The following is a 54,685-nucleotide window of genomic DNA, read 5'->3' as shown; positions in this document are numbered from 1 at the left end:
TCCTCATGCCCTCGGAGGCGGCCACGGCAAGCGAGGTGCCGCTGAAGACCCTCGTGTCGTGGATGGCTCGCCGGAACGTGGCCAGCGCGTTCGAGATGCCCACCGGGCGCCGCCTGGTCTGGTGGCCGGACGTCAGAGAGCGTGCAACCCAACGGGCCATGCGACTCAAGCGGCAAGCAGCACGACGCGCGGAGCAGCAGCGAAAGGCTCAGGAGCAGGCCAACGGCAACGCCGACCCGGCACAGCCCGAGGCGACCGGCAACGACACGCGGAGGGCATCGTGACAACCCGACCGAACGTGTGGCAGACTTCAACTGCAGACCAATTCCGTTACTTGGCGTTCCCGAAACCCAGTGCGGCAGGTCCTCACCTACTGGAATCCCAGTCATGACCAAGCGAGTCTGCATCCAGTCCGGTTGCCCCACACTCGTCGAAGCCGGCACCAGCAGGTGCGTCGAGTGCGAGCGGAAGCGCGAACGAAACCGAGGATCCGCCCACGCCCGAGGCTACGGTCGACCGCATCGTGCCGAACGTGAAGCGTGGCGCCCGAAGGTCGAGTCTGGTGTCGTCCACTGCCGACGCTGCATTCGGCTGCTGGGTCCGTTGGAGCCGTGGGATCTGGGCCACCCTGACGCGGACTGTGATGCGCCCACTGGACCCGAGTGCCTGGGATGCAACCGCGCTACCTCCGGGAGGTGACCGGGTGAGACTCCAGGTCCACCTCCTTGGTCTCGTACTGGACGTGCGACTCGGTGTCTCAGCCTCCGCGGACGACCGCCCTGAGCACATCGAGGACCACACTGGCTACCAAGTCGGGTTCGTCGAGTCGCAGGGCTTCTCGACCGACGTGGACATGCCTGAGAGGGGTCTCTGAGAGGGGTGGGGGGCACCCCCTTCGAGGGCACCCCGAGGGGACCGCGGGGGAGGGCTTTCGCTGGTCCGTCAGGTTCAAAGGATTTCCGGGCACGCCTGACGGTGGTGCCTGATGCTGCCGGCGCGATGCCGGTGGCCACCCGATCGGCGCGACGCCGAGATGTGGAGAACGGTCATGCCGAAGGGAGGAGCACGCGTCAACTCCGGTCCGCCACCGGACCCGAACGCGTTGCGGCGTGACCGACCGAAGGACAAGGACGGTTGGATGACGCTCCCGGCGAAAGGTCGCCGCGGGCGTGTCCCGAGATTCCCGCTGCTGCCGCACAAGGCTCGAGCGGAGCAGGACGTCGGCGACGATCCAGACGGGTCGAAGCTGACCGTCGTCCGGGCCGAGGACCTCGACGACCGTGAGCTGCAGCTGTGGCGCGAAGCGTGGAAGACGCCGCAGGCTGAGGCGTGGGAGAAGTTCGGCTGGCATCACGACGTGGCCCTGTACATCCGGCACCTCGCGGCAGCTGAACTGGGCGACATGAAGGCAGCGAGCGAGATGCGGCAGTGGTCGGACCGGATCGGTCTGAACCCCGTCGCGATGCTCCGTCTTCGCTGGCGGATCTCCGTCGACGAGCTCGGCGCCCGCCGTGCGGCGGCGCCCACTGGGGAACAGCCGCCGGCAAGGGGAAGTGACCTGCGGAAGCGGCTCAGCGCAGTCACCGACGATGAACAGGCCTAGGCGCCCGAACCAGACGCTCGCCGTCGGGCTCGGCTGGATCGAGGAACACTGCGTCGTCCCCGACCGGTTCGCCGCCGGCGCGCCGCTGCGGTTGTACGACTTCCAATTCGAGTACCTGGCGAAGTTCTACACCGTCCGTGGTGACGCAGTGTGGAACCCGGCGAACCCGATGCTCGGCGAGGCTTTCGTCTACCAGGAGGGACTGCAGGTCGGTCCCCAGAAGCTGGGGAAGAGCCCCGGTACTGCTGCGCACGTCACGCTCGAGGGCGTCGGACCGGCGCTGTTCGCCGGATGGGCCGGTGAGGACGACGGGTACGCGTGCTCGGACTGGGGTTGCGGTTGCGGGTGGGAGTTCCCCTACGCGCCCGGGGAACCCATGGGGATGCCGTGGGCGACGCCGCTGATCCAGATCACCGCGCTGTCCGAAGAGCAGACCGACAACATCTACGACGCGCTGCGTCCCATGATCGAGCTCGGTCCGCTCGCGGACCTGATCCCGAAGACCGGTGAGGAGTTCATCCGGCTGCCCGGCGGGGGCCGGATCGACACCGTGACGTCCAGTGCTACGTCTCGGCTCGGCGCCCGGGTCACGTTCCGACCGGCCGACGAGACTGGCCTGTGGTTGAAGTCGAACAAGATGGTCGCGGTCAACGACACCCAGCTGCGTGGTCTTGCCGGCATGGGCGGCCGGTCCTCGCAGACGACCAACGCGTGGAACCCGGCGGAGAACAGCGTCGCCCAGATGACGTATGAGTCGCCGTCCGAGGACATCTACAAGCAGTTCCGTCAACCGCCGCCGCAGTGGTCGTACAAGAACAAGGTGGAGCGGCGCAAGATCCACCAGCACGTGTACGGGGAAGTGCTGAAGGAGAACGGCGGGCACGTGCCGTTGGAGTCGATCGAAGCTCTGGCGGTCAAGCTGCTGGCTCGTGACGCGGCGCAGGCTGAACGGTTCTTCGGCAACCGGCTCGTCGCTGGATCCGGGGCGTGGTTGAAGGAGCTGCTGTGGGAGCGGGCGTATGCCGGCGCCTAGCAGCAAGCTGTGGCTGCCGAACCCGCCCGACGGGACGCAAGTCGCTGGCGGGTTCGACGGGTCCGAGAACGACGACCACACGGCGATCAAGCTGGAGACCCGGGCTGGGCTGCTGTTCACGCCCAGGTACGGGCCAGATCGCAGGCCCACGATCTGGAAGCCGGAGGAGTGGGGCGGGCAGATCCCCCGCGACGAGGTCAACGAGGCGTGGGCCGAGATCAACCGCCGCTACGGGCTCTCGCGGGTGTACTGCGATCCCGGTTTCCACGACGAGGTGTCGTGGGAGACGGAGATCGAGGAGTGGGCCAACGAGTACGGCGAGGACGTGTTCATCCCGTGGCCGACGAACCAGATCGGTCGGATGTACCCGGCGTTGACCCGGTTCGTCGCGGACCTGAAGAACGGGCGCCTGAAGCACGACGGGTGCCCGATCACGACCACCCATGTGGGCAACGCGCGCAAGCTCGCGAAGTCCGCCGACCGGTACATCCTCGGCAAGCCCGCACCGACTCAGAAGATCGACAGCGCGGTCACCTCGGTGATCGCACACGAGGCGGCGTCCGATGCGCGCGCCGAGGGGTGGCCGGACTCGACCAAGGCCGGCGTCTCGACCCAGATGTACGGATTCTCCTAGACCACGGAAGCGGGGCGGCATGGACCTCAGCACCGCCCTCGACCGGCTCAACCTCGGTGTCGCCGAGATCGTGAAGAAGCGGAAGGGCTGGGACCGTCGGGAGCAGTACTTCCGCGGCGACCAGGACCGTCCCTACGCCCCGGTGGGCGTCAACGAGGAGTACGAGGCGCTCCTGGACATGTCGATGGCGAACTTCCTGGAGATCGCGATGCGGGCGCCGATCCAGCGGATCGCGGTCGACGGGTTCACCAACGGCAAGGACATGAAGCCGGACAAGAACTTCTGGCGTGACGTGTGGCAGTCGAACCGGATGGACCGTCAGCAGCGGAAGCTGTACGAGCCGATGATGGTGCACGACTTCGGGGTCGTGGGCGTGTGGATGAACACCCGTGACAAGAGCCGGCCCATCGTGCGGGTGGAGAACGGTCGCCGGGTGCACCTGGAACGGGACCCGCAGGACCCGACCCGGTTCATCTGGGCGGTCAAGACGTACACCGAGCGGCTGCGTGAGCCGTCGCAGCTGCTGCTGCCGAACGGTGCTGCGGTCGTGACCGAGCGTGAAGTCGCGTGGGTGTACGACGAACTGTCCTGGGCTCGGTTCTACCGTGAGAACGGTTCGGGGATGTGGAAGTTCGAAGCCGACGGAGAGCACCCGCTGGCCGATGTCCCGTTCGTGCCGTACTGCCTGAACGATGACGCTGACGGGAACCTGCACCCGTCGATCGAGCCGCTGATGCCGCAGCAGGACGCGATCAACACGATCCGTTTCAACACGCTGCTGGCCATGCAGTTCTCAGCGTTCCGGCAGCGGGTCTTCACCGGCTACGACCCCGTCATCAAGGACGCGAACGGTCAGATCCAGTGGCGCAAGAACAGCGACGGTTCCTTGGCGCTGGACGCGCAAGGCCAGCCGCAGCCGCTGTTGAACACTCCCGGCCGGATCGGGGTGGACCGGGCGTTGGTGTTCCCCGGGACTGAGACGAAGGTCTTCGACCTCGCCGAGTCGAACCTGAAGAACTACATCGAGGTGTTCGACGCGTTCCTGACCACGTTCTTCGCGACCGGTCACATCCCACCGCAGTACCAGTTGAACAAGATGGCGAACCTGTCCGGCGACGCGATGTCCGGGGCGGAGTCGACCCTGCAGGCACTGATCGCGGACATCCAGCAGGCCACCGGCGAGTCGCACGAGCAGATGGCGATCCTCGCTTCACGTGCCGCCGGCGCCGACAGTGAGGACGTCGCGTCGGAGGTCATCTGGGGTGACGGTGAGGTCCGGTCGTTCGCTCAGACTGTCGACGCGGTGGTGAAGCTGATCAGCATCGGGTTCCCGAGGCGTGCGGCGTTCGAGATGATCCCCGGTGCCACGCAGGTCAAGGTCGACGCGTGGATGGACCAGGCTGAGGCGGAGGCAGTCGATCCGACGTTCGAGCGGATGGCGCGCGACCTCAGGATGTCCGATGGCGTCGATTCCTGATGCTGCGCAGCGCCACTACCGGCTGATCCAACGCCTCCAGCTTCTGGCGGTCGGGTCCGGTCGCCGTGCGTGGGACCGGTTGGACGGTCGGGCGGTGGGGCGGTCGTGGGATGAGCAGATCGCGTTGCTGTACCCGGTGGTGACCGCGATCCAGCAGCGCAGTGCGGTGTCTGGGGCGACGTACTCGGCCATGACGATCGCCGAGCAGGGCACCTACCTTCCTCCGTCGGAGTTCGTCGATCCGAACGCGTTCGTCGGGTACGCGTCGGACGGTCGGACCATGGTGTCGCTGCTGACCGCCCCCGCCGCCGCGGCGGGGTCCCGGATGAGTCAAGGGATGGCCGTCCGTGACGCGCTCCTGGTCGGCCGCAGCGTGCTGGACCGGATCCTGGAGACGCAGGTCGCAGACGCCGCTCGTCAGGCAGCTGGCGCGGACATCGCGAGCCGTCCCGGGGCCGGCTACGTGAGGGTGGTCAGCGTCGGTGCATGTTCGCGGTGCACCGTCCTCGCGGGAAGGTTCTACCGGTGGAACAAGGGGTTCCTCCGGCACCCGAACTGCAACTGCTCCCACGTCGGCACATCGATCACCAGCCAGGCTGAGGCGATCACCAAGGGCCTCATCGACGACCCCTACCAGGCGTTCTCGGAACTGTCGGAGACACAGCAGGACCGGATCTACACCAAAGCCGGGGCCAAGGCGATCCGCGAAGGGGCGGACATCTCCCAGGTGGTGAACTCGCGGCGCGGGATGACCCCGAACGGGCTGTTCACGACTGAAGGCACCACACGGTTCGGCAACGCCCGGACTGGTCTGCGGGCAGGGCAACGTCGGCTGACACCTGAGGGCATCTACGAGCAGGCGGAGCGGTTCGGCCGAGATCGGCAGTGGGCCGTGGAACGTCTGCGCGAACACGGGTACATCCTTCCGGCCGGGCAGATCCCCACCGGGGCGCTACGCGGACAACGTGAAGGGTTCGGGCAGCTCGGGTCCGGTGGGCGCCGGCGGGCGGCCCGCGAAGCGATCGAGGAAGCCCGTCGGACCGGTGTTCGGGACCCGCGGAGCCGGTACACGATGACGGCAGCCGAGCGGCGCTTGAACGATGCGCGCCGCCGGTACGAGGTGGCGTTGTCCGGTCGGAGCCCGTACTCGTCCCCCGGGTTCGGCAACACACCAGACCCGATGGGTCTCGGACTGAACCGTGGTGGCACCCGGTTCGTTCCCGTCACCCCCACAGAACTGGCGATGGCTGAGCGCGAGTACCGCGCCTACCTCGCGACCGGCGGTCAGATCTTCGACCGCTGAACCCCACACGTCCGGCAGCGCGAGGCCGCCGGCTGATCCCCCGCGATGGAGGACCCATGAAGAAGCACCTGTCCCACCCGTTCACCGGCACCCCGTTCCGACCCGTCGGGTACCGCAACCCCCGCCCCGGGGAGGTTGGCTTGCAGCCGATCTACCCGATCGGTGGTGCGTCCGAGGACGGAGCCGGTGCTGGCGGTGATGGTGGCGACGGCGGCGACGCCGGGAAGAAGACCACCGACGACGGTGACCTCGGCGACGCCGGGAAGAAGGCCATCCAGGAGGAGCGGGAAGCGCGCAAGGCTGAGAAGCGGCGCGCTGACGCGGCCGAGCGTGAGCTGGAGAACCTCCGCAACAAGGACAAGACCGAGGCCGAGAAGGCGATCGACGACGCCAAGAAGGCGGGGCGAGCCGAGGCCGACCAGGTCAACAACGCACGTCTGGTCAACGCCGAACTGCGAGCTCTCGCAGCCGCGGCGAAGATGCGCGATCCGCGCGATGCGATCGCTCAACTGTCGGCTGACCTCACCGAGGTGAAGGTCGAAGACGGTGAGGTCGACTCCGGGCAGCTGCAGAAGCTGCTCGACGACCTCAAGACGAACAAGCCCTACCTGTTCGACGACGGCACCAGCTCCACCTCCCACCGCGACGCCGGCATCGGCGGAACCGGCGGAGGCAACGACAAGCCCGTCGTCGCGCCCGGTCGGGCACGCATCAAGTCGGCGATCGACGCATCCACCAAGAAGTAGTCCCGCACGTGCAGAACCGTTCTGCTGTGCGCACCTGACAAGGAGAACCAGAAATGGCAGTAACTCTCGCCCAGGCAGCCGTGCTCTCGCAGGACGATCTGCAGCGCGGCGTGCTCGAGACCTTCGTGCAGGAGTCCCCGGTCCTGGACCGGATCCCCCTGCTGGACATCGAGGGCAACGCCTACGCGTACAACGAGGAGGCGACGCTCCCGGGTGTCGCGTTCCGGTCCGTCAACGAGGCGTACACCGAGTCGACCGGCGTCGTGGTCCAGAAGACCGAGACCCTGTCGATCCTCGGCGGCGACGCCGACGTGGACCGGTTCATCGTCCGGACCCGCGGCAACCTCAACGACCAGCGTGCCGTGCAGCTCGGCATGAAGATCAAGGCCGCGTCGTACAAGTTCCAGGATCACTTCGTCAACGGTGACGTCGCCGTGGACCCGAAGGGATTCGACGGGCTGAAGAAGCGCCTCACCGGTGGTCAGGTCATCGACGCCGACACCAACGGCATGGGTGTGATCACCGCCGGTCACGACTTCTTCGACGTCCTCGACGCTGGCGTCGCTGCCGTCCCGGGGATCAACGGGGCGAACGGTGCGATCTACGCCAACAGCTCCATCCTCGGTCGGATCCGGTCGTCGGGACGTCGTCTCGGTGGCACCGACATCTTCAAGGAGGACCTGACCGGCAAGCGGGTCCTGGTCTACAACGGCATCCCGGTCCTGGACATCGGGAACACCGCCGCGGGTGCGGCGATCCTGCCGCAGACCGAGACCCAGGGGACCTCCGATCTCGCGTCGAGCATCTACATCGTGAAGTTCGGTGAGGACGAGGGCGACCAGGGTGTCACCGGCCTGACGAACGGTGGCGTCGACGTCGAGGACCTCGGGCAGCTGCAGGAGAAGCCGGCGTTCCGGCACCGCCTGGAGTTCTACTGCGGTCTCGCGACGTTCTCGGGCAAGGCCGCCGCGCGGATCCGCGGAGTCCTGAACTCCTGATCGACACAGGTTCGGGGGCAGCCCACGTGGGCTGCCCCCGAACCGCCGACCCCCACCGAACCACCTGACGAAGGAGACATCATGAGCGAGAAGCTCACCGGCAAGGACCTCGAGCAGGCGCTGAAGGACCGCGGCCTGCCCGACACTGGCACGGCCGACGAGAAGCGTGCAGCGGTCGCCGCGCACGACGAGGGCAGCACCGGGGCCCCCAGTACCGGCGACAACCCGGACACGACGACCCTGGACTCCCACCTGAACGGCCCGTCGACCACCGCACCCGGTGACGGTCCCGCCGACACCACCGACCCGGCCGAGGTCGCGTCCAGTGCCACCCCGGACAAGGCTGCAGCGGCCAAGGCCGGCCACGGGACGGTGAACGCGGTCGTGAAGACCGGAGAGGTTCCCAAGGCGCCCAAGGCGACCGGTCACCGGGTCGAGACGTACCAGGTGGAGCGCCCCGACGGGACCAAGGCGACCGTCGAGCACAACATCGACACCGGCTCCACGTCGGTCCTCTGACCGGAAGGCGGTGAGGGATCGTGAGCATCGCAACCACCGCTGACGTCGTAGCGATGTTCCGGTCCCTCACCGTCGAGGAGACCACCGTCGCTTCCCGGCTGCTGCGTGTTGCTGAGGCCGACCTCGCGTCGAAGGTCGTCGCGTTGCGGGAGCGGTTCACCGCGGCGCAGGCGGCCCTGGTCGAAGACCCGGCCGACGAGACGGCAGCAGACTTCGTCGAGCTCGCGACGGCCACGGTGTGTGCGCCGGTGATCCGCGTGCTGCGGAACCCTGACGGGATCCGGCAGCTTTCCATCGACGACGGCTCCTACACGCGCGACCAGGCCCTGTCGTCGGGGATCTTGCGGTTCGAACCGGACGAGGTCAACCGGTTGCAGCCGAGCGTGGCCCTCGGAGGCGCCTACGTGATCGGCCTGGGCGGGTGAACATCTTCCGTTCGGGTCTGCCGGTGCTGCGGCAGTCCGCCGGCGCTCGCATGGAGGACCAGTGCGTCGTGGAGTACAGCACCGGCCGGGCTGAGCAGGACCCCGACACTGGGCGTGAGGTGGAGGCGTGGGCTGTGCTGTTCGCGTCCCGGTGCCGCATCAAGGACCGGGGGTTCGCGGACTCTGACCGGACCATCGGGAACCAGCGGCAGACCGACGGGACCACCGAGATCCACCTGCCATGGGACTGCCCTGACGTGTCGGCCGATCAGCGGATCCGGATCACCGGAATCGGGCCGGGAACCGCGGACAGGCATCTCGGGAAGGTCTTCATCATCGGCACCGACCATGACCTGTCCGACGCGACCGCGACGCGACTGGTCGTGAAGGAGGCACCGTGACCGTCAGTGTGACGTCCAACGCCGCCCAGGTGTCGGTCGACCTCGGGAAGATCGGCATGCAGGCGACCCGCCGGTTGTCGTCCGTGATCGACCAGTCCGGCATCGACGTGCGCGACACGTGGCAGGAGAACGCCCGGGAGACGTCCGGCGCCCACGGCAGCTGGTACCCGTCGTCGATCCGTTCGCGGATGGTCGGCCCGTTGACGTCGCAGATCGGACCCCGTGAGGGCATGAAGCAGGCGGGCATGTCGTTCGAGCACGGGTCCAGGAACCAGACCGCTCACCTGAGCGGTCAGATGGCGTTGGACGAGTGGGCGCGGCGCATCGAACGGCGCATCGAGACTGCGGTCGTGGACTGGTGAGCATCGTCGCAGTCACCGCGGCCGTGTCGACGCTGCTCGACGCCCACCCTGACCTGCACGTCATCCAACGCGGTGCCGCACAGCCCACGTCCGGGGCGCCGGTGTTCCTGGGGCTCGCGACAGCAGGCGCCAACGAACCCGACATCTACGGCACGTTCACGCTCAGCACCCCCAGGGTCGACAACGACCGTGTGTCCGGTGACTCCGGTGCCGGCGTCTACACCCTCGCCACGATGGCCGTCGGTCGGACCCCGAACGAAGCCGCGTGGGTCGCTGACCGCATCGACGCCGCGCTGACCCGCCGGCGTCCTGTCGTTCCTGGTCGGCGGTGCAGTCCGATCCGCAAGAGCTCCGGGTCCGGCACCCGGTACGACGACCCCAAGTACATCGCCACGGACGTGTGGCGGTTCGCGATCACCTGAGGAGTCCCATGACCATCGAATACGTCCGAGTCCGTGACACGAACGGCGAGTTCACCACGTCGCGTGCGAACGCCGACGCCAGCGGGTTGAAGGTGCTGGACAAGCCCGCGGTGGACCAGATCGGCCGGCCGCTGCCCGCGAAACCCCACGTTCGCCCGAAGGCCCCTGCGAAGAAGACCGCGGCCTCCAAGCCGCGTACCCGACGTCGGTCCGAGTCCTCGGCCGCCGGCAAGAACAGCGCAGCCGCCCCGGCTACGCCTGACGGCCCCACGGCCACTCCTTAGGAGGAGAAGCAATGGCAGAACCCATCTTCCCGGCGGGCATCACGTCCCGAGGGAACGTCAAGCTCCAGTTCGTCACGACCATCGCGGACCTGGACGCGCCGAGCCTCGCGGAGATCACCGCGGTGTCGTCGCTCGACATCTCCTGCATGCTCGCGGACGCCGGCTGGAAGCCGTCGATCACGCAGAACAAGGGCGACGCGAAGCGCCGCATCTGCTCCAAGGCTGGCCGGAAGATCCTCGGCGAGACCATGTACGAGCTGTCGGACCTGCTGTACTCCAACAACCCGCAGGGTGCTGCCGCGTCGGACGGGGTGAAGGCCGCGGAGAAGCTCGTCCCGAACACGTCCGGGATCATCGTGGAGCGTCTCGCGCTCGACTCGATCGACACGGACTGGGCGGTCGGTCAGTTCGTGAACCTGTGGCCGGTGAACCTCGGTGAGCAGATGGACGAGTACGACCTGACCGACGAGTTCGGCGAGTTCTGGATCCGGCAGGCGCTCGTCGCCGCCGGCACCGGTGCGCCGACCCGCAAGGTCGCGCTCGTCGCCTGACAGACACCGGTTCCGTCGTCGTGGGCAGCGGCGACGGAACCGGTGACCTGACCCCTCCTGCCCAAAAAACTGCCCGCACTGCCCACCGTGGAGGAATCATGAGCAAGTCATTCGCTGACGTCATGGCGTCGGAGAAGAACGGACGCCGACGTACTACCGAGCAGGTGTGCTTCTCGCCTGATCTGGCTGAGGAGTACCAGGCGCTCGGGCTCGAGTACATGGAGGCGCGGCGCAGCGAGGAGGCCCGGGCCGCGAACCGCAACCCGGAGAAGCCGAAGCCGACGGGACGGATTGCTGGTGATCCGGCCTCGGTGAACCTGCTGAAGCAGATGGCCGCGCTGGTCGACGAGAACCCTGATTCCTTCCACGAGTTCGTGCTCCAGCAGTCGAAGCGGTCTGACTGGAACCTCCTGCTCAGCAAGCACGCTCCGCGCGACAGCAAGCCCCAGGACGCTGGCCGCTACAACATGGACACCTTCCCGCCGGCTGCTCTCCGTCTGGCTCTCGTCGACCCGGAGCCGGACGACGAGATGCTCGCCTTCTGCGACGAGATTCTCTCCAGTGGCGAGTGGAAGCGGCTGGCGTCGACAATCTGGCACCTGAACGAGGGTGTGCGCGCTGTCCCAAAAGCGGAACACCTCTCGCTGATTCTCGCGGGCAGCGCGAGCGCGTAGCTGTCGCCCTTGCCGCCGGGGTATCGCCGCGTCGGTTTGAGGGCTGGGAACCCGAAGAGGTCCACGAGCACTTCGACCAGGACGGCACGTTCACGGGCCGGACGATCGTCACCCGCGAGCCCGAGTGGGACGACGAGGCGCGCAGGAAGGTCTTGGCCTACGCAGCCTATGAGCACATGAAGTGTCAGCGTGGCCACCATCCGTCCACCGGGATGGACGCCACGAAGGTCCGCATGGTCGAGAACGCCCGCGTGGCGTGTCTTGACTGCGAGGCCGAAGACGCTCGCCGCGCGCAGTGGATGAAGTCGCACCGGCACAAGGACGACGGCACGTGCGACTGCCGTCACCAAGTCTTCTGGGTCGACCGACACGAGCCCATTCCTGACGATCTCCTGCCGGGACCGTTCACGACCCGCGGAGATCCACCAGCGGCACCTCCGCGGTGAGCAGCACGTAGACAACAGCCACTCGCATCGCAAAACCACACGTCCGGAGGACTCATGCGCGAACTGTGGATCAAGATCGGGGCTCGTACCGAAGGCCTTCAGTCGGGCCTCGCGAAGGCGCAGGTCTCGGTCTCGCAGTTCGACAAGGCGCTGCAGCAGTCTGCCGAACGCCGGCAAGCGATCAACGAACTGGGCACTGCGTTCGGGGTGATGGGTCTCGCTGCAGCCGGCGCCGTAGGGCTGTCCGTCAAGGCCGCGGTCGACTGGGAGTCTGCGTGGGCTGGGGTGCAGAAGACCGTCAACGGCACCACCGAGGAACTGGCGGCGCTCGAGGACGAACTGCGGGAGATGGCTAGAACGATGCCGTCGACCCACGCGGAGATCGCCGCGGTTGCTGAGGCCGCTGGACAGTTGGGTGTGGCCACAGCTGATGTTGCTGATTTCAGCCGAATCATGCTTCAGCTCGGCGAGACGACCAACCTCAGCGCCGACGAAGCAGCGACGTCGATCGCTCAGCTGATGAACGTCATGCAGACCGCCCCTGAGGACGTGGACAACCTCGGTGCTGCACTCGTGTCGCTCGGCAACAACGGCGCCTCTACTGAGCGGGACATCATCCAGATGGCCCAGAACCTCGCCGGTGCCGGCCAGACCGTCGGCCTGGCCGAGTCCGAAGTCCTGGCACTGGCGAACGCGCTCGCGTCCGTGGGCATCGAGGCTGAGGCCGGCGGCTCATCGGTCTCACGGATCCTCATGGACATGGCGAAGGCCGTGAAGACCGGCTCCGACGACCTGCAGATCTGGGCCGACGTCGCCGGTCAATCCATTGGCGACTTCTCGCGCGCCTTCGAGGAGTCCCCTGCGCGTGCGTTCGATGCGTTCACCCAGGGCCTCGGACGAATCAATGACGCAGGCGGCGACGTCTTCACGCTGCTGGACAACTTGGGACAGTCCGACATCCGCGTCACGCGCGCGCTGCTCGGCATGGCGTCCTCGGGCGATCTGCTGACCAAGTCTCTGGATCTCGGCGCCGAAGCGTGGGCCGAGAACACCGCACTGTCGGAGGAGTACGAGAAGCGCACCGGCACAGCGGCTGCTCAGGTGCAGATCGCGTGGAACGGGATCAAGGACAACCTGATCGACGTTGGTGCGGCGGCGTTGCCGATGGTCAAGGATCTCAGCGAGGCGGTCGCGGACCTCACGGGCTGGTTCTCGGACCTCCCTGACGGAGTCCAGCAGTCGACGCTGAAGTTCCTCGCGCTGACTGCCGCTCTCGGCGGCAGCGGGTTCGCCGTGTCACGAGCCATCACTGGATTCACGAGCCTGGCAAACACCCTGAGCGCGCTCACCACCAACGGCGACGCGCTGACCAGAGGTGCGCTGTTCGCTCGCGGTGGTGCCATGTTCGCTGGGCTCGGTCTCGCCGCCACCGCGTCCGAACTCGGCGAGGTGAACGAGGGACTCGGAGTGCTCGGAACAGTTGCATCCGGTGCGCTCCTGGGGTTCGCTGTCGGCGGTCCGATCGGAGGAGCGCTGGGAGCCGGCGCCGGCACGATCGCTGCGATGGCTGCCTCGACCCGTGACGCGTCGGAGGCATTCGACACCGGCCGCCCATCGGTCGACGAGTACGCGGCATCTCTGGACGGGATCACCGCGTCGGCGACGGAGGCGACTCGGGCGCTGGTGTTCGACGGGCTCGCGCAGACCAATGCACTGCAGGCGGCCGAGAAGCTCGGCATCGCGTCGCGTGACTTGGTCGGGTACGTCCTCGGAGAGGCCGACGCCCGAGATCGGGTGAACGCGGCCTTGCAGCGTGAACAGGAGCTGTTCGCCAGCGGTGCCGGCGCCACCAGGATCGAACTGGCCAACGGATCCCGTGTCACCGCCCTCAACGAACTGTCGACTGCCCTCGGCATCGTCGGCGACGAGTTCACCGAGGCGGAGAAGAAGGCGCTCGTCGCGTCGGCCGCGATCGCAACGTGGGATGAGGCACTCTCTGGCCTCCCAGAAGAGGTCAAGGTCGAACTGGCCAACCTGAACTATGACCCGACTCAGGCGCAGATCGACCAGCTGATCGCGACGTACAACCTGACACCCGAGCAGGTCGACACCCTCCTGCGCGCATTCGATCAAGTGTCACCGGCCGCCGCGACTGCCCGCGACGCGCTCAACTCGATCGACGGGCGCGTCGTAACCACACGAATCGTCTCGGTGTACGAGTCGCGGTACGCCCAGACCGGAAACCGTTCTTCACGATCGGTCGCTGAAATGCTCGCCATCCCGGAGCGCAACGGTGCCGTCTTGGACTTCTACCGCGACGGTGGGATGCGGGAGAACCATGTGGCGCAGATGGCTCCTGCTGGCGCGTGGCGGGTCTGGGCCGAGCCGGAGACCGAGGGCGAGTCGTACATCCCGCATGCCCGGTCGAAGCGTCAGCGGTCGTTGGAGATCTGGGCCGAGACCGGCAAGCGCCTCGGTGTGAACTCCTACGCGCAGGGCGCGGTGTCGCCCAGCGGCGGGACGGCTGATCCGTTCCCTCGTGACCTTGCTCGTGCGATCGGTTCTGAGGTTGCGCGGGCTCTTTCGAACGCGTCGTGGCGTGCTGACCAGCGCGGTGACATGCGCGTGATCCTCCAGGGAGGCTGAACGGTGTCTGACTGCATTCTGCGGTTCGTCGACAGGATCGACCCGAGCCCGACCGTCCTGTTCGACTTCGCCGGTGAGTGGGGTCCGCGGGTAGGGACGTCGTTCTCTCCTCCGAGGTTGCGGCGTCAGTCTCAGGTGTCGTCGTTCGCTGACGGGTCGTGGGAGGCGTCGTCGACGTATGAGGACCGGCAGATCGTGATCGAGCTGGGGAAGTACGACGGGTCCCCGATGGAGCACGCGACGGACCTGCAGACCCTGTTGCGGATCCTGGACCGGGATGAGTCGTGGCTGATGTGGCAGCCGACGGCGACGGACGATCCGGTGTTCTTCCGCACGAAGCGGGCGGACACGTCGGTGGTCGACATGATGCTGACGGCGGCCCCACAGCGTGAGGTGTCGCTGGCGATCCCGGCGCACCCGTTCGCGTTCGGTCTGAACGTGTCCGGGGTCGTGGAGATCCTGAACAACGCCTTGGGTGACTCGGTCGACAACCCGATGGGCGCGGAGGTGCCGTGGGCGAAGGGCGACGTGGAGTCGCCGCTGTGGTTGGCGTTCCAGACCCCGGCGAAGTACCCGCCGGCGGTGGCGTTCAACGAGGCGAAGTACCGGTCAGTGGTGTCGTCGTGGCACATCCCGAACGGCATCGGGGTGCCGGACCCGATCACCGCGGCCCCCACCGGGACTGGTGTCGGCGGCGGCACCACCGCGACGTTCACGGCGGATGCGACCATGACGACCGGCAACCGGTACCGGGTCACGACGTCGTCCATCAACGCCAGCCGCATCCTTCCGATCACTGTGACCCCGGTGGCCGGCGCACGCGACTACCGGGTGTTCCTGCGCGCGAAGCTCAGCGGTGGCCGGGTCTCAGCGAAGGTCGGCAACGCGTTCGCGCGGCTCCTCCGGGGGACGGCTGTGGGTCCGGAGTGGTTCGACCTGGGCGTCACCCGCCTGCCGACCGCATCGGTGGAGGACAGCGACCCGTTCAACCTGAGCCCCCCGGTCGACACCCAGGACATGTCACTGCTGATCCAGTTCCTGGACACCACCGGCGCCACGATCGACATCGACCTGCTGATGTTCATCCCCGTCGGCCCCGACTGCCGGTACGCCACCCAGTCGACCTACCCGACCGACCCGGGCAACTACTCCGACCCGACCATGGCGATCCTCGACGGCATCAACGACCGCCGCTACGCTTCCTGGTCCGCAGCCGTTGGTGACCAGAACCGGTACATGGGCGGCCTCGAGGGCGACCTACCGACCGTTCGCCCCGGTGGGCCGACGAAGCTGTCGTTCCTGCCGGTCGTGGCGTTCGAGAACAACGGCACCGGCAATGAGTCCGGGCAGAACGCGGAGATCCCCGACCCGCTCAACACCACCACGGTGGTGTCCTGGTCCTACTTCCCCCGGTACCTGTACCTGCGCGGTGTCGAGTGAGAGTCCCGCTGACGGTGCGGCTGTCGCAGTCGACCGGGGAGCGGATGATCACCCGACAGGTGTCCGACCTGCGGTTCAGCGCCAAGGCCGTCGGCGGGTACGCCACCTGCACCGTCCGCCTCGCCCGTCCGATCCGTGAGAGCGAGGTCGAACCGTTCTCGCAGCTGACGGTGTTCGACGGCTCCACCGGCAACGTGGTGTGGGACGGACGGCTGCTGGAGCCGGGACGCACCGCGGACCGTGCCGGCCAGGTCGCCGAGCTCGCGGCGATCGGTGAGGGCATCGCGTCGATGACCGACACGAACCGCCCCTACATGCTGGTCGACTCCAGCCTCTCCTCGTGGGACGAGCAGCAGTCGTCCCGCAAGGAGCAGTCCGTCGCCATCGGGTCCAGCCCGAACAACTCCGAGCCCGGGTACACGTTCACCGCCCGCGGGACCGTCGCCATCGGTGACGTCACGTTCGCCTGGTACCGGAACCTGTTCAACTGCGGGCAGCTGCTCGGCGCGATCGGCTTCACCCACATCTCCGGCGAGACCGGTTCCAGGTTCATCGACCTCCGGTCCGGCGTCACCCCCCTGGCCGCATCGACACTCCACGCCTCCTACCCGTGGCTGGGGTCGCTGTCGACGGTGTTCGTGGCGTTCGCGCAGGCCGACTGGCCCAACACCACCGTCCCGAAGCTCGCATGGCGGTACAACGCCGCCGGGCCCGTCGGAGACACCTCCTGGTCAACCTTGCGCGCGGCGATCGTGTACGCCCGCCTGCTCGGCCAGGACCGGGAACCGCTCAACACGAGCGTGTACTCGGCATCGTTCCTCACCGCCGACCGGGCCTTCGTCGACGTCGTCGCCCGGTTCTGCCCGCGCCTGGACATCGAGAACGCCGACATCGACCCGGCCTCGTTCGAGTTCACCCAGCTCGCCTGGCTGTCCGGCATCACCCCCCGAGGGGTCATGGACGACGTGCTCGAGGCGGAGTCAGGGTTCACGTGGGCGGTGTGGGAGCGGCAGCCGAACGGCCGCTGGCGCACCGAGTTCAAGGCCCTGCCCACCGAGGTCCGGTACGAGGCGTCGGTGGTCGACGGGTTCGACTCCCCCTCCCCGGGCTCGGAGATCTACACCACCGTGGTCGTCAGGTGGCGTGACGCCGCCGGCGACGAACAGACCACCACGGTGACGCAGGAGTCCGACGTGCTCGCCGCGGCCGGCATCGAGCGGACCGCCACGATCGACGCCGGCACTGAAGTCGGCACGAGCGCCCAGGCCACACAGTTCGGGGAGGCGTTCCTCGCCGACCACCTGGTCCCGCCGAACGCCGGCCGCCTGACCGTCGCCCGCCCGATCTGGGACCACGTCGAGGGCCGGCCGGCGATGCCGTGGGAGATCCGCCCCCGCGAGCTCGTGCGGATCCGCGGCGTGCAGTCCACCCCCGATTCCCTGAACGCGACCAGCCCTGACGGGGTCACGGTCGCGCGGATCGTGGACACGTCGTTCGACAGCGGCAGCGCGGCGGCCGTCCTGGAGCTCGACGCACCGTTCCTCAACCAGGACCGGTTGCTCGTCCAGCTCACCAACGCAAGGACACGGAGGTAGTCGTGCGCCTGGTCCTGTTCGTCCACGCGATCGTCGCTGTGCTGCTCTGGGCGCCGTTCGCCGCCACGCTCTGGCAGATGCGCCCCTGGTACATCCGCGGCGTGTTCGTCGGCCTCGGCGGCGTCCTGCTGTACGTCCTCGCCGGGCAGGCCAAGGCCTACGACTACGCGGTGCCGTTCGATCTCGTGTCGTGGGGCGGTCTGACCGCCATGGCGGTCCTGAACGGGTTCATGGCCATCACGATCGTCCGGGAGTCCGAGCACAGGGGGAAGTAGCCGTGGAACCGTCCGTGCAGGTCGCGCTCATCGCGTCACTCGGCTCCGTACTCGTCGCACTGATCACCACCTGGCGTCCCGCCGTCCGGCAGCTCGCTGAACGGGACGCCACCATCCGCGACCGTGACCACACGATCGCCAGACTCCGCAAGCAGGTTGAGACCCTCGGGGGGACCCCAGATGCGTAGACCCAGGATGCGTGGCGGTTGGGCGGGCATCGCCATCGCCGTGCTCGTGATCGTCGCGACAGCCGGCTGGTGGAACGCCTACACCGGCCAACGCCAGGAGGCGCAGCAGAACGCTGCAGCCGCCGTCACGAACGCCGACGCCGCCCAGCGCGGGACCGAGCTGGCCGAGCAGGTCATCCGTGCGTGCGCGGTCGAGGACGAGTTCGGGGAGACCGTCCGCGAGGCCGGCCTGTGCAACGACGCCGAGGACACTCGCGATGCGATCGAGGATGAGGTCACCGAGCCGCCGCGGGAGGGCCGACCGGGGCGCGACGGCGTGGACGGTCGGAGCGCCACGCAGGCGCAGGTCACGGTGTCGGTGGCGCGACTGCTGCCCGCGGTGCTCGCCCCGGCCCTGCAGGACCTCCTGCCTGCCGAGGTGGCCGCGTTCTGCGCGAACGACGCGTGCCGAGGGCAGCGCGGTCTCGACGGCACTACGCCGTCGAACGAGCGACTGCTGGCACTGATCCGCCCCCTGATCCCCGAGCCGATCCCCGGCGCCCCTGGCGCTACCGGAGATCCGGGACCGGCCGGTCGGGGGATCGCTTCGCTGCAGTGCCAGGACGACGGCCGGTGGCTCGTGACCTACACCGACGGTGCCGCCCAGGACGCGGGCCCGTGCCGGGTCGCGCTCCTCGAGCCGCCGGCCGAGACCCCCGAGCCCTGATCGCTTCATCTCGACCGAATCAAGCCCACAACTTCATCGGAGACCGCCATGCTGACTGACCTCGCCGACGCCTGCAGGAAGTCCGGCCTCCGAGTCGTGGAGGTCCCGGGCTGGAAGCACGAGGGCCGCCCTGGCACGTTCTCGCCCCGCGGCGTCGCAGCGCACCACACTGCCGACACCTTGTCGGATCACTACTCGGGGGCGGAGCTGACCCGCCGCGAGGAGGACTACGCCCGCATCGGACTGTCCACCGGTCACCGCGAACTCCCCGGTCCGCTGTGCCAGATCGGGCTCGGTCGCGACGGCACCGTCTACGTCATCGCCGCGGGGCGCGCCAACCACGCCGGCAAGGTCCGCTCCTGGGGTGGGTGGGTGTCGGCCGGCGACGGCAACACGCAGGCGATCGGCATCGAGGCCATGAACTCCGCCTACGAGGGCTGGTCCGACACCCAATCCCGCGCGTATCACCGGCTCTGCGCCGCGCTGTGCGACCACTACGGGTGGCCCCGCTCCCGGGTGGCCGCGCACGGGGAGATCAGCACCTCCGGGAAGTGGGACCCCGGCGTGAACGGCCGCCTGATCGACATGAACGCCTTCCGCGCCGCCGTGGCCGGAGTGACCCAAGGAGACGACGACATGCAGAACACCGAAGAGCAGTACGAGATCTTCAGGCACTTCCTGGCCCGGGCGCTGCGGTACGACATCAGGCCGCTGGGCGCCGGCGCGGACTGGAAGCTCGGCCCGACTCTGTGGGAGCGCCTGGCGCAGATCGAGGGGAACCTGGGCGACCAGATCACCGCCATCGAAGGCGCCGACGTCGACGAGATCGCCCAGCAGGTCGTGGAGTCGCTCGACGACGACCTCGCGGAGAAGGTCCTGGCGCTCTTGGCGGACCGGATCGGAGGCAAGTCGTGAGCACGATCTTCTCCCGGGCCTTCGCCCGCGACGCCGCGGAGCGGGCCCTCGCCACGTTCGCCGAGGTCCTCCCCGCGTCGTGGGTCGCCGGGCAGACCGGCTGGCTGGACGTCGACTGGACGGGGTCCCTGTCGATCGCCGGCCTCGCGGCCCTCGCGTCCATCTGCAAGTCGGTCGTGGCCACGAGGGTCGGCGACGACACTGCACGTCTCGGCAGCGCCTGATGTTCACCACGACCCCGAACCTCGTCCTCCTGACGCTGTTCTGCGGGGGCGTCGTCGGCGCTGCCCTGGCGGGCGCGGTCCTAGCGGCCGGCTGCGAGCTGATCGACCGCAAGAAGGAGAAGCGCCGTGCCTGAGGTCCAGTTCGGTGCCGACCCGCTGCCGTTGAAGGTGATCCTCACCTCCGGGGCGGACTTCCGTCAGGTCGTCCAGGCTGACGACGGCGAGCCGTGGCCTGAGAGCCTGTCGGCCGAGCTGCGGTTCTCCTCGGGTCAGACGTGGGCGGCGACGGTCGACGGCACCGACCTGGTCTGGGCGGTCGACAAGGCGCAGGTCGCGGTCGTCATCGCTGCCGAGCCCTCCCGTGTGGACCTGTTCGCCGTGGACGGCACCAGCGACGAGTGCTGGGCCCGCGGGGTCGTGGTGATCTGTGCCTGACGTCGTCCTGGGCGGACCGCGCACCGTCACCGTGCCGCGCCCGGGCGGCATCGTCGTCATCCCGTCGCCCGCGGCCGGCCGGGTCGTCGCGCTGCCCGTCCGTGGCCCCGTCGGGCCGGCCGGGACCTCGGGGGACTCCGCGGTCATCCACGACCAGCCGGTCGCAGCCGGCACCTGGACCATCGGCCACGACCTCGGCCGCCTGCCGGTCGTCGCGGTCTACATCGACGACGTGCAGGTCGAGGCCGACGTCGAAGTCACCACCACGACTGTGTCCATCCGGTTCACCAACCCCACCAGCGGCACCGCCGTCCTGTCCTAGGAGACCCCATGTCCCGCAAGTTCCTCACCGGCATCGACCTCGACGGCCAGAAGGCCACGAACGTCGCCGACGGCACGAGTCCATCGGACGCCGTCAACCGTGGCCAGCTCGACGCTCTCTCCAAGGGCCTCGTGTGGAAGACGCCGGTCAAGGCCGCGACGACCACGAACATCACCCTCACCGGTGCGCAGACCATCGACGGGGTGTCCGTCGTCGCAACCGACCGCGTCCTCGTCAAGGACCAGACCGACGCCGAGAACAACGGCATCTACGTCGCCGCCGCCGGCGCCTGGTCCCGCGCGACCGACCTCGACGAGGCCGACGAGTTCGCCAATGGGGTGGCTGTGTCCGTCGGGCAGGGCAGCACCAACGGGGACAAGTCGTTCGTGCTGACCACCGACGGACCCGTCACCGTCGGCACCACCGAGCTGGACTTCGGGGTCCTCGGCGGCTCCGGCTCCTCGTACACCGCCGGCAACGGCCTGGACCTGTCCGGCACCACGTTCTACGTGTCACCGAAGTCTGGTGGCGGCATCGACGTCGACGGCACCGGCGTCAGCATCGACCCGAACTTTTCCGGCCTGATCAAGCGGTACTCCGCGAACGTCCCCGACGGGTCCACCTCCGCGACCATCACCCACAACCTCGGCACCACCGACGTGCTCGTGCAGGTCCACGAGGTCTCGTCCGGCGAGGTCGTCGAGTGCGACGTCACGATCAGCTCGAGCAACGTCGTCACCCTGGGATTCGCGTCCCCCCCGGCATCGGCGGAGTTCCGGGTCGTGGTGATCGGCTGATGGCCCGCAAGCAGTTGGGCTCGGCGCCGACGGACGGCGAGGACGCCGCGACGAAGGAGTACGTCGACGGCCGGGGACCGAAGACCTGGGGTCCGATCGACGCCGGCGACGCGACACCCGGCGGCGCGGTCGCCGGTGACGTGATCCTCCGCCGGCTCCCGTGAGCACCATCGGACTCGTCGACGGCGCCTACCACGCAGGCCAGTCGAACACCTTCCCCGGAATCCCCGCCGGCGTGGTCGAAGACTCCCGGGTCGTCGTCATCGCCGCCAACGTCTCCGGCAGCAGCCTGACCACCCCGACCGGGTTCACCTCCGAGCTGTACGAGACGTCCACCGTGACGCTGCTCGTCGCGACGAAGACCGCCACGGGGCCGGAGTCCGGCACCTACACGGTCCCGGGCACGTTCCTGAACAACCTCGCGTCGATCGCGTTCCGGCCCACCGGCGAACACCCTGGAGGCTGGCTGGTCGACCTCGTCGGTGGGACCCTGATCGGCGGCACGACCGCGACGGAGTCGCTGTCGATGGCCGACCCCGGAGTCGGGGCCCTGCTCGTCTGGGCTGTCGCCTCGTCGCCGTCACGGTCTGTGACCGTGCCCTCCGGGTACACCCGCGTCACGCCAGACACCGCGACCCAGCGCATCCACCTCGCCTACCGGGTCCACCCCGGTGGTGCGATCTCCGGCATCTCAGGCACCTTCTCCGCCACCGCCGGCTCACGGTCCGTACTGATGGCCATCGCCGCCACGGGACTGCGCGACCACGCCGGCAACCTTATGGCTGCGACCGAGTGGGACGGCGCGACCGAGCAGCCCCTCGCGGTGTTTGAGTACGACGGCACCTCCGAGCAGCGCATCGCCTGACCCAGCACCACACATAACGCCCCCGCCTCCACTGTGGAGGCGGGGGCGTTCTTGCGTTCAACTGAAGCTGGCTTTCATGTTGGGTCGCCGCGGGGACCAGCAGCTGGCAGCTATGGGCTCAGCTCGGGAACCTAGCCGACCGACCCGGCCGCCGGCACTGGCCCAGCGCCAAGCAGCCGTTGCACGAGCAGCGGAGCAGTCAGTCCGGCTTGGAACGCAATCCACTTGGTCGGATCGGCAGCCTCCAAGCTCAAGACTGCGACGAGAACTCCGAGACCGACGTAGATCGGCGCCCACACCCAGTAGCTGACCGAATAGATCCAAGCCGGTTTGTTCTCCTTCTGGATTCTCCGATAGGGAGCAATAGCCAAGACCTCAGCAGCGATACCTCCCGCAACTGCCCAAGCCGCGACCTCCCACGTCTCCATGCTGGGAACTAGGACGTCCGGCTAGCGAACGCCAGGAGGATCCTGAGACGCTCCTGCCAAGTCAGTCCGCGCGAAGACAGTCGGTACCAGTCTTCCTCGCTCTTCTTCGTTCGCGCGGGACGACGAACCTTGCTCCCCATTCTCCTGATCGCCTCGCGGGTCGCGGCGGCTGAAACACCAAGTTCACCTGCGAGCGAATCGACCGTCCTCCAGTCGGTGTCACTTGCTGCCAATGCGCGTTCGAGGCGGTCTTCGAGGAGGTAGGCCGTCGGCGGGATGGTCATGATGACGGGGGTCGAGTTCGATTGCTCCGGCAGTTCCACGACGATTCCGGAACCGAGCGCCCGACGTCGGAGAGCACCGGGCGGCGTGTGTCGGATCATCGGGGGCTGTTCAACTGACCATGCCATTGCTACTCGTCCTCCTTCACGACCGCCAAACTAGTTCCGGATACAGCTTCGCGCAGGTTTTCCGACTTCTGCAGAGCCCTGTCGACCTGATCACGGAGCACCTTCAAGTCTGCATCGTCCATTGCAATGAAGAAGTCGTGGATGCCTGACTGCTCGAACGTGATGACCTGAAGTTGATGGGCAATAGTCCCAGCCAGAGGCACCGTGTCGTCATCGCTGAAGACGGGGCGGAGGTCAGTCATGATTCGGGAAACGTGAAGGACACGTTCGTAGGTGCTCTGCAGATCGAGAGCTTTCGCGACGAGTACCAGGTTCGGCTCTGCCAGCACCTTCGCAAGCTGCGTCGCTGCATCTCCCAGTCCAAGCACTTCGGCAAACTGCTCAGCTGCAGCGACCGGCGAGAGCCCGTGACTGCTGCGGAACACCGCCGACGACATGAGGGCATCGAATGCGACCGGGTCCAGTGCCACGGAGTTCACCGCCGCCCTCAGCCCGCTTTCGGAGACGCGGGCTGCGCGAATGGCGTCGACGAGTTGATCGCACAACTTCGAGTCCATCTGAGCAATGGAGCGCAACGCCTCACGGTGCTGCGCAGGAATGGTGACCACACCCCTCATGGGCGCTTACCAGTTCTTTCGGATGGTGTCAAGCACTTTACTATCCTATCGGGTAGCGCAACCGCCGAACAACTCTTAGAACGAGAGTCCCACAACAGCGGGTCAGACCGTGGTAGCCGGAGCAGCCTTTCGCCGAGTCGAGTTTGGCTATCTGCCGGTTGTGTCCCTTCTCGGTGGCACCATCCCGCTCATGCCTGACCGTGACCGGATCCTCGCCGCGAAGATCGGCGGCACCGCCCGCCGCCTCGCCACCACCGCCGTCCCCCAGGATCAGGCCGTCACGCAGATGCGCACACTCGCCGGCGACCGGACCGACCTGCTCACGTCCGAGCTCGGGGCGATCCTCGGTGGCTACCTCGCGAGGCCGATCTATGCCGAAGCCCTGGCGACCGCGCATCTGCTCGCCGTGGCCATCGGCGTGCCCGAGACCGGGCCGATGGTCGAGGCGTTCGACCGTGCGCGAGACGCCGCGACACGGGGCGGGTACAGCCACAGACAGGGCACGTGACCAGCCGAACTGGACGACGCCCCAGCTGTGGAACCTGCGGCTCCGGCCAGGGCGTCTACACCATCGGGGGATGGGTTCCGCCAGCCTAGGCCGAGCACGGCAAGGATGGCTAGACCATGCGAGGGAAAAGGAACGGCCCCACTGCTGAGCAGTGGGGCCGTTCAGGCTTTAGGGGAACAATCCGCCTAACCCGTTTGTGGTCAGCGAGCAGGAAACCACTCCGTGCCGCTGTATTCTGAACTGTGAGCCCTAAGCTCTGGTCCATCTCGGCGCTATGAGCCCTGAGCTCTGGCACCGATGTCTACAGCATAGCGCGCAATGAGGCAATGAGATCAAGAGGCGTGAGATTCGTCACGAACGGGTCGGAGTCGTCGCCCCGCGGTACCGCGGCCCCGAACCGTGGCGATGTTGACCCTGGTCTCGCGCTGATCTGACAGGTCCTTGGTGCCGAAGGCTGTCGCCAGGCGATCTGCCACCTTGGCCTTCTCGACGCCGACGCCCTGCAGCGGTCCATCGGACATGCGCTGGTGGCGGATCGCGCCAGCGACGAGGTCAGCCGCCTGAAGCAGATCGTTGGTCTTCGAGTTGAGGGAGACCGCGGTCACCAAGGGCGTACCCTGCAGCCGGCCGTTGACCCCCCGCTTCACAGCTCTACCCAGCGACCTGTCGGGCGGAGTCGAGATCCCGTCCATGAACGCCGCAGCGACCTCGTTCTTGTTGAGGCTCCCCACGATGAGCCGTGAGATCAGGTCAGCCTGCGCCTCCCACGCCGCCTTGCCCTTGAAGGGGTTGTGGTCAGGACCGACCACCGAGGCGATCAGATGGGCGTCACTGTCTGCGAGGAGGTCGACCAACTCCACCATGTACGGCGCGTTCCGCTTGTTGATCCGGCCGAACTTGAACTCGTGCGCATACGAGTGACGCTCCCGGATCGAGTGGATCGCCCGGAGGAGATCATCGGGGTGGCGGGTCTTGATCCCGGCGACGACGAAGCATCGACTCGCGGTGTTCTTCGATCCGCTCTCGTCGATCCAGAACGTAGGCGTCTGCACGCTGCCGCTGCGGGCAGCGCGGCCAGTTCGCTGGTTAGAAGCCATGGGCGACCCCGAGTAGTGGATTCGGTCGGAGGTTCTACGTTACCCCAGGGACGACCCCTGGGATGTGCGGCTCGCCGACTAGAACCCCGGATGCCAGCCCGCACCGGACTCGCGCATCGACACCGCACCACAGCGCAGGCAGGCGTAGTCCTCGTGGGCGCCGTCCATCGCGATCGTCACGCCCTTCAGCTTCCAAGCGTGCTCGAGGCACTCGCCGGGACCGTCGCCCTCGTTGCGGTCGTCGTCACTCATCGCCCACCCGGCGGGCTGTGCGGGAGGCGGCGCGCTTTGTCCGCAGCCGGCGGAGCCGCTTCACCAGGATCGGGTCGTGGGCGAGAGCGTCCTCCCGGTCGATCAGCCGCAGCAGCACCTGGTGGTACCTAGTCGGGGACAGGCCGAACCGCTCGAGGATGCGGCCCTCCTTCGACCCACGGTGGGCGAACCACTGGCGCTCCAGCTCGAGCATCGCTCGCTCGTCATCGGTGAGTGCCATCATTCGCCGCGCAGCCATGCGTCCAGGTCGTCCCGGTGGATCCTCCAGCGCCCCCCGGCCATGCGCTGGCTGCCAGCCAGAGTGCCGTCACGGAGGGCGCGGAGCACGGTCTTGCTGGACCAGCCGCTGTGCTGGGCAGCCTGGGCGGTGCTGAACCATGTGCGGCCCTCGAAGGCGTCCATCGCTGTCATGGGGAGAAACTAGCCCCTGGGTGAGATAACCAAGTGCACACCGATGCGCACAGTTGCCGCCGTTCGGATGGGTGCACAAACGGGTACAGTCACTAGGCGTGGGCGACTCGATAACGCTGTCGTTCTGGAGCCCCCGACAGGAGTCGAACCCGCGACATCCTCATTACAAGTGAGGCGCTCTACCAACTGAGCTACAGGGGCGCGCGCCGGGAGAGTCCCGGTGCGACGTCCCATCGTAACGACCCCGGCACCCCCACCGCCTCGGCCATACTGGAGCCGATGACCCGCCTCGACGACCTGCTCTCCGCCACCCGTGACCTGCCGGCACCGTTGGCGGTCGTCGACGAGCCCGCGCTCGCCGCCAACGCCGACGACCTCGTGCGGCGGGCCGGAGGGGTGCCGATCCGGGTGGCCAGCAAGTCCGTCCGGGTGCGCGGAGTCGTCGCCGAGACCCTGGCGCGACCGGGATTCGCCGGGGTCATGTCGTACTCGCTGGCCGAGTCCCTCTGGCTGGTCGAGCACGGGATCGACGACGTCCTGCTGGCCTACCCCACCGTCGACGCCGCGGCCCTGCGCCGCCTGGCTGCCGATGACCGGCACCGCCGCGCCATCACCCTCATGGTCGACGGCCTGCCCGCGCTCGACGCGATCGACCGGGTGCTGGGCCCGCGCCACCCCGACCTGCAGGTCTGCCTCGACGTCGACGCCTCCTACAAGATCGGCCCCGTCCACCTGGGGGTCCGCCGCTCGCCGGTGCACTCGGTGCGCCAGGCCCGCCGCGCCGCCGAGGCGATCGTCCGACGCCCGGGCTTCGACCTCGTCGGCGTGATGTTCTACGACGCCCAGATCGCCGGCCTGCCGGACACCTCCCCCGCGGTCCGGCTGGTCAAGAGTCGCTCCGCCGCCGAGCTGGCCGACCGCCGGGCCCGGGTGGTCGACGCCGTGCGGGGCGTGGCCGACCTCCGGCTCGTCAACGCCGGGGGCACGGGCAGCCTCGAGGTCACCGGGGACGATCCCTGCGTCACCGAGCTGACGGCCGGCTCCGGGCTGTTCACCCCGACCCTGTTCGACTCCTACGACGCCTTCGCGGCGCGACCGGCCGCGTACTTCGCGCTCGACGTCGTCCGTCGTCCGGCCCGCGACGTCGCGACCTGTTTCAGCGGCGGTTACATCGCCTCCGGTCCCACCGGCGACGCCCGCCGACCGACGCCGGTGCACCCGCCGGGGCTCGACCTGATCGGGACCGAGGGAGCCGGCGAGGTGCAGACCCCGGTCCGCGGGCGGGCGGCACGGAACCTCGCGCCCGGCGACCGGGTGCTGTTCCGCCACGCGAAGGCCGGCGAGATGTGCGAGCGGTTCGACGCCGTCCATCTCGTCGACGCCGACGGGACCGTCCGGTCCCTGCCCACCTACCGCGGCGAGGGGAAGAACTTCGGATGACCACCTGGACCAACTGGGCCGGCAACGTCACCAGCACCCCGGCCGCTGTGGCCCACCCCGGCTCCACCGCCGACGTGCAGGACCTCGTGCGACGGGCCGCCGCCGACGGCCTCACGGTCAAGGCCGTCGGCGCCGGTCACTCGTTCACGCCGATCGGTCGGACCGACGGCATCCTGCTGCACCTCGACCGGATGTCCGCGATCGTCGGGCACGACGCGTCCACCGGACGGGTGCGGGTGCAGGCCGGCATCTCGCTGCACGGACTCAACCCCCGACTCGGGGCGTTGGGGCTGGCGCTGCCGAATCTCGGCGACGTCGACCCGCAGTCGGTGGCCGGCGCCATCTCCACCGGCACCCACGGCACCGGCGGCCGCCTGCACGGCATCTCGGCCGCGGTCGTCGCGGTGCAGCTGGTCACAGCTGCGGGCGACGTCCTCGAGATCGACGAGCAGCACCCCTGGTTCGGCGCGGCCCGCGTCAGCCTCGGCGCGCTGGGCATCATCACCGAGGTCACCCTGCAGTGCGTGCCGGCGTTCTGTCTGCACGCCCGCGAGGAGCCGATGCCGCTCGCCGAGGTGATGGGCCGGCTCGACGAGCTCGTCGACGACAACGACCACTTCGAGTTCTACTGGTTCCCGCACACGACGAAGACCTCGATCAAGCGCAACAACCGGGTGGCAGACGGCACGGAGCGGCAGCCGGTCGGCCGGTTGCGGCACTGGTGGGACGACGAGTTCCTCAGCAACACCGCCTTCGAGGGCATCAACCGGGTGCTGACGCGGCGACCCGGCTGGATCCCGCGCGCCAACGCACTCGCCGCCTCGATGCTGGGTGCCCGCGAGTACGTCGACCACTCCTACGAGGTGTTCGTCTCGCCCCGCACGGTGCGGTTCCGCGAGTCGGAGTTCGCGCTGCCGCGTGAGGCCCTGTCGCACGTGCTCGACGAGCTCGGTCGCTGGTTCGACGCCGGCCACGAGGCGGTGTCGTTCCCGATCGAGGTCCGGTTCACCGCCGCCGACGACGTGTGGATGTCGACCGGGCACGAGCGCGACAACTGCTACGTCGCGGTGCACCAGTACCGCCGCACCGACCCGACGGCCTACTTCGCCGCGGCTGAGGCGATCTTCACCGCTCACGAGGGCCGACCGCACTGGGGCAAGATGCACACCCTCGGCGCCGACTACTTCGCCGAGCGGTACAGCCGGTTCGGGGACTTCGTCGCGATCCGCGACGAGGTGGACCCGGACCGCCGGTTCACCAACGCGTACCTCGACCACGTCCTCGGCTGACCGCCCCCATCGGCCCGCCCCCATCGGCCCGCCCCCATCGGCCCGCCCCCATCGGCCCGTCCCCGCTGGCCGTGACGTTTCGGCCCTGAAACCGCCGATTCCGGGGCCGAAACGTCACTGCCAGCGCGAAGGGGAGGCGGAGCGGTCGGTCAGTGTGCGTGGGTGGCGGCGTTGACGACGGTCAGCGACGTCGGCGTCGCGTCGAGCTCGGTCCGCTGCACCGTCTCGCCGGACTCCAGGTCGACCAGGGCGAGCGTCCCGGCGCCCGGATCGGTGATCCACGCCCGGTCGCCGGCCGCGGCCAGCACCGGACGCGGGTCACGGAAGCTCTCGGGCTTGTCCCAGCCGTCCATCACGTCGATCGAGGTCACCTCGCCGGTCGCCACGTCGACGAGGTGGAGGGCGCCGTCGGTGCCCAGGACCACCGCGTGACCGTCGACGGACGCGAGGTTGCTGAACTCCACGCCCAGGTCGACCAGGGTCGCCGTGCCCGCGGCGGTGTCGTACAGCGCCAGCGACGTCGAGGCACTGTCGTCGGTCTCGCTGTACAGACTGCCCACCACCACCGAGGAGTCGTGGACCTCGACGAGTGATCCGGTGCCGGCGCCCGGCAGCGGCGCGGCGATGTTGGTGGCGCTGCCGTCCGCCACGACGATGATGCCGTCGGCGCAGCCGAAGGCGTAGCCCGTCTCGCCCACGTGGGTCTCACCGTGCAGGCCCTCGCAGGTCTCGAACCGGGTGGTCTCGGCGCCGGTCTCGTCCAACAGGGCCAGACCGACCGGGGCGTCACCGACCGCGATCGACGCCAGGAACCCGCCTTCCGCGGTCGGCACGGCCACCCCGTGGTGGGGCGCGCCGGTCTCGATGCGACGCTCACCAATCCGGTCACCCTCGAGGCCCCCGTGGTCGAAGGTGACGAAGGAGCCGTCGCCGTCGAACCACACGACGGTGCGCTCGTCGTCGCTGACCGCGTGGTAGGCGGTCGGGCCCTCGACGACGGAGTCCAGGCGCGCCGGATCGGCGGTGAACGAGTGGCCGTGCTCGCCGTGCGCCTCGGTCCAGCTGCCGGCGTCGATCACGCCGATGCGGTCGGCGTCGGACTCCAGCGTGTACACGTGCCGGCCGTCACCCGCGACGGACAGGATCGGCCGCGCGTCGACGTCGAACGTCTCGACGGTGTCGAGCGAGTCGGCGTCGAGCACCGTGACCTGCTCGTCGGAGGCGACCAGGACGCGGGGCACCGGCTGGTCGGTCTCGGTCGGGCCGGTCACCGCGTCCGAGGTGGAGCCGGCGGGGTCAGCCTCACCGCAGGCAGCGAGCAGGGCAGCGGCCAACAGGGTCCCGGCGGTCAGCCGGGCGGGAGCGGAGGTCCAGAGGTGGACAGGTCGGGGATTCTGGGTGCGTGGATTCATGACGCACATCCCACACCTTGTTGACAATGATTGTCAAACTCATCAGGCCGGGTGGTTCACTCCTCCGCGGCGCCCAGGTGATCCAGCAGGTTGGCCGAGAACCTGGTGCCGATGGTGGCCAGCACGCCCTTCATCGTCGTGCGCACCGCGGGCCCGGTGAGCTTGGCCAGCGGGAGGTCGACCCGGACGGTCAGGTCGATCGCCAGCCGGGTCCCCCGTCGGACGCGTCGGCCAGCTCGTACACGCCCTCGACCGCCGCCCGCTCCCGCTCACCCTCGGGCGGGTCGTGCTCGAAGGTGATCCGCTCGCCGTCGTCCAGCCGCATCCGCACCGTGAAGGCCGGAGCCAGGCTGACGCCCAGCCCGGGCACCTCGTCGAGCTCCCAGTGCCAGTGGTCGCCGTCGACGGTGATCCGCTGCACGAACGGGGTCAGCTCCGCGACGACGTCGGCGTCGGTCAGGACCGACCACACGTCGGCACGGTCGGCGTCGATCACGGCCTCGGAGGCCGTGCTGGTCTCGAACCAGGTCACCGGCGGTTCAGCCGCGCTGCCGGGCGATGGCGTAGAGCGCGATGCCCGCGGCGACGCCGGCGTTGAGGCTCTCCAGCCCCGTCGACATCGGGATCGAGACGAGCTCGTCGCAGGTCTCGCCCACCAGCCGCGACAGCCCCTTGCCCTCGCTGCCGATGACGACGACGACCGGGCCGTCGAGCATCTGCGACGACGGCAGCTCGACGTCGCCGTCGGCCGCCAGACCGATCACCATGAGGCCCTCCTCCTGCAGCTCCTTGAGCGTGCGGGTGAGGTTGGTGACGCGCGCGACGGGCACCCGGGCCGCGGCGCCGGCCGAGGTCTTCCACGCCGCCGCGGTGATCTGCGCGGCCCGGCGCTCCGGGATGACGACACCGTGGGCCCCGAAACCGGAGGCCGACCGGATGACGGCACCGAGGTTGCGCGGGTCGGTCACGCCGTCGAGCATCACGATGAGGGCCGGTTCGCCGCGCTCGGCCGCGAGCGCCAGCAGGTCGCGCGGATCGGCGTAGTCGTAGGCGTTGAGCTTGGCGGCGATGCCCTGGTGGACCGCGCCCCCGGTGAGCTTGTCGAGCTCGACCCGGCCGATCTCGAGCAGGCTGACGTGCTGGTCGGCGGCGAGCTTGAAGATCTCGCGCATGCGCTCGTCGCGCTCGGTGCCCTCGGCGACGTAGAGCCCGTGGATCGGCACGGTCGCCTTGAGCAGCTCCAGCACCGAGTTGCGTCCGGCCACCCACTCCGCGACGTCACCGGTCTTGCGGCGGGGCCGCGCGGCCTCCCGCTTGGTGGCGGCGTTCTTCATCTTGTAGACCTTGTGGTTCGGTCGCTCCTCGGCGCGCGGGGTCGGGCCCTTGCCCTCCAGACCCTTGCGCCGGCGTCCTCCGGATCCGGCGGTCGGGTTTCCCTTGCCGGACTTCTTGATCGCCCCTCGGCGTTGGCTGTTGCCGGGCATCTCAGCGTCCCTTCACGGACCACCGCGGGCCGTGCGGCGTGTCCTCGATCTCGACGCCGGCGGCAGTGAGCTGGTCGCGCACCCGGTCGGCCGTCTGGAAGTCCTGGGCGGCACGAGCCTCGGTGCGCTGCTCCAGCAGCGCCCCCACGAGGGTGTCGAGCGCCTGGTCGGTGGAGTCGTCGGTGGCACCGGACCACACCGGCGACAGGGGGTCGACGCCGAGCACGTCGAGCATGGCCCGCACGGACGCGAGCACCTCGCGCAGCTCGGGCGAGCTGCCGGCGGCGAGCAGCCGCTGGCCGTCGCCGATCGTGGCGTGCAGGGCGGCCAGCGCGGCGGGCACCGAGAGGTCGTCGTCCATCGCCGCGACGAACTCGGCCGTGGGGTCACCCGGCTCGCCCGGGCCCACCAGCTCGGCGGCGCGGGTGACGAAGCCCGCGATGCGCTCGAAGGCGGTGGCCGCCTCCGCGAGCGACTCCTCGCTGAACTCGATGACCGACCGGTAGTGCGCGGCCAGCAGGTAGTACCGCAGGGCGATCGGCGGCACCCGGCGGACGACCTCGCTGACCATCAGCGTGTTGCCGACGCTCTTGGCCATCTTGGAGCCGCCGAGGTTGAGCATCGCGTTGTGCATCCAGATGCGCGCGAACCGCTGCCCGGCGGCGCGCGACTGCGCCAGCTCGTTCTCGTGGTGCGGGAACCGCAGGTCGAGGCCACCGCCGTGGATGTCGAACTCGTGACCCAGGTACTTGCCCGCCATCGCCGAGCACTCCAGGTGCCAGCCGGGGCGGCCGCGCCCCCACGGGGTGGTCCACGACGCGGAGTCGGGGTCGCCGGCCTTGTGGCCCTTCCAGAGCGCGAAGTCGCGGGCGTCACGCTTGCCGGCGGGCGGGGCGTCCTCGGCGGGCTGCATGTCGTCGACCGACTGTCGCGACAGCGCGCCGTACTCCGGCCAGGACCGCACGTCGAAGTACACGTCGCCGGAGTCGTCGGTGGCCGGGTAGGCGTGGCCGCGCTCGATCAGGGTCGCGATCATCTCGACCATCTCGGGCACGTGACCGGTGGCCCGGGGCTCGTAGGTGGGCGGCTGGCAGCCCAGCACCTCGTAGGCCGCGTGCAGCGCGCGCTCGTTGGCGTAGGCCACGGCGAACCACGGACGGCCCTGCTCGCGGCCCTTCGCAATGATCTTGTCGTCGATGTCGGTCACGTTGGCCACGATCGTGACCTCCAGACCGGAGCGCTCCAGCCACCGCCGCAGGACGTCGAACACGACCTCCTTGCGGATGTGCCCGATGTGCGGGGGGCCCTGCACCGTGAGGCCGCAGTGGTAGATGCTGACCTGCCCCGGGGTCACGGGAACGAACGCGGCGGTCCGCCGGGTCGCGGTGTCGTACAGGTGCAGGCTCACACCCCCCAGCCTATCGGCCCCGGACGCCCGCTCCCGCCGCTACGCCTGGGCGGCGACGTCGACGCTGTGCCAGCCGGTCGCGCCGTCGGGCAGCACGTCGGCCCGCTCCTGCGTCTGCACGCGCCCGTCGGCGTCGGTGGCCCGCACCTCGATGGTGTGCCGGCCGGGGGTCGCGTCCCACGGCACCGACCACTGCACCCACGTGTCGACGGTGTCGACCTCGCCGATCGTGGCCCCGACCCAGTCACCCTCGTCGACGCGGACCTCCACGGCGCTGATGCCGGTGTGCTGGTGCCACGCGACCCCGGCGATGACCTGCTGCCCGGCCCGCACGGTGCTGTTCGGCGCCGGCAGGTCGATGCGCGACTGGGTCTTGATCGGGCCGCGTTCGCCCCAGCCCCGTTGCGTCCAGTACGCCTCGACCTCGGCGAACCGGGTGACCTCCCAGTCGACCACCCACTTGGTCGCCGAGACGTACCCGTACAGCCCGGGGATCACCTGACGGACGGGGAACCCGTGCCGGACGGGTAGCGGCTCGCCGTTCATCCCCACCGCGAGCAGGGCGTTGCGGCCGTCCGTCACGGCCTCCAGCGGCGTGCCGCACGTCCACCCGTCGACCGAGGTCGACAGCAGGCAGTCCGCGCCGTCCTGCACGCCGGCCTCGGCGAGCAGGTCGGCCATCGGGACGCCGGACCAGTTGGCGTTGCCGATCAGGTCGCCGCCGACCTCGTTGGAGACGCAGCAGAGGGTCACCCATGCCTCGGTCAGACCGCGCGCCACGAGGTCGTCGTACGTCACGGTGATCTCGCGGTCGACCAGGCCGTGGATCCGCAGGCTCCACTCGGACGCGTCCAGCAGGGGCGGACTGAGCGCCGTGTCGATGCGGTAGAAGTCGCGGTTGGGGGTGGTCCACGGTCGCTGGCCGTCGATGCCCAGATCGGCGCCCGCGGGGGTGCTGGTCGGCTCCAGCGGCAGGTCGAGGGAGGCGCGCGCCCGTTCCAGCTCGGCCCGGCGCCGGCGCCGTTCGGCGAGCAGCTGACCGCCCACGCCGGAGGCGACGATGCCGACCAGCACGACCGCTGCGCCCACCAGGAAGCTGCGCCGCGTTCCGTCGGGGGCGTCCTCGGCCAGGCGGTCCTGCAGCAGGTGCAGGACCGCGAGCGCGGCCGCGGCACCGGCCACCGTGGCCACCACGGCGGCGGCCGAGGGCTCGGGACGGGTCAGCACGGCGAGCGTGCCGAGAGCCGTGAAGCCGCCGACCAGCGTGAGCGACACCTGCCTGCGCTCGATCCAGGCCCGCCCCGCCACGGCTCCGAGTGCCAGCAGCACGACCACCGTGACCGCCACGGCCAGAGGCTTGTCGGCCGTGCCCACCAGGTCGATGATCGGCTTGATCAACGGTGCCGGGGTCAGGTCGACCGCGTGCTGGGCCACCGCCAGCAGAGGGGACTCCGGCACGTCGAAGACGGCGGCCAGCAGCTCGCTGACGGTGAGGGCCGCGCCCACGGCCAACACCCCGGTGGCAGCGGAGGCACGAGGATTCACCCGTCCAGTGTCGTCGGCATCGGTGCCGGGTGCACGGTTGCGAGCATGACCAACCTGTTACGGCATGATCGACCCATGGGGCTCGAACGATGAGAACAGGGATCGGCACCGACGTCCACCGCCTGACGCCGGGCACGGACCTGTGGCTCGTGGGGCTGCACTGGCCCGACGCACCGGCGGGCCTGGACGGTCACTCCGACGGCGACTGCGCCGCCCACGCGATGGTCGACGCCCTGCTCAGCGCCGCCGGCCTGGGCGACATCGGCACGGTCTTCGGCACGGCGGACCCCCGGTGGGCCGGCGGTTCCGGTGTGGGCTTCCTGGCCGAGACCGCCCGCATGGTGCGCGCCGAGGGCCACGAGATCGCCAACGTCGCGGTGCAGGTGATCGGCAACAGTCCCCGCATCGGCAGCCGCCGGGACGAGGCCCAGCAGGCGCTGTCGGCCGCCGTCGGTGCGCCTGTGAGCGTGGCCGGCACCACGACCGACGGACTCGGGCTGACCGGCAGGGGCGAGGGCATCGCCGCCATCGCCACGGCCCTGCTGACCTGAGCCGCCCTCGCCGCCCGGCGGGTGGCTTCGCGACCGAATGAGGTGCTATTCGGTCGAGAATCCACCGCCCGGAGGGGTCTAGCTGGCGAGAACCTCGTCGAGCCGGAGCTCGGCCTTGTCCTCGTTGGTGTTCTCGGCGAGCGCGAGCTCGGAGACGAGGATCTGACGGGCCTTGGCCAGCATGCGCTTCTCGCCGGCCGACAGACCACGCTCGTGGTCACGGCGCCAGAGGTCGCGCACGACCTCGGCGACCTTGAGCACGTCACCGGAGTGCAGCTTCTCGAGGTTCGCCTTGTAGCGGCGCGACCAGTTGGTCGGCTCCTCGACGTGCTCGGCACGCAGGACGCTGAACACGCGCTCCAGACCGTCGGCGTCGACGACGTCACGGACGCCGACCAGATCGAGGTTGCAGGCCGGCACACGGACGACCAGGTCGTTCTGCGCGATGATCCTCAGCACGAGGTAGTCGCGCTCTTCCCCCTTGATCTTTCTCGTTTCGATGTCTTCGATGACTGCAGCACCGTGATTGGGATACACAACGGTTTCGCCGACAGTAAAAGCCATAGAGAAAGCACCTTTCCTAGAAGGCAAGGATAACACGTTGCGTTGAGCGACTTCTTGGGCGTTTTTCAGGTGTGCACGGCGAGCACGGCCCGGGATCGTGGGCCGTGGGCCCGCGGTGGCCGGGCTTCGGTACGATCAGCCCCGACGACCGCTCCTTGCGAAAGGCCCCACCCGTGCGCCACGAACGCCTCCGCCGATCCTCGGCAGCCGCTGCGACCGCCCTCGCCCTCACCACGCTCGGCGCGTGCGGCACCAGCTTCGACGCGCAGGTCAACCAGCCGTACCAGGCCGGGATCGGCGCAGACCTGCGGGCGACCGACGTGCAGGTCCTCGGCGCACTGTTCGTCGAGAACTTCGACGGCTCCGGCACCTTCAGCGGGACCCTGCTCAACACCACCGAGCGCGTGCAGGACCTGACCGGGTTCACCGTCACCGACGGCGAGGGCACCGAGCTCGAGGTCTCCTCCGACGGCGGCGACCTCAGCCTGCCGGTGCGCCGGGCCGTCCAGCTGGGCATCGAGGACAGCAAGGTGTTCTTCGCCGAGGACGTCGAGGCCGGCCGCTACTACACGATCACGTTGAGCTTCGACGGCGCCGCCGACGTCGAGATCCGGGTGCCCGCGGTCACGCGCAACGACATCTACTCGACGGTCGTCACCCCGTTGACCGCGCCGGCCGCCTGACGGCCCCCGCTCCCTGCACGACGAAGGGCCCCGACCACGTGGTCGGGGCCCTTCGTCGTGCAGGAGTCAGCTGGGGGACGGGATCTCGCCGGTGACGAGGTAGACGACCCGGCGGGCCATCGACACGGCGTGGTCGCCGATGCGCTCGTAGTAGCGGCCGAGCAGGGCCAGGTCGATCGCCGGCTCGACGCCGTGCGTCCAGTTGTCGGACAGCAGCGTGCGGAACAGCTGCTGGCGCAGCTTGTCCATCTCGTCGTCGGTGTCCTCGAGCTTGCCGGCCGCGATGACGTCGCGGTCCGAGACGATGCGCGAGGCGGCGTGGATCATCTGGTCGGCGACCGAGGCCATCGCCATGATGGTCGGCTGCAGGCCGGTCGGGACCGCGACCTCGGGCATGCGCAGGCGGGCGACCTTGGAGACGTGCACGGCGAGCTGGCCCATGCGCTCGAGGTCGGTCAGCATGCGGAGGGTCGCGACCAGCTGGCGCAGGTCGGTGGCGACGGGCTGCTGGGTGGCCAGCAGCAGCAGCGCACGCTCCTCGATGTTCTCGATGGTCTCGTCCACGAGCTTGTCCCCGTCGATCACCTTCTCGGCGAGCGGGGCGTCGGCGTTGAGCAGGGCGGCGGTGGAGGCAGCGACGGCGCGACGGACGGTCCCGGTGAGGGTGACCAGGTCGTCGACGATGGCGTCGAGCTGCTCGTGGTACAGGTTGCGCATGACGACACCCTAGGCAGAAGCGGTGAACGATCGGCGACCTGCGGTGAACGGCGCGTGAACGGGCGCGGAAAGAAGCACGTTCCGGGGCGTTCTGGGGCAAGGTCTGGGTGAACAGCGCCCTACCATCAAGAGGTGGACATGGAAGCTGGCTGGCTGCTCGCCGGAGCGGTCGGCGTCGTCGCCGGGGCGCTGATCACCTTCCTGTGGAGGTTCGACGAGCAGCGACAGAGCCGGCCGGTGGAGCCGCCGGCCGCTCCCGACGTCCCTCCGGGCACCGAGGCCGTGCTGTCGGCCCTCGCGTCGTCGGCCGTCGTGGTCGACGCGTCCGACGAGGTGCTGCGGGCGTCGGCCCCGGCCGTCGCGATGGGCATCGTCCGGGGCGACACCCTGCACCCCGAGGAGCTGCTCACCCTGGTCCGCCAGGTCCGCCGCGACGGCGAGGCCCGCGAGGCGGACGTCCTCGTGCCGGTCCGACGGTCGGCTCCCCTGCACGTGCATGCCCGGGTGGCGCCCCTGACCTCGCGCCTGATCCTGGTCCTGGCCGAGGACCGCACCCAGGCGCAACGGGTCGAGACCATCCGGCGCGACTTCGTGGCCAACGTCAGCCACGAGCTGAAGACGCCCATCGGGGCGATCAAGCTGCTCGCCGAGGCGGTCTCGGAGGCCCGGGACGACCCGGCAGCGGTGGAGCGGTTCTCCTCGCGGATGATCGCCGAGGGCGACCGGCTCACCCGGCTCGTGCAGCAGGTGATCGACCTGTCCCGGCTCCAGAACGACGTGTTCAGCGACGAGGCGGCCGTCATCAAGGTCGGCGAGCTGGTGTCGGAGGCCTGCGAGCACTCGATGACCGATGCCGAGGCCAAGGGCATCGACCTGCGGTCGACCACGGAGCCCGACCTGTCGATCCTCGGGGACCGGGCCCAGCTGCACGCCGCGGTGAGCAACCTGGTCGAGAACGCCGTGACCTACTCCCCCGAGGGCGCCCGGGTGGCGGTGACGGCTGCCCGCGACGGCGAGGACGTCAAGATCACCGTGGCCGACAACGGCATCGGCATCCCGAGCTCGGAGCTCGACCGGATCTTCGAGCGGTTCTACCGGGTCGACCCGGCCCGGGCCCGCTCGACCGGTGGCACGGGCCTCGGCCTGTCCATCGTCAAGCACGTGGCCGCCAGCAACGGCGGCACCGTCGAGGTGTGGAGCGAGCCGGGACTCGGTTCGTCGTTCACCCTCGTGCTTCCAGCCCACACCCATGACCTCGATGAGGAGACCCCGTGACTCGAGTGTTGGTCGTCGAGGACGAATCCAGCTACAGCGAAGCGCTGTCGTACGTGCTGCGCAAGGAGGGGTTCGACGTCGCGATCGCCGAGACCGGTCCGGACGCGCTGCTCGAGTTCGACCGTGCCGGCGCCGACATCGTCCTGCTGGACCTGATGCTGCCGGGCCTCTCGGGCACCGAGGTGTGCCGCCAGCTGCGGCAGACCTCGTCGGTGCCGATCATCATGGTCAGCGCCAAGGACACCGAGGTCGACAAGGTCGTGGGCCTGGAGCTGGGCGCCGACGACTACGTGACCAAGCCGTACTCCCCCCGCGAGCTCGTGGCGCGCATCCGTGCGGTGCTGCGTCGCGGGGTCGCCGAGGACGACGTCGAGGGTGCGTCGCTGGAGGCCGGCCGCGTGCGGATGGACGTCGACCGGCACCTCGTGACCGTCGACGGCACCGAGACCCGGCTGCCGCTGAAGGAGTTCGAGCTGCTGGAGTTCTTCCTGCGCAACCCGGGCCGGGTGCTGACCCGCGGCCAGCTGATCGACCGGGTCTGGGGCGCCGACTACGTGGGGGACACCAAGACCCTCGACGTCCACGTCAAGCGCCTGCGCGCCAAGATCGAGGTCGATCCGGCGAACCCCGTCACGCTGACGACGGTGCGCGGCCTGGGCTACAAGTTCGACGCCTGACCTTCCCCTCCGATCTCCTCGCGATGTGTGCAGTTGACGTTCGTCCGCGACGTGGAAACGAACATCACGTGCACGAATCGCGGGGAGGGGGAGGGGGCGGTCAGCGACCCTGGTTGGCGACGGCGGCGATGGCCGCCTCGGCCGCGGCGGGATCGAGGTAGGTGCCGCCCGCGACCACGGGCCGCAGGTCGGCGTCGAGCTCGTACACCAGCGGGATGCCCGTGGGGATGTTCAGCCCGACGACCTCGTCCTCGCCGAGCCCGTCGAGGTGCTTGACCAGCGCGCGCAGCGAGTTGCCGTGCGCGGTCACCAGCACCGTGCGGCCGTCGAGCAGATCGGGGACGATCTGGTCGTACCAGTAGGGCAGCATGCGGTCCAGCACGTCGGCGAGGCACTCCGTGCGCGGCAGCAGCTCGTCGGGGAGCGCGGCGTACCGGACGTCGGCTGCCTGGCTGAACTCGTCGTCGTCGGCGATCGGCGGCGGCGGGGTGTCGTACGAACGGCGCCACGTCATGAACTGCTCCTCGCCGTACTCCGCGAGGGTGGCCTTCTTGTCCTTGCCCTGCAGCGCGCCGTAGTGCCGCTCGTTGAGCCTCCACGAGCGCTTGACCGGGATCCAGTGCCGATCGATGCCGTCGAGCACGATCTGCGAGGTGCGGATGGCCCGCCGCAGCAATGACGTGTGCGAGACGTCCGGCGCGAGGCCGGCCGCGGCCAGCAGCTCGGCGCCGCGGGCCGCCTCGGTGAGCCCCTGTTCGTTGAGGTCGACGTCGACCCAGCCGGTGAACAGGTTCTTGGCGTTCCACTCGCTGTGGCCGTGGCGCAGCAGGATCAGGGTCGGAGTCATGATTCGAGCCTAGCGAAGCCGCGCGGGCGGCTCACCCGGACTCGGACCAGTCGCCCCCGCGGTCGCGTTCGTGCCGCACCCGGTCGAGCGACTCGACGTAGTCGTGCTGGGAGTGCACCCCCGTGATCGACCACTCGTCCTCGACGACGATGGCCGGCAGCTGGTCGATGCCCAGCTCGAGCGACGTCTCGTGCTGCGACCTCACCGCGTCGCCGTACTCGGTGCTGGCCAGCAGCGCCTCGGCCGTCTCGAGGTCCAGCCCCACCAGCGCGGCCCGGGTGGCCAGCACGCCGTGGTCGCCGATGTCGGCACCCTCGAGCAGGTGCGCGCGCCACAGCTGCTGGGCCAGGTCGTGCTGCACGCCCGGACCCGCCTCGTCGGCCCACGTGAGGAGGCGCCACGCGTCGAAGGAGTTGGCCTCCACCGCCTCCTCGAAGTTCAGGTCGATGCCGGTGATCCGGGCGGCTCCCCGCACCCGGATGTTGAGCAGCTCGGCCTTGTCGGCACCACCGAGCCGCTCGGCGAGGGCCTCCATCAGCGGGCGGCCCGAGGACGGCGCGTCCGGCTCCAGCAGGTGCGCCCGCAGCGTCGTGCGGACGGGTTCGCCGGTGAGGATCGTGAACGTCGCGGCGGCACGGGTGAACCGCGTGGCCCCGATGTAGGACCACGGGTCGGTCACGTCCACGAACACCGTCGCCTTCACGTCACCCACGCTACCGGCCGGGGCCAGTGGGGCCGGGCGGGGTCGCCGGTCAGGGGCGCAGGTGCGTGAAGGCGGCGAGGTTCTGCGTGGACTCGCCCCGCGACTCGCGCCACTGCCACTCCTTGCGGATCGAGCTGGCGAACCCGAGCTCGAGGATCGTGTTGAACGACTCGTCGGAGTAGGTGAGGACGGCGCCGAGCAGCCGGTCGACCTCCTCGGCCGTCACCGCGTGCAACGGCAGCCGGCCGTCGAGGTAGATGTCGCCGGCGGAGTCGACGGCGAAGGACACCCCGAACAGCTTGAGGTTCTTCTCCAGCAGCCACCGGTAGACGGCCTCGTGGTTCTCGTCGGGGTTGCGAGCGACGAAGGCGTGCAGGCTCAGTGCATGGCGACCCACCTCGAGTCGACATGTCGTCTTGAGCTTGCGCTCCCCGGGCAGGTCGACGTCGAAGACGCCCCGGCGGTGCTCGGCGAACTCCAGCTCCCCGTCGACGAGGACCTGGTAGATGACGTCACGGGGGTCCATGCATCCTCCTTGCCGCGATGGCGGCCTCGTAGACCGCGAGCGTCCGCTCGGCGGTGGCGTCCCATCCGAATCCCTCGGCGTGGACGACGGCCTTGGCGCCCATCTCGTCGCGCAGCGCGTCGTCGGTGAGCAGGGGGCCCAGGGCGGCCGCGTAGTCGGCCGGGTCGTGGCCGTCGACGAGGATCCCGCTGACGCCGTCGGACACGGCGGTGCGCAGGCCGCCGACGCGGGCCGCCACGACGGGGGTGCCGCAGGCCTGCGCCTCGATCGCGACGAGACCGAACGACTCGTTGTACGACGGCACGCACACCACCGAGGCGGCGGCGTACCACCGGGCCAGCTCGGCCTGGGGCAGGGTGGGCACGAGCCGGACGACGTCGTCGAGGCCCAGCTCGGCGGTGAGGCGGGCCAGCTCCCCGGGCCGGTCCATGCCGGTGCCGGACTCGCCGCCGATCACGGGCACCACCAGACGGTCACGGAGAGTGGGGTCGTCGGCGAGCAGGCGAGCCGCCGCGTGGAGCACGACGTCGGGCGCCTTGAGCGGTTGGATGCGTCCGGCGAACAGCAGCACGGCGGCATCGGGCGGCAGGCCGAGAGCCGCGCGTGCCTCCTCGCGGCGGCCCGCCCGGAAGACCTGCAGGTCGACGCCGGGGGCCACCACCTCGACGAGCGAAGGGTCGGCCTCGTACAGCTCGACCAGCTGGTCGCGCTCGTCGGCGGTGTTGGCGATCAGGCGGTCGGCGAGGCGCACGATCTCCTCCTCGCCGGCGATCCGGCCCGACGGCTCCGCGACGTCGCCGTCGGCCAGCAGGGCGTTCTTGACCTTGGCCATCGTGTGCATCGTGTGCACCAGCGGCACCGACCAGCGCTCGCTCGCGACCGTGCCGACCTGGCCCGACAACCAGTAGTGCGAGTGGACCACGTCGAACCACTGGGGGCCCTGTTCGACCTCGGTGCGCAGGACGTCGCGCACGAAGGAGCACATCTGCGACGGCAGGTCGTTCTTCTGCAGGCCCTCGAACGGGCCGGCCGGCACGTGCCGGACGAGGATTCCCGGCTCGGTCTCGACCACGTCCGGCTGGTGACGCGAGGTGGCGCGGGTGAAGATCTCCACCGCCACGTCGCGACGCGCGAGCTGGCGGGCCAGCTCCAGCACGTACACGTTCATGCCGCCCGCGTCGCCGTGACCGGGCTGGGCCAGGGGCGACGTGTGCGCCGAGAGCATCGCCACTCGACGGATCATCGGCACCTCCTCACCCGGAACGTCTCCCCGCCAGTATGTCCCGCGCCACCCGAAACGCATCCGCGGGCCGAATGCCCCCCGGCTTGGCACCCCCGTGGATTACTGTCCCTCCATGAACTCACGAACCCTCTCGGGCCGGCGACACCTCGCCCCCCTTCTGACCCTTCTCGTGGTGGGCATCGGCCTCTCGGCCTGCTCGTCCGCCGAGGAGACCACCCGCGACGAGTCCGGCGCCATCGCCGAGGCCAACGAGAACGCCAGCGTCTTCGAGATGGAGATCGGCGACTGCTACGACGTGCCCTCGGAGACCGAGGCCGTCGAGACCCTCCCCGCGATCCCCTGCGGCGACCCGCACGACCTCGAGGTCTACCACGAGATCGTGCTGGACGACGGTGACTACCCGGGCGAGGCCGCCGTGACCGCGCAGGGCGACGAGGCCTGCATCGGGGAGTTCGCCACCTTCGTGGGCCTGGACTTCGAGTCCTCGCGCCTGGACTACCTCTCCTTCTACCCCACCGCCGAGTCGTGGGAGCAGGGCGACCGCGTGGTGTCGTGCCTCGTCGGGGACCAGACCACCAAGACGACCGGGTCCCTCGCCGGGATCGCGGAGTAACGACCCACCCACGGCACTGCGTGGGGTGGCAGCATTGACCCATGACCACCCCACGCACCGCCGTCGTCACCGGGGCCAGCAGCGGCATCGGTGACGCCACGGCCCGGCAGCTCGCCGCCGACGGCTTCCACGTCGTCTGCACGGCCCGCCGGATCGACCGCCTCACCGTGCTCGCCGACGAGATCGGCGGCACGGCGGTGGCCTGCGACGTCACCTCCGCGGCCGACGTCGCCGCCCTCGCGCGGGCGGTCGGACCCACGCTCGACCTGCTGGTCAACAACGCCGGCGGCGCCCTCGGGGTCGACCCGGTCGCGACGAGCGACGTCGAGAACTGGCGTCGCATGTACGAGATCAACGTGGTCGGCACCGTGCAGGTGACCCAGGCGCTGCTGCCCGCCCTCGAGGCGAGCGGCGCGGGCACCGTCATCAACATCGGCTCCACGGCGGGCCACTGGCCCTACGAGGGCGGGGGCGGCTACGTCGCGGCCAAGCACGCCGTGGCCGCCCTCACCGAGACGTTGCGTCTGGAGCTGAACGGTCGCCCCGTCCGGGTCACCGAGATCGCTCCGGGCATGGTCCGTACCGAGGAGTTCAGCCTCAACCGGCTGGGCGACGAGGGCCGTGCCGCGGCGGTCTACGCCGGGGTCGAGGAGCCGCTGCTGGCCGGCGACATCGCGGACGTGGTCGCCTGGGTCGCCGGCTGTCCCCAGCACGTCAACGTCGACCTGCTGGTGGTGCGTCCGCTCGCGCAGGCGAGCAACACCAAGGTGCACCGCACCTCCTGACCGGGGCGTCGCGGCGCGTGCGCCCCCGTGGGTGTTGACTGCCCCTGTGACGGACGATCGCGGCGAGGGCCGCAACGGCGGGGTGGCCTTCGGCACCGGCGCCTACCTGTGCTGGGGCTTCTTCCCCCTCTACTGGCCGCTGCTGGACCCGGCCACCCCCCTCGAGGCCCTCGCGCACCGCGTGGTGTGGTCACTGGTGTTCGTCGCGGGACTCCTGACGTTGACCCACCGGTGGGGACGCCTGCGACAGATCGCCCGTGACCGGCGGGCCGTGGCCCTGCTGGCCGTGGCGTCCGTCGTGATCGCCGTCAACTGGGGTGCGTTCATCTACGGCGTCACGACCGACCGCGTCATCGAGACGTCGCTCGGGTACTTCATCAACCCGCTCGTCACGGTGCTGCTCGGCGTGCTGGTGCTGGGCGAGAACCTCAGGCGGTGGCAGTGGACCGCCGTGGGTCTCGGCACGGTGGCCGTCGTGGTGCTGACCGTCGACTACGGCCACGTGCCGGTCATCGCCCTCACGGTCGCAGGTTCCTTCGCCGTCTACGGGTTCGTGAAGAAGAAGGTCGCGCTCGGCACCGTCGAGGGGCTCGGACTCGAGACCATGATCCTCGCGCCGATCGCCCTGTCGTACCTGGCGTGGCTGCAGGTGTCCGGTGGGCTGGCCTTCGGGCACGAGGGGACCGGGAACGCCCTGCTGCTCGCCGGCACCGGAGTGATCACCGCGATCCCGCTGCTGCTGTTCGGGGCGGCGGCCACCCGGCTGTCGCTGTCGACGATCGGCCTGCTGCAGTACCTGGGCCCCGTCCTGCAGTTCATCCTCGGTCTGGTGGTGTTCGGCGAGGCGATGACGCCGGCGCGCTGGGCCGGGTTCGTCCTGGTGTGGCTGGCGCTGGTCGTCTTCACGACGGACGCTTTGGCGAACCGCCGACGCGTCCTGCGCCAGTCGGCCGAGTCCCTCGCCCTCTGAACACATCCCCTTCGCGCTGGCAGTGACGTTTGCGCCCCGGATTCACCGATCCGAGGGCCGAAACGTCACTGCCAGCGCGGAGGTGAGGTCAGCCGAGGCGGGTGGCGACGGTGTCGCAGAGGGCTGCGAGGGCGGCGCGTGCGGGGACGTCGGGCAGCTTCTCCAGCAACCGGCGGGCCGCGTCGGCCTCGCTCTGCACGTAGGAGCGCGCCTCGTCCATCGCCGGATGGCGCCGCAGGGCCTCGAGGGCCTCGGCGTGCTCGGCGTCGTCGGTCAGCGGCCGGCCCAACAGGTCCAGCAGCCGCACCTCGGCCGGATCGGTGGAGCCCGCCGACATCTGCTGCACCAGCAGCACCGGCAGGGTCGGCACCCCCTCGCGGAGGTCGGTGCCGGGCGTCTTGCCCGACTCCCCCGTCTCGCTGGCGACGTCGATGATGTCGTCGCGCAGCTGGAACGCGGCACCGATCCGCTCACCGAACTCGGTCAACGCGTGCTCGACCTCGACCGGCGCGGCCGACATCATCGCGCCGAAACGCGCCGAGGTGGCGATCAACGAGCCGGTCTTGTCGGCCACCACGCCCAGGTAGTGCTGCAACGGGTCACCGTCGCCGGGGCCGATGGTCTCGCGGATCTGACCCCGCACCAGCCGCGAGAACGTGCGGGCCTGGATGCGCACCGCCTCGGGCCCGAGCGTCGAGACGATGTCGGAGGCCTGGGCGAACAGGTAGTCGCCCACCAGGATCGCGAGGGTGTTGTCCCACCGAGCATTGGCGCTCAGGGCACCACGCCGCTTGTCGGCCTCGTCCATGACGTCGTCGTGGTACAGGGTGGCGAGGTGGGTCAGCTCCACCACCACCGCCGACGGCACGACCCCCGGGGCGGCCGGGTCGCCGAACTCGGCACACAGCGCCACGACCAGCGGCCGGAACCGCTTGCCTCCGGCGTTCAGCAGGTGCGCGGCGGCCTCGGCGACGAAGGCCTCCGGGCTGTCGACGGCGGCGGCGAGCTGACGCTCGACCTCGTCGACCCCGGCCAGGATGCGCGCCTCGAGCACCGGATCATCGAACGAGACACCCAGACCGGACACGCGTACTCCTTCACTGCGTCAAGAACCCACCGGTGTCAGCGCACGAAGGCGCCGGCGTTCTGCACCAGCTCGAGCAGGGGGCCCGGCAGGATGCCGAGGGCAACGGTGCCCACGGCCGCGATCACGATGACCACGGTAGTCATGGTGCCGCCGACGGCGACGGTCGGCCCGTCGGAAGCAGCCTCGGTGAAGAACATCAGCACGATCACCCGCACGTAGAAGTACGCCGCGACGGCGCTCGTGAGGACGCCGACGACCACCAGGGGCCAGAACCCGCCGGAGAAGGCTGCCGTGAACACGCTGAGCTTGCCGACGAACCCGGCGGTCAGGGGGATCCCGGCGAACGACAGCATGAAGATCGCGAAAGACCCGGCCAGGAACGGCGACTCCTTGCCCAACCCGGCCCACCGCGAGAGGTGGGTGGCCTCGCCGCCGGCGTCGCGCACGAGCATCACCACGGCGAACGCGCCGATCGAGGCCAGACCGTAGGCCACGAGGTAGAACAGCACGCTGGACAGCGAGTCGAGCCGTTCACCGTCGCCGGAGACGAACCCGCCGCTGACGCCGACCAGGAGGAACCCGGCGTGGGCGACCGACGAGTACGCCAGCATGCGCTTGACGTCGGTCTGGGCGATCGCCACGAGCGAACCGAAGATCATCGTGATCGCGGCGACCACCCAGATCGACGGACGCCAGTCCCACGACGCCCCGCCGAAGGCGACGAACAGCACGCGCATGAGGGCGATGAACGCGGCCGCCTTGGTGCCGGCCGCCATGAACGCGGTGACCGGGGTCGGCGCGCCCTGGTAGACGTCGGGGGTCCACGCGTGGAACGGCACGGCGCCGATCTTGAACAGCAGCCCCACCGCCATCAGGGCGATCGCCGCGAGCAGCAGCGGCTCGGCGCTACCGCGCGACGTGACGGCCTGGTCGATGCCGGCCAGCGAGAAGGTGCCGGCGTAGCCGTACGCGAGCGCGGCGCCGTAGAGGAAGAACACCGAGCTGAACGCGCCGAGGAGGAAGTACTTGAGCGCGGCCTCCTGGCTGAGCAGGCGACGGCGTCGGGCCAGACCGCACAGCAGGTAGAGCGGGAGGCTGAGCACCTCGAGGGCGATGAACATCGTCAGCAGGTCGTTGCTGGTGGCGAAGATCATCATGCCGAACAGCGCGAACATCGCGAGGGGGTAGACCTCGGTGTGCTCGACCTTCAGGCGGTTGGCCTCGGCCTCGCCGGCCGACCCGGGGGCGTCCGCGGCCCGGCCGGTGAAGGCGCTGACGCCGGCCTCCAGCCGCCGGTCGGCGAACAGTCCGATGCTCAGCAGCGCGAACAGCGTCAGCATGATCCAGGTGATCACGCCCGGGCCGTCGACCGCGATGGCGTCGTCGCCCGTGGGACCACCCAGACCGGCGACGGGGCCGGCCAGCTCCTCGAGGTCGGTGTAGACCCAGATCGCTGCGACGCCGGCCGCCACGGTCCCGGCCGCCGCGAGGACGGTCTGCACCACGAACCGGGGTGCCCGGGGGCAGAACGCCTCGACCAGCACGCCGACGAGGGCGACGCCCGCGACGATGAGGATCGGCGAGATGGCCGTCCAGTCGATGTCCGGGATCGGGATCTGGGGGAGGTCGTCGTTCATTCGTTGCCTCCCTCGTCCGACCCGAGCGGGATGCCCGTCTCGGGTGGTGGGTCGCCCACCCCGACCGTGGTGACGACGTCACGTGCCGCCGGGTTGATGACGTCGAGCACCGGCTGCGGGAAGAATCCCAGGCCGATGATCAGCACGAGCGTCGGGGTCAGCGCCGCGACCTCCCGGGTGGTGAGGTCGGTGACGCCCTCGGCGCCCGCGGCCAACGGGCCGGTCATGGTGCGCTGGTACATGATCAGGATGTAGAGCGCCGCGAGCACCATGCCGAGCGTCGCGACGACCGCGAGCGGGATCGACCGGGTGAACGTACCGACGAGCACCATGAACTCCGACACGAACGGCGCGAGCCCTGGCAGCGACAGGCTCGACAGGCCGGCGATCAGCAGCACACCGGACATCACGGGGGCGATCTTCTGCACCCCACCGAAGTCGGCGATGCTCGCCGACCCGCGACGCGCGACCATGATGCCCGTGACGAGGAACAGCGCGGCCGTCGACAACCCGTGGTTGAACATGTAGAGCACGGACCCGGCGGTCGACGTCGTCGTGAACACGAAGATGCCCAGGATGATGAAGCCGAAGTGCGACACCGATGTGTAGGCCACGAGCCGGCGGATGTCGTCCTGACCCACGGCCAGCAGCGCCCCGTAGACGATGCTGATGACGGCCAGCACGAGCACGACCGGCGAGGCCCACTCCGAGGCGCCGGGGAAGATCTCCAGGCACCAGCGGATCATGCCGAACGTGCCGACCTTGTCGATGACACTGACCATCAGCACCGAGGTGCCGGGGGTCGCCGAGGCCGCCGCGTCGGGCAGCCACGTGTGGAAGGGCCACAGCGGCGCCTTGATCGCGAACGCGATGAAGAAGCCGACGAACAGCAGCCGCTCGGTGGTGCCGTCGATCTCCAGGTTCTGCAGGTCGCTGAGCAGGAAGCTGGCCTCACCGGCGCGCGAGGACACGACGTACAGGCCGACGATCGCGGCGAGCATCAGCAGGCCGCCGACCAGGTTGTAGATGAGGAACTTGACCGCCGCATAGCTGCGCTGGGGCCCGCCGTAGCTGCCGATCAGGAAGTAGATCGGCACGAGGGTGGCCTCGAACAGGACGTAGAACAAGAACACGTCGGTGGCCATGAACACGCCGAGCGCCAGACCCTCGAGCACCAGCATCCAGGCGAAGTACGAGTTGGCACTGCGACGGGTGGGCAGCTTGTCGCCGAACGATGCCAGCACGACGATCGGCACCAGCACCGTCGTGAGCAGCACGAGCGTCAGGCCGATGCCGTTGAGCCCGACGGAGTAGAAGGCACCCAACGGGCCGATCCACTCGTGCTGCTCGGTCAGCTGGTAGCCGCCGGCGTCGGTGTCGTAGCGCGCGAGCACGGCGAGGGACAGGCCCAGCGTGACGAGCGTGACGGCGAACGCCGTGTACTTGGCGTTGCGCTGGGCGGCCTCGGTGCCGCGCGGCATGGCCGTGACCAGCAGGGCACCCAGGATCGGGGTGGCGATGAGCAGCGACAGCATCATGCGACCGCCACCGCGAGGAAGGCCGCGCTGAGCAGCAGCGCGCCCAGCAGGATCGCCAGGGCGTAGCTGCGGACGAAGCCGTTCTGGGGCGCCCGCAGGGCCTGCGACACCTCACCGAGACGATCGGCGAGCCCGGTGACGAACCCGTCGACGCCCTTGCCGTCGAACCAGACGAGGACGCGGGTCAGGTGCCGCACGGGACGCACGGCCAGGCGATCGTTGATGGTGTCTCCGTACAGGTCGGCGCGCCCGGCGCGGGTGAACAGGGTGACGTCGGCGTCAGCGGGGGTCTCACCGGCGATCTCACGCTTGCCGTAGGTGAGCCAGGCCAGCAGCACACCGACCGCGACGACCGCCGTGATCACGATGGTGATGACGATCGGGGCGACCGGCAGCTCGTGGTGCAGGGTCGGTCCCACGACCGGCTCGAGCCACTCGGGGATCCACTCCCCGAGGATCAGCACGCCGCCGAGGACCGAGGCGGCGGCGAGCACCACGAGCGGCAGCGTCATGACCCCGGGCGACTCGTGCGGGTGCACGTCGTCCTTCCAGCGGGACTCCCCGAAGAAGGTCATGAGCATCAGGCGCGTCATGTAGAACGCCGTCACGCCGGCACCGATGAGGGCGGCGAGGCCGTAGAACCAGTGCTCGCCGAACGCCGACTCGATGATGAGGTCCTTGGAGAAGAACCCCGAGAAGCCGGGGAACCCGATGATCGCCAGGTACCCGAGCCCGAACGTCGCGAAGGTGACCGGCATGGCCTTGCGCAGCCCGCCGTAGTGCCGCATGTTCACGTCGTCGTCCATGCCGTGCATGACCGAGCCGGCACCGAGGAACATGTTGGCCTTGAAGAAGCCGTGGGTGATGAGGTGGAAGATCGCGAAGGCGTACCCGTAGGGCCCGAGGCCGGCCGCGAGCATCATGTAGCCGATCTGGCTCATCGTCGACCCGGCGAGCGCCTTCTTGATGTCGTCCTTGGCGCAGCCGATGTAGGCGCCGACCAGGAGGGTGACCAGACCCACGATGATCACGGCGGTGCGGGCGGCGTCGGAGGCGTCGTAGATGCCGTTGCTGCGCACCACGAGGTACACGCCCGCGGTGACCATGGTGGCCGCGTGGATGAGGGCCGACACGGGGGTCGGGCCCTCCATGGCGTCCAGCAGCCAGGCCTGCAGCGGCACCTGGGCGGACTTGCCGCACGCTCCCAGCAGCAGCAGCAGGCCCAGTGCCGTGGCGATCGTCGGCGAGGCACCGTCGATCGCGCCGTTGACCAGGGCGATCGAGGTGGTGCCGAACTGCGCGAACATCAGCATGATCGCGAGCGCCAGACCGAGGTCGCCGACCCGGTTGAGCACGAAGGCCTTCTTGGCCGCGGCGGCCGCCGACGGCTTGTGCTGCCAGAAGCCGATCAGCAGGTAGGACGCCAGACCGACGCCCTCCCAGCCGAGGAACAGCACGAGGTAGTCGCCGGCGAGCACCAGCGTGAGCATCGCGGCGATGAACAGGTTGAGGAAGGCGAAGAACCGGCGGCGGCGTTCGTCGTGCGCCATGTAGCCGATCGAGTAGACGTGGATCAGCGTGCCGACGCCGGTGATGAGCAGCACGAACAGCGCCGACAGCGGGTCGTACACCAGCGACATCTCGACCGTGAACGTCCCGGACGAGAACCAGGTGAACAGCGAGTCGGTGATGCTGCGGTCATCGCCGTCGCGGCCGAGCAGGCCGACGAACAGCACGACGCCCCACCCGAAGGAGGCCGCGGAGGCGACGGTGCCGATGAGGTGGCCGAACCGGTCGCTCTCCTTGCCCCAGGTCAGGAGCAGGGCGGCGCCGGCCAGCGGGATGGCCACGAGGAGCCACACGTAGTCGAACACGGCTCTCCTAGAGCTTCAGCAGGTGGGCCTCGTCGACCGAAGCGGTCCGACGGGCGCGATAGATGGACACGATGATCGCGAGACCGACGACGACCTCGGCCGCCGCGACGACCATGACGAAGAACGCCGCGAGCTGGCCGTCGAGGTTGCCGTGCTGGCGCGAGAAGCTCACGAACGCCAGGTTGGTCGCGTTGAGCATCAGCTCGATGCACATGAACACGACGATCGCGTTGCGGCGCACCAGCACGCCGACCGCACCGATCGTGAACAGGATCAGGGACAGCGACAGGTACTCGTTCACTTGTCGTCCTCGCCGTCGGTCTCGGGCCCGAGTCGGCGGGTGGTCTCCTCGACGTCGCTCGCGTCGACGGGCAGCACCTGACCGCGCGCGGTGAGGCTCGGCGAGACCGAGTCCGGGACCGGGGACCCGTCGGGCAGCAGCGCCGGGGAGTCGACCGCGTTGTGGCGGGCGAACACGCCCGGGGTGGGGGCGTTGCCCGGGTGCCGGCCGGTCTCGGCGTAGTCGCGCATGCGCCGGGCGGCGAGGTCGGCCTGGGTGAGGCGGGGGGTCAGTCGCTCCCGGTGCGCCAGGACCATGGCCCCGAGCACCGCGGTGACCAGCAGGGCCGCCGTGAACTGGAAGGCCAGCACGAACGGGCCGAACATCAGCGCCGCGAGCCCGTAGACGTTGCCGTTGGCGTTGGCCTCGTCGAGCCCGGTGACCGGACCGACCGACACCTGCCCGACGCCGATGACCAGCAGCACCCCGAACAGCAGGCCGACGACGATCGCCCCGGCGCGCTGACCCTTGATGGTCTCGGTGAGCGACAGGTCGGACTCGACACCGACGAGCATCACCACGAAGAGGAACAGCATCATGATCGCGCCGGTGTACACGATAATCTGCACCGCGAACAGGAACGGGGCGCCCTGCACGGCGTAGAGGACCGCGAGGCTGATCATCACGACGGCGAGCCACAGGGCCGCGTGGACGGCCTTGCGGGAGAACACCAGGCCGAGAGCGGCCAGCACCATGATCGGCGCGAGGATCCAGAAGGTCGTCATGCGTCACCGTCCACGTGGTCTCGAGGCTCGCAGGCTCGCACCTCGACCACCGACCGCGTCGTCATGCGTCACCGTCCACCGGCGTGATCGGCAAGAGCTTGCCGCGGTAGTAGTCCTGGTGGTCGTCGCTGATCATCTGCTCGTGCGGGGGCTGCACCATGCCGGGCAGCAGCGGCGCCAGCAGGTCGGACTTGGTGTAGATGAGGTCGGCCCGGTTGTCGTCGGCCAGCTCGTACTCATTGGTCATCGTGAGGGCGCGGGTGGGGCAGGCCTCGATGCACAGCCCGCACAGGATGCAGCGCAGGTAGTTGATCTGGTAGACCCGGCCGTACCGCTCACCGGGGCTGTACCGACCGTCACCGCCGTCGGAGTCGTCGTTGGACGCCCCCTCGACGTAGATGGCGTCGGCCGGGCAGGCCCACGCGCACAGCTCGCAGCCGATGCACTTCTCCAGCCCGTCGGGCCAGCGGTTCAGCTGGTGCCGGCCGTGGAACCGCGGGGCGGTCGGCAGCTTCTCGAACGGGTACTGCTCGGTGACGACCTTCTTGAACATCGTGCGGAACGTGACGCCGAAACCGGCGACCGGGTCCCACATCGACTCCTTGGACTCACTGGCGGAGCTCATCGTTCGGCTCCTCCTCTCGGTTCAGGGGAGGTGGAGGGGGTGGCGGCGTCCCGTTGCGCCGGCATGGGCGGCACGGGGTAGCCGCCGGCGAACGCGTCGGGCTCGCCGGTGTCGACCGGCTCGGGCTCGGGCCGCTTGCGCTCGGGCAGGAACAGGGTCGCGATGATGACGAGCGAGGCGATGCCGGCGATCCAGAACAGCGTCTGCTGGTCGAGCATGTCCTCGTTCTGCAGCTTGCGGATGAACACGACCGCGACGATCCAGACCAGGGAGATCGGGATCAGCCAGCGCCAGCCCAGCGCCATGAACTGGTCGTACCGCATCCGCGGGAGCGTGCCCCGCAGCCAGATGAAGAAGAAGATGAAGCCCAGCGTCTTGCCGAGGAACCACAGCACCGGCCAGAAGCCCTCATTCGCGCCCTCCCACACCTGGGCGATGCCGAACGGCGCCCGCCACCCGCCGAGGAACAGCGTGGTCGCCAGGGCGGAGACGGTGACCATGTTGATGTACTCCGCGAGGAAGAACAGGGCGAACTTCAGCGACGAGTACTCGGTGTGGAACCCGCCGACCAGCTCGCCCTCCGCCTCGGGCAGGTCGAACGGTGCGCGGTTGGTCTCGCCCACCATCGAGATCACGTAGATGACGAACGAGGGGAACAAGGGGATGAAGTACCAGAGGTCGGTCTGGGCGGCCACGATCTCCGACGTCGACATGGTGCCGGCGTACAGGAACACCGTCACGAAGCTGAGGCCCATCGCCACCTCGTAGGAGATGACCTGGGCGCTCGACCGCAGTCCGCCCAGCAGCGCGTAGGTGGAGCCGGACGACCAGCCCGCCAGCACGATGCCGTACACGCCGATCGAGGTGACGGCCAGGATGTACAGCACCGCCACCGGCAGGTCGGTGAGCTGCAACGGGGTGACCGTGTCGGTGAACGGGATGGTGACCTCGGGCCCGAACGGGATGACGGCCCACGCCAGGAAGGCGGGCACGACCGCGAGGATCGGCGCCAGGATGTAGACCGTCTTGTGCGCCGCCGTGACGACCAGGTCCTCCTTGAGCGCCAGCTTGACGCCGTCGGCGAGACTCTGCAGCAGCCCGAACGGACCGTGCACGTTGGGGCCGACGCGGTGCTGCATGCGGGCGACGACCCGCCGCTCGAACCAGATGTTGAACAACGTGTAGAGCACCAGCACGACGAAGATCAGGACCGCCTTGAGGGCGACCACCCAGAACGGCTCGTTGCCGAACAGCTCGCTCATGCGGGGGCCTCCAGGTCGGTCGCAGCGGGGCCCACGGTGATGGTGCTGCCGTGGCCGGCACCGATCTCGCGCAGGTTGGTGCCGTTGTTGCCCGGCGCCCACACGACACCGTCCGGCAGGTCGGCGACGGCGGTCGGGAAGCTCGCCGTGCCGGCCGGTGTGCCGATCGTGGCGTGCTGACCCGGCTCGACGTCGGCAGCGGCCCAGGTCGTCGCGTTGGCGAGCAGGACCGCCGGACGGGCCGTGGCGCGGTAGTCGGGCTGGCCGTCCTGGCCCCGCCCGTCGTCGATCAGCTGGCGCCAGGTGGCCAGCGTGAAGCCGCTGGACCGGCCGGGCTCCGGGGCCTCGGGCAGCTCGGTGCGACGGCCGTCCCACGGTCCCAGTGCGGCGAGGTCGGCCCGGGCACCGGCGATGGTCCGGAAGCCGATCGGGCGACCCAGCTCCTCGGCGATGCCGGCCAGGATGCGGGTGTCGGTCAGCGAGTTCGGCTCGTGCAGGACGGCCTCGAACGAGCGGTGACGACCCTCCCAGCTGACGAACGTGCCGGGCTTCTCGACCACCGGCGCCACCGGGAGCACGACGTCGGCCAGCGCGGTGACCTCGCTGTGCCTGACCTCCAGGCTCACCACGAAGTCGGCGGCCTTCAGCGCGTGCCGCGCGAGGGCCGGCTCCGGCAGGTCCGCCACCTCGACCCCTCCGACGACGAGCGCCGTGAGGTCGCGGCCGAACACGGCCTCGAAGATCTGCGAGGTGCTGCGACCGGTCGTGGAGGGCAGCCGGTCCACGCCCCACGCGGCCGTCAGGTCGGCGCGCGCCTCGGCCTCGGCGACCGGGC

General features: G+C 69.4%; 66 protein-coding genes and 1 tRNA gene (1 of these 67 cut by a window edge). 40 read left to right on the top strand and 27 right to left on the bottom strand.

Annotated elements, in window-relative coordinates:
• From HMPREF0063_RS00325 to HMPREF0063_RS00185, 30 genes are all read left to right on the top strand, one after another.
• Positions 1-284 carry the 3' portion of a hypothetical protein gene (locus tag HMPREF0063_RS00325; RefSeq protein ID WP_007076635.1) on the top strand. 706 nt of this gene lie to the left of the window's left edge, so only the last 284 of its 990 coding nucleotides appear in the window; its start codon lies off the left edge, out of view; it ends in the stop codon at positions 282-284.
• 419 nt (positions 285-703) lie between these two features.
• A complete protein-coding gene (locus tag HMPREF0063_RS16435; protein WP_007076634.1) occupies positions 704-874 on the top strand; it encodes a hypothetical protein in 171 nt (56 codons plus the stop codon).
• 174 nt (positions 875-1,048) lie between these two features.
• Positions 1,049-1,603: a hypothetical protein gene (locus tag HMPREF0063_RS00315; RefSeq protein WP_007076633.1), complete on the top strand. Its 555-nt coding sequence runs from the start codon at positions 1,049-1,051 to the stop codon at positions 1,601-1,603.
• Positions 1,590-2,636, top strand: coding sequence for a hypothetical protein (locus tag HMPREF0063_RS00310; RefSeq protein ID WP_007076632.1), 1,047 nt, complete (start codon positions 1,590-1,592; stop codon positions 2,634-2,636). Before HMPREF0063_RS00315 ends, HMPREF0063_RS00310 begins: the two co-directional genes overlap by 14 nt.
• The gene (locus HMPREF0063_RS00305) at positions 2,623-3,270 is read left to right on the top strand and encodes a hypothetical protein (RefSeq protein ID WP_007076631.1); all 648 of its coding nucleotides are present in this window, start codon (positions 2,623-2,625) and stop codon (positions 3,268-3,270) included. The genes HMPREF0063_RS00310 and HMPREF0063_RS00305 overlap by 14 nt, the downstream gene beginning before the upstream one ends.
• Positions 3,271-3,289: 19 nt before the next feature.
• Complete coding sequence (locus HMPREF0063_RS00300; RefSeq protein ID WP_007076630.1) at positions 3,290-4,747, top strand: phage portal protein; 1,458 nt, start codon at positions 3,290-3,292, stop codon at positions 4,745-4,747.
• A complete protein-coding gene (locus HMPREF0063_RS15475) occupies positions 4,731-6,050 on the top strand; it encodes a hypothetical protein (protein WP_007076629.1) in 1,320 nt (439 codons plus the stop codon). Before HMPREF0063_RS00300 ends, HMPREF0063_RS15475 begins: the two co-directional genes overlap by 17 nt.
• Positions 6,051-6,106: 56 nt before the next feature.
• Positions 6,107-6,796, top strand: a complete 690-nt coding sequence (locus tag HMPREF0063_RS15470) for a phage scaffolding protein (RefSeq protein WP_007076628.1) — start codon at positions 6,107-6,109, stop codon at positions 6,794-6,796.
• A 53-nt stretch (positions 6,797-6,849) separates the two neighbouring features.
• Entirely contained in the window at positions 6,850-7,794 is a 945-nt protein-coding gene (locus HMPREF0063_RS00285; protein WP_007076627.1) for a major capsid protein, read from the top strand.
• A gap of 81 nt (positions 7,795-7,875) precedes the next feature.
• Complete coding sequence (locus tag HMPREF0063_RS16875; protein ID WP_007076626.1) at positions 7,876-8,313, top strand: hypothetical protein; 438 nt, start codon at positions 7,876-7,878, stop codon at positions 8,311-8,313.
• Between the two features lie 20 nt (positions 8,314-8,333).
• On the top strand, positions 8,334-8,738 hold the full coding sequence (locus tag HMPREF0063_RS00275) for a hypothetical protein (protein ID WP_156793986.1): 405 nt from the start codon (positions 8,334-8,336) through the stop codon (positions 8,736-8,738).
• Positions 8,735-9,139 (top strand): DUF6093 family protein, encoded by a 405-nt coding sequence (locus HMPREF0063_RS00270; protein ID WP_007076624.1) that lies wholly within the window; start codon positions 8,735-8,737, stop codon positions 9,137-9,139. The genes HMPREF0063_RS00275 and HMPREF0063_RS00270 overlap by 4 nt, the downstream gene beginning before the upstream one ends.
• Entirely contained in the window at positions 9,136-9,501 is a 366-nt protein-coding gene (locus HMPREF0063_RS00265; protein ID WP_007076623.1) for a hypothetical protein, read from the top strand. Before HMPREF0063_RS00270 ends, HMPREF0063_RS00265 begins: the two co-directional genes overlap by 4 nt.
• Entirely contained in the window at positions 9,498-9,923 is a 426-nt protein-coding gene (locus HMPREF0063_RS00260) for a hypothetical protein (RefSeq protein WP_007076622.1), read from the top strand. Before HMPREF0063_RS00265 ends, HMPREF0063_RS00260 begins: the two co-directional genes overlap by 4 nt.
• Positions 9,924-9,931: 8 nt before the next feature.
• The gene (locus HMPREF0063_RS16430; RefSeq protein ID WP_156793985.1) at positions 9,932-10,207 is read left to right on the top strand and encodes a hypothetical protein; all 276 of its coding nucleotides are present in this window, start codon (positions 9,932-9,934) and stop codon (positions 10,205-10,207) included.
• Positions 10,208-10,218: 11 nt separating this feature from the next.
• Positions 10,219-10,758, top strand: a complete 540-nt coding sequence (locus tag HMPREF0063_RS00250) for a phage tail tube protein (RefSeq protein WP_007076620.1) — start codon at positions 10,219-10,221, stop codon at positions 10,756-10,758.
• Between the two features lie 98 nt (positions 10,759-10,856).
• On the top strand, positions 10,857-11,432 hold the full coding sequence (locus HMPREF0063_RS00245) for a hypothetical protein (RefSeq protein WP_007076619.1): 576 nt from the start codon (positions 10,857-10,859) through the stop codon (positions 11,430-11,432).
• A gap of 500 nt (positions 11,433-11,932) precedes the next feature.
• On the top strand, positions 11,933-14,524 hold the full coding sequence (locus tag HMPREF0063_RS15465) for a phage tail tape measure protein (protein ID WP_007076617.1): 2,592 nt from the start codon (positions 11,933-11,935) through the stop codon (positions 14,522-14,524).
• Between the two features lie 135 nt (positions 14,525-14,659).
• Entirely contained in the window at positions 14,660-15,964 is a 1,305-nt protein-coding gene (locus HMPREF0063_RS00235; RefSeq protein ID WP_156793984.1) for a hypothetical protein, read from the top strand.
• Positions 15,961-17,559, top strand: coding sequence for a hypothetical protein (locus HMPREF0063_RS00230; RefSeq protein WP_007076615.1), 1,599 nt, complete (start codon positions 15,961-15,963; stop codon positions 17,557-17,559). The genes HMPREF0063_RS00235 and HMPREF0063_RS00230 overlap by 4 nt, the downstream gene beginning before the upstream one ends.
• A gap of 2 nt (positions 17,560-17,561) precedes the next feature.
• On the top strand, positions 17,562-17,834 hold the full coding sequence (locus tag HMPREF0063_RS00225; RefSeq protein ID WP_007076614.1) for a hypothetical protein: 273 nt from the start codon (positions 17,562-17,564) through the stop codon (positions 17,832-17,834).
• Positions 17,835-18,014: 180 nt separating this feature from the next.
• Complete coding sequence (locus tag HMPREF0063_RS00215) at positions 18,015-18,728, top strand: hypothetical protein (protein WP_156793983.1); 714 nt, start codon at positions 18,015-18,017, stop codon at positions 18,726-18,728.
• Positions 18,729-18,776: 48 nt separating this feature from the next.
• Positions 18,777-19,643 (top strand): peptidoglycan recognition protein family protein, encoded by an 867-nt coding sequence (locus tag HMPREF0063_RS15460; RefSeq protein WP_007076611.1) that lies wholly within the window; start codon positions 18,777-18,779, stop codon positions 19,641-19,643.
• A complete protein-coding gene (locus tag HMPREF0063_RS00205; RefSeq protein ID WP_007076610.1) occupies positions 19,640-19,867 on the top strand; it encodes a holin in 228 nt (75 codons plus the stop codon). The genes HMPREF0063_RS15460 and HMPREF0063_RS00205 overlap by 4 nt, the downstream gene beginning before the upstream one ends.
• Entirely contained in the window at positions 19,867-20,001 is a 135-nt protein-coding gene (locus tag HMPREF0063_RS17175) for a hypothetical protein (RefSeq protein ID WP_007076609.1), read from the top strand. Before HMPREF0063_RS00205 ends, HMPREF0063_RS17175 begins: the two co-directional genes overlap by 1 nt.
• Positions 19,994-20,302 (top strand): LtfC-like domain-containing protein, encoded by a 309-nt coding sequence (locus HMPREF0063_RS00200; protein ID WP_007076608.1) that lies wholly within the window; start codon positions 19,994-19,996, stop codon positions 20,300-20,302. Before HMPREF0063_RS17175 ends, HMPREF0063_RS00200 begins: the two co-directional genes overlap by 8 nt.
• Positions 20,295-20,624, top strand: a complete 330-nt coding sequence (locus HMPREF0063_RS00195; RefSeq protein WP_007076607.1) for a hypothetical protein — start codon at positions 20,295-20,297, stop codon at positions 20,622-20,624. The genes HMPREF0063_RS00200 and HMPREF0063_RS00195 overlap by 8 nt, the downstream gene beginning before the upstream one ends.
• An 8-nt stretch (positions 20,625-20,632) precedes the next feature.
• On the top strand, positions 20,633-21,421 hold the full coding sequence (locus HMPREF0063_RS00190; protein WP_007076606.1) for a hypothetical protein: 789 nt from the start codon (positions 20,633-20,635) through the stop codon (positions 21,419-21,421).
• Complete coding sequence (locus tag HMPREF0063_RS16425) at positions 21,421-21,585, top strand: hypothetical protein (protein ID WP_007076605.1); 165 nt, start codon at positions 21,421-21,423, stop codon at positions 21,583-21,585. The genes HMPREF0063_RS00190 and HMPREF0063_RS16425 overlap by 1 nt, the downstream gene beginning before the upstream one ends.
• The gene (locus tag HMPREF0063_RS00185; RefSeq protein WP_007076604.1) at positions 21,582-22,286 is read left to right on the top strand and encodes a hypothetical protein; all 705 of its coding nucleotides are present in this window, start codon (positions 21,582-21,584) and stop codon (positions 22,284-22,286) included. Before HMPREF0063_RS16425 ends, HMPREF0063_RS00185 begins: the two co-directional genes overlap by 4 nt.
• A 436-nt stretch (positions 22,287-22,722) precedes the next feature.
• Here HMPREF0063_RS00185 and HMPREF0063_RS16420 read toward each other — a convergent pair whose 3' ends face one another.
• Together HMPREF0063_RS16420 and HMPREF0063_RS00180 are read right to left on the bottom strand one after the other, a co-directional pair.
• A complete protein-coding gene (locus tag HMPREF0063_RS16420) occupies positions 22,723-23,037 on the bottom strand; it encodes a hypothetical protein (RefSeq protein WP_156793982.1) in 315 nt (104 codons plus the stop codon).
• An 89-nt stretch (positions 23,038-23,126) separates the two neighbouring features.
• Entirely contained in the window at positions 23,127-23,732 is a 606-nt protein-coding gene (locus HMPREF0063_RS00180) for a hypothetical protein (protein ID WP_040319990.1), read from the bottom strand.
• Positions 23,733-23,931: 199 nt separating this feature from the next.
• Between HMPREF0063_RS00180 and HMPREF0063_RS00175 the strand changes: the two genes are divergently transcribed.
• Entirely contained in the window at positions 23,932-24,249 is a 318-nt protein-coding gene (locus tag HMPREF0063_RS00175; RefSeq protein WP_083788952.1) for a glucosamine-fructose-6-phosphate aminotransferase, read from the top strand.
• A gap of 332 nt (positions 24,250-24,581) precedes the next feature.
• Here HMPREF0063_RS00175 and HMPREF0063_RS00170 read toward each other — a convergent pair whose 3' ends face one another.
• From HMPREF0063_RS00170 to HMPREF0063_RS00155, 5 genes are all read right to left on the bottom strand, one after another.
• On the bottom strand, positions 24,582-25,346 hold the full coding sequence (locus tag HMPREF0063_RS00170) for a DUF3800 domain-containing protein (RefSeq protein ID WP_007076599.1): 765 nt from the start codon (positions 25,344-25,346) through the stop codon (positions 24,582-24,584).
• Between the two features lie 78 nt (positions 25,347-25,424).
• A complete protein-coding gene (locus HMPREF0063_RS16075) occupies positions 25,425-25,598 on the bottom strand; it encodes a hypothetical protein (RefSeq protein ID WP_007076598.1) in 174 nt (57 codons plus the stop codon).
• Positions 25,591-25,857 (bottom strand): DUF3263 domain-containing protein, encoded by a 267-nt coding sequence (locus tag HMPREF0063_RS00165; RefSeq protein WP_007076597.1) that lies wholly within the window; start codon positions 25,855-25,857, stop codon positions 25,591-25,593. Before HMPREF0063_RS00165 ends, HMPREF0063_RS16075 begins: the two co-directional genes overlap by 8 nt.
• Positions 25,839-26,030: a helix-turn-helix domain-containing protein gene (locus HMPREF0063_RS00160; RefSeq protein ID WP_007076596.1), complete on the bottom strand. Its 192-nt coding sequence runs from the start codon at positions 26,028-26,030 to the stop codon at positions 25,839-25,841. The genes HMPREF0063_RS00165 and HMPREF0063_RS00160 overlap by 19 nt, the downstream gene beginning before the upstream one ends.
• 125 nt (positions 26,031-26,155) lie before the next feature.
• Positions 26,156-26,231: transfer RNA gene (locus HMPREF0063_RS00155), tRNA-Thr, on the bottom strand.
• A gap of 78 nt (positions 26,232-26,309) precedes the next feature.
• Between HMPREF0063_RS00155 and HMPREF0063_RS00150 the strand changes: the two genes are divergently transcribed.
• Together HMPREF0063_RS00150 and HMPREF0063_RS00145 are read left to right on the top strand one after the other, a co-directional pair.
• The gene (locus tag HMPREF0063_RS00150) at positions 26,310-27,470 is read left to right on the top strand and encodes an alanine racemase (RefSeq protein ID WP_007076595.1); all 1,161 of its coding nucleotides are present in this window, start codon (positions 26,310-26,312) and stop codon (positions 27,468-27,470) included.
• A complete protein-coding gene (locus HMPREF0063_RS00145; RefSeq protein WP_007076594.1) occupies positions 27,467-28,759 on the top strand; it encodes a D-arabinono-1,4-lactone oxidase in 1,293 nt (430 codons plus the stop codon). Before HMPREF0063_RS00150 ends, HMPREF0063_RS00145 begins: the two co-directional genes overlap by 4 nt.
• A 149-nt stretch (positions 28,760-28,908) precedes the next feature.
• Here the strand turns inward: HMPREF0063_RS00145 and HMPREF0063_RS00140 are convergent, their stop codons facing one another.
• The 5 genes from HMPREF0063_RS00140 to HMPREF0063_RS00120 all read right to left on the bottom strand — a co-directional run bounded on the left by HMPREF0063_RS00140 (position 28,909) and on the right by HMPREF0063_RS00120 (position 34,608).
• A complete protein-coding gene (locus HMPREF0063_RS00140) occupies positions 28,909-30,171 on the bottom strand; it encodes a beta-propeller fold lactonase family protein (RefSeq protein ID WP_040319988.1) in 1,263 nt (420 codons plus the stop codon).
• Positions 30,172-30,361: 190 nt separating this feature from the next.
• Positions 30,362-30,703, bottom strand: a complete 342-nt coding sequence (locus tag HMPREF0063_RS00135; RefSeq protein ID WP_007076592.1) for an SRPBCC family protein — start codon at positions 30,701-30,703, stop codon at positions 30,362-30,364.
• A gap of 7 nt (positions 30,704-30,710) precedes the next feature.
• Positions 30,711-31,655 carry a 23S rRNA (guanosine(2251)-2'-O)-methyltransferase RlmB gene (gene rlmB / locus HMPREF0063_RS00130; protein ID WP_007076591.1) on the bottom strand — a complete coding sequence of 315 codons (945 nt, stop codon included), beginning with the start codon at positions 31,653-31,655 and terminating at the stop codon, positions 30,711-30,713.
• A gap of 1 nt (position 31,656) precedes the next feature.
• Positions 31,657-33,063, bottom strand: a complete 1,407-nt coding sequence (gene cysS, locus HMPREF0063_RS00125) for a cysteine--tRNA ligase (protein ID WP_007076590.1) — start codon at positions 33,061-33,063, stop codon at positions 31,657-31,659.
• A 39-nt stretch (positions 33,064-33,102) separates the two neighbouring features.
• On the bottom strand, positions 33,103-34,608 hold the full coding sequence (locus HMPREF0063_RS00120) for a molybdopterin-dependent oxidoreductase (protein WP_040319987.1): 1,506 nt from the start codon (positions 34,606-34,608) through the stop codon (positions 33,103-33,105).
• 89 nt (positions 34,609-34,697) lie between these two features.
• Here HMPREF0063_RS00120 and ispF point away from each other — a divergent pair, with 89 nt between their 5' ends.
• Entirely contained in the window at positions 34,698-35,159 is a 462-nt protein-coding gene (ispF, locus tag HMPREF0063_RS00115; RefSeq protein WP_007076588.1) for a 2-C-methyl-D-erythritol 2,4-cyclodiphosphate synthase, read from the top strand.
• Positions 35,160-35,237: 78 nt separating this feature from the next.
• On the opposite strand, the gene HMPREF0063_RS00110 is transcribed toward ispF, so the two are convergent.
• Positions 35,238-35,723 carry a CarD family transcriptional regulator gene (locus HMPREF0063_RS00110; RefSeq protein WP_007076587.1) on the bottom strand — a complete coding sequence of 162 codons (486 nt, stop codon included), beginning with the start codon at positions 35,721-35,723 and terminating at the stop codon, positions 35,238-35,240.
• Positions 35,724-35,896: 173 nt separating this feature from the next.
• Here HMPREF0063_RS00110 and HMPREF0063_RS00105 point away from each other — a divergent pair, with 173 nt between their 5' ends.
• Positions 35,897-36,406: a hypothetical protein gene (locus HMPREF0063_RS00105; protein WP_007076586.1), complete on the top strand. Its 510-nt coding sequence runs from the start codon at positions 35,897-35,899 to the stop codon at positions 36,404-36,406.
• Between the two features lie 66 nt (positions 36,407-36,472).
• Here HMPREF0063_RS00105 and phoU read toward each other — a convergent pair whose 3' ends face one another.
• Positions 36,473-37,123 (bottom strand): phosphate signaling complex protein PhoU, encoded by a 651-nt coding sequence (gene phoU, locus HMPREF0063_RS00100; protein WP_007076585.1) that lies wholly within the window; start codon positions 37,121-37,123, stop codon positions 36,473-36,475.
• Between the two features lie 138 nt (positions 37,124-37,261).
• Between phoU and HMPREF0063_RS00095 the strand changes: the two genes are divergently transcribed.
• Positions 37,262-38,398, top strand: a complete 1,137-nt coding sequence (locus tag HMPREF0063_RS00095) for a sensor histidine kinase (RefSeq protein ID WP_156794154.1) — start codon at positions 37,262-37,264, stop codon at positions 38,396-38,398.
• Positions 38,395-39,075 (top strand): response regulator transcription factor, encoded by a 681-nt coding sequence (locus HMPREF0063_RS00090; RefSeq protein ID WP_007076583.1) that lies wholly within the window; start codon positions 38,395-38,397, stop codon positions 39,073-39,075. The genes HMPREF0063_RS00095 and HMPREF0063_RS00090 overlap by 4 nt, the downstream gene beginning before the upstream one ends.
• 100 nt (positions 39,076-39,175) lie before the next feature.
• On the opposite strand, the gene HMPREF0063_RS00085 is transcribed toward HMPREF0063_RS00090, so the two are convergent.
• From HMPREF0063_RS00085 to mshA, 4 genes are read right to left on the bottom strand one after another with little or no spacing between them, the layout of a single operon-like run.
• Positions 39,176-39,922: a phosphoglyceromutase gene (locus tag HMPREF0063_RS00085; protein WP_007076582.1), complete on the bottom strand. Its 747-nt coding sequence runs from the start codon at positions 39,920-39,922 to the stop codon at positions 39,176-39,178.
• A 31-nt stretch (positions 39,923-39,953) separates the two neighbouring features.
• Positions 39,954-40,625, bottom strand: coding sequence for a DsbA family oxidoreductase (locus HMPREF0063_RS15455; RefSeq protein ID WP_007076581.1), 672 nt, complete (start codon positions 40,623-40,625; stop codon positions 39,954-39,956).
• Positions 40,626-40,674: 49 nt separating this feature from the next.
• Positions 40,675-41,151, bottom strand: coding sequence for a type III secretion system chaperone family protein (locus tag HMPREF0063_RS00075; RefSeq protein ID WP_007076580.1), 477 nt, complete (start codon positions 41,149-41,151; stop codon positions 40,675-40,677).
• Complete coding sequence (gene mshA / locus HMPREF0063_RS00070) at positions 41,138-42,394, bottom strand: D-inositol-3-phosphate glycosyltransferase (protein WP_007076579.1); 1,257 nt, start codon at positions 42,392-42,394, stop codon at positions 41,138-41,140. Before mshA ends, HMPREF0063_RS00075 begins: the two co-directional genes overlap by 14 nt.
• Before the next feature lie 112 nt (positions 42,395-42,506).
• Between mshA and HMPREF0063_RS00065 the strand changes: the two genes are divergently transcribed.
• The 3 genes from HMPREF0063_RS00065 to rarD are packed head-to-tail and all read left to right on the top strand — an operon-like array spanning position 42,507 to position 44,762.
• Complete coding sequence (locus HMPREF0063_RS00065) at positions 42,507-43,007, top strand: septum formation family protein (protein WP_050760861.1); 501 nt, start codon at positions 42,507-42,509, stop codon at positions 43,005-43,007.
• 41 nt (positions 43,008-43,048) lie between these two features.
• Positions 43,049-43,792 carry an SDR family NAD(P)-dependent oxidoreductase gene (locus HMPREF0063_RS00060; RefSeq protein ID WP_007076578.1) on the top strand — a complete coding sequence of 248 codons (744 nt, stop codon included), beginning with the start codon at positions 43,049-43,051 and terminating at the stop codon, positions 43,790-43,792.
• Positions 43,793-43,838: 46 nt separating this feature from the next.
• A complete protein-coding gene (gene rarD, locus HMPREF0063_RS00055) occupies positions 43,839-44,762 on the top strand; it encodes an EamA family transporter RarD (RefSeq protein ID WP_007076577.1) in 924 nt (307 codons plus the stop codon).
• 88 nt (positions 44,763-44,850) lie between these two features.
• On the opposite strand, the gene HMPREF0063_RS00050 is transcribed toward rarD, so the two are convergent.
• The 9 genes from HMPREF0063_RS00050 to HMPREF0063_RS00010 form a co-directional block, all read right to left on the bottom strand.
• Positions 44,851-45,849 (bottom strand): polyprenyl synthetase family protein, encoded by a 999-nt coding sequence (locus HMPREF0063_RS00050; RefSeq protein ID WP_007076576.1) that lies wholly within the window; start codon positions 45,847-45,849, stop codon positions 44,851-44,853.
• A gap of 35 nt (positions 45,850-45,884) precedes the next feature.
• On the bottom strand, positions 45,885-47,486 hold the full coding sequence (gene nuoN / locus HMPREF0063_RS00045; RefSeq protein ID WP_007076575.1) for an NADH-quinone oxidoreductase subunit NuoN: 1,602 nt from the start codon (positions 47,484-47,486) through the stop codon (positions 45,885-45,887).
• A complete protein-coding gene (locus HMPREF0063_RS00040; RefSeq protein ID WP_007076574.1) occupies positions 47,483-49,024 on the bottom strand; it encodes an NADH-quinone oxidoreductase subunit M in 1,542 nt (513 codons plus the stop codon). The genes nuoN and HMPREF0063_RS00040 overlap by 4 nt, the downstream gene beginning before the upstream one ends.
• Positions 49,021-50,898 carry an NADH-quinone oxidoreductase subunit L gene (gene nuoL / locus HMPREF0063_RS00035; protein WP_007076573.1) on the bottom strand — a complete coding sequence of 626 codons (1,878 nt, stop codon included), beginning with the start codon at positions 50,896-50,898 and terminating at the stop codon, positions 49,021-49,023. The genes HMPREF0063_RS00040 and nuoL overlap by 4 nt, the downstream gene beginning before the upstream one ends.
• Before the next feature lie 7 nt (positions 50,899-50,905).
• Entirely contained in the window at positions 50,906-51,199 is a 294-nt protein-coding gene (gene nuoK, locus HMPREF0063_RS00030) for an NADH-quinone oxidoreductase subunit NuoK (RefSeq protein WP_007076572.1), read from the bottom strand.
• A complete protein-coding gene (locus HMPREF0063_RS00025) occupies positions 51,196-51,963 on the bottom strand; it encodes an NADH-quinone oxidoreductase subunit J (protein WP_007076571.1) in 768 nt (255 codons plus the stop codon). Before HMPREF0063_RS00025 ends, nuoK begins: the two co-directional genes overlap by 4 nt.
• 61 nt (positions 51,964-52,024) lie before the next feature.
• Positions 52,025-52,588, bottom strand: coding sequence for an NADH-quinone oxidoreductase subunit NuoI (gene nuoI / locus HMPREF0063_RS00020; protein ID WP_007076570.1), 564 nt, complete (start codon positions 52,586-52,588; stop codon positions 52,025-52,027).
• Entirely contained in the window at positions 52,585-53,850 is a 1,266-nt protein-coding gene (gene nuoH / locus HMPREF0063_RS00015) for an NADH-quinone oxidoreductase subunit NuoH (RefSeq protein ID WP_007076569.1), read from the bottom strand. The genes nuoI and nuoH overlap by 4 nt, the downstream gene beginning before the upstream one ends.
• On the bottom strand, positions 53,847-54,536 hold the full coding sequence (locus HMPREF0063_RS00010) for a molybdopterin-dependent oxidoreductase (RefSeq protein ID WP_342610530.1): 690 nt from the start codon (positions 54,534-54,536) through the stop codon (positions 53,847-53,849). The genes nuoH and HMPREF0063_RS00010 overlap by 4 nt, the downstream gene beginning before the upstream one ends.
• Between the last annotated feature and the right edge of the window lie 149 nt (positions 54,537-54,685).

Source organism: Aeromicrobium marinum DSM 15272, from assembly GCF_000160775.2.
Taxonomy (GTDB): Bacteria; Actinomycetota; Actinomycetes; order Propionibacteriales; family Nocardioidaceae; genus Aeromicrobium; species Aeromicrobium marinum.
The sequence above is the reverse complement of the archived record's forward strand: the minus strand, read 5'-3'. Positions and strand labels throughout refer to the sequence as shown.

Bases quoted from the DNA above. Each gene is read 5' to 3' on its own strand.
- mshA (WP_007076579.1), bottom strand. From the start codon at position 42,394: ATGATCCGTCGAGTGGCGATGCTCTCGGCGCACACGTCGCCCCTGGCC.
- HMPREF0063_RS00040 (WP_007076574.1), bottom strand. From the start codon at position 49,024: ATGATGCTGTCGCTGCTCATCGCCACCCCGATCCTGGGTGCCCTGCTG.
- HMPREF0063_RS00095 (WP_156794154.1), top strand. From the start codon at position 37,262: ATGGAAGCTGGCTGGCTGCTCGCCGGAGCGGTCGGCGTCGTCGCCGGG.
- nuoI (WP_007076570.1), bottom strand. From the start codon at position 52,588: ATGAGCTCCGCCAGTGAGTCCAAGGAGTCGATGTGGGACCCGGTCGCC.
- HMPREF0063_RS00245 (WP_007076619.1), top strand. From the start codon at position 10,857: ATGAGCAAGTCATTCGCTGACGTCATGGCGTCGGAGAAGAACGGACGC.
- HMPREF0063_RS16075 (WP_007076598.1), bottom strand. From the start codon at position 25,598: ATGAGTGACGACGACCGCAACGAGGGCGACGGTCCCGGCGAGTGCCTC.
- HMPREF0063_RS00300 (WP_007076630.1), top strand. From the start codon at position 3,290: ATGGACCTCAGCACCGCCCTCGACCGGCTCAACCTCGGTGTCGCCGAG.
- HMPREF0063_RS00250 (WP_007076620.1), top strand. From the start codon at position 10,219: ATGGCAGAACCCATCTTCCCGGCGGGCATCACGTCCCGAGGGAACGTC.
- HMPREF0063_RS00305 (WP_007076631.1), top strand. From the start codon at position 2,623: ATGCCGGCGCCTAGCAGCAAGCTGTGGCTGCCGAACCCGCCCGACGGG.
- HMPREF0063_RS00150 (WP_007076595.1), top strand. From the start codon at position 26,310: ATGACCCGCCTCGACGACCTGCTCTCCGCCACCCGTGACCTGCCGGCA.
- phoU (WP_007076585.1), bottom strand. From the start codon at position 37,123: ATGCGCAACCTGTACCACGAGCAGCTCGACGCCATCGTCGACGACCTG.
- HMPREF0063_RS00065 (WP_050760861.1), top strand. From the start codon at position 42,507: ATGAACTCACGAACCCTCTCGGGCCGGCGACACCTCGCCCCCCTTCTG.
- ispF (WP_007076588.1), top strand. From the start codon at position 34,698: ATGAGAACAGGGATCGGCACCGACGTCCACCGCCTGACGCCGGGCACG.
- HMPREF0063_RS15470 (WP_007076628.1), top strand. From the start codon at position 6,107: ATGAAGAAGCACCTGTCCCACCCGTTCACCGGCACCCCGTTCCGACCC.
- HMPREF0063_RS00140 (WP_040319988.1), bottom strand. From the start codon at position 30,171: ATGAATCCACGCACCCAGAATCCCCGACCTGTCCACCTCTGGACCTCC.
- HMPREF0063_RS00215 (WP_156793983.1), top strand. From the start codon at position 18,015: ATGCGTAGACCCAGGATGCGTGGCGGTTGGGCGGGCATCGCCATCGCC.
- HMPREF0063_RS00110 (WP_007076587.1), bottom strand. From the start codon at position 35,723: ATGGCTTTTACTGTCGGCGAAACCGTTGTGTATCCCAATCACGGTGCT.
- HMPREF0063_RS00310 (WP_007076632.1), top strand. From the start codon at position 1,590: ATGAACAGGCCTAGGCGCCCGAACCAGACGCTCGCCGTCGGGCTCGGC.
- HMPREF0063_RS00085 (WP_007076582.1), bottom strand. From the start codon at position 39,922: ATGACTCCGACCCTGATCCTGCTGCGCCACGGCCACAGCGAGTGGAAC.
- HMPREF0063_RS00075 (WP_007076580.1), bottom strand. From the start codon at position 41,151: ATGGACCCCCGTGACGTCATCTACCAGGTCCTCGTCGACGGGGAGCTG.
- HMPREF0063_RS00315 (WP_007076633.1), top strand. From the start codon at position 1,049: ATGCCGAAGGGAGGAGCACGCGTCAACTCCGGTCCGCCACCGGACCCG.
- HMPREF0063_RS00145 (WP_007076594.1), top strand. From the start codon at position 27,467: ATGACCACCTGGACCAACTGGGCCGGCAACGTCACCAGCACCCCGGCC.
- nuoH (WP_007076569.1), bottom strand. From the start codon at position 53,850: ATGAGCGAGCTGTTCGGCAACGAGCCGTTCTGGGTGGTCGCCCTCAAG.
- HMPREF0063_RS00170 (WP_007076599.1), bottom strand. From the start codon at position 25,346: ATGGCTTCTAACCAGCGAACTGGCCGCGCTGCCCGCAGCGGCAGCGTG.
- HMPREF0063_RS16430 (WP_156793985.1), top strand. From the start codon at position 9,932: ATGACCATCGAATACGTCCGAGTCCGTGACACGAACGGCGAGTTCACC.
- HMPREF0063_RS15460 (WP_007076611.1), top strand. From the start codon at position 18,777: ATGCTGACTGACCTCGCCGACGCCTGCAGGAAGTCCGGCCTCCGAGTC.
- HMPREF0063_RS00165 (WP_007076597.1), bottom strand. From the start codon at position 25,857: ATGGCTGCGCGGCGAATGATGGCACTCACCGATGACGAGCGAGCGATG.
- HMPREF0063_RS17175 (WP_007076609.1), top strand. From the start codon at position 19,867: ATGTTCACCACGACCCCGAACCTCGTCCTCCTGACGCTGTTCTGCGGG.
- HMPREF0063_RS16875 (WP_007076626.1), top strand. From the start codon at position 7,876: ATGAGCGAGAAGCTCACCGGCAAGGACCTCGAGCAGGCGCTGAAGGAC.
- HMPREF0063_RS15465 (WP_007076617.1), top strand. From the start codon at position 11,933: ATGCGCGAACTGTGGATCAAGATCGGGGCTCGTACCGAAGGCCTTCAG.
- HMPREF0063_RS00285 (WP_007076627.1), top strand. From the start codon at position 6,850: ATGGCAGTAACTCTCGCCCAGGCAGCCGTGCTCTCGCAGGACGATCTG.
- rlmB (WP_007076591.1), bottom strand. From the start codon at position 31,655: ATGCCCGGCAACAGCCAACGCCGAGGGGCGATCAAGAAGTCCGGCAAG.
- HMPREF0063_RS15475 (WP_007076629.1), top strand. From the start codon at position 4,731: ATGGCGTCGATTCCTGATGCTGCGCAGCGCCACTACCGGCTGATCCAA.
- HMPREF0063_RS00160 (WP_007076596.1), bottom strand. From the start codon at position 26,030: ATGACAGCGATGGACGCCTTCGAGGGCCGCACATGGTTCAGCACCGCC.
- HMPREF0063_RS00190 (WP_007076606.1), top strand. From the start codon at position 20,633: ATGTCCCGCAAGTTCCTCACCGGCATCGACCTCGACGGCCAGAAGGCC.
- HMPREF0063_RS16425 (WP_007076605.1), top strand. From the start codon at position 21,421: ATGGCCCGCAAGCAGTTGGGCTCGGCGCCGACGGACGGCGAGGACGCC.
- HMPREF0063_RS00175 (WP_083788952.1), top strand. From the start codon at position 23,932: ATGCCTGACCGTGACCGGATCCTCGCCGCGAAGATCGGCGGCACCGCC.
- nuoN (WP_007076575.1), bottom strand. From the start codon at position 47,486: ATGAACGACGACCTCCCCCAGATCCCGATCCCGGACATCGACTGGACG.
- HMPREF0063_RS00025 (WP_007076571.1), bottom strand. From the start codon at position 51,963: ATGACGACCTTCTGGATCCTCGCGCCGATCATGGTGCTGGCCGCTCTC.
- HMPREF0063_RS00060 (WP_007076578.1), top strand. From the start codon at position 43,049: ATGACCACCCCACGCACCGCCGTCGTCACCGGGGCCAGCAGCGGCATC.